We start from the raw sequence: 57,671 nt of genomic DNA on the forward strand, positions 1-57,671 counted from the left end.
GCACCTCGATGTCGGCTCATCGCATCCTGGGGCTGGAGAAGGTCCCAAGGGTTTGGCTGTTCGCCAATTAAAGCGGTACGTGAGCTGGGTTCAGAACGTCGTGAGACAGTTCGGTCTCCTATCCACTGCTGGCGTAGAAATTTGAGGATACGCTTCTCTAGTACGAGAGGACCGAGAAGCACGAACCTCTTGTGTATCAGTTGTCCCGCCAGGGGCATTGCTGAGTAGCAACGTTCGGCGAAGATAAGCGCTGAAAGCATATAAGCGCGAAGCTTCATCCAAGATTAGATTTCATAGGCTCCAGAGAGACTATCTGGTCGATAGGCGGCAGATGTAAGGCCCGCAAGGGTTTGAGTCGAGCCGTACTAATAAGCCATCGCTCAATCACCACTGAAGCACGAAGACGTTCTTCTTTCGAAAACTTGCTGATCCAATTCTCTGCATCCAAAAGCGCAGAGTTCTGGTGACACATCCTCGCTGGTCACACCCGTTCCCATCCCGAACACGGAAGTTAAGCAGCGTAGGGCCGATGATACTTGGACCCAACCCGGTCCTGGGAAAGTAGGTGGTCGCCGGAACCCTGCGCTTTTTTATTTGCGCGAAAATTGGTGAGACCAGAGGCATCACTTCAGCCGTCCTTTATGAGACTTGCCACCATCATTTTGTTTATAATACGGAAGGTGGAACCCCGCGCTTTTTTTGTATTTCCGGCAATTCATCCCCGCTGGTTTTGTTGCGGGGCCCCCGCCGCTCTCTCGCCGTACGTCGAGTACGGCTCGGTCGCGGTGTTCACCGCGCCTCGCCAGCGGGGCGACTTGCCGGAAATACCGCCCACTCTTCACGTCTTCTACTGATCCAGTAGATTGAATATCGAAAGGTCTTTTTTGGGACCGACCGAAGCTCTAAGGCTCGCGGCGATTAAAAACTGAGCGGGCAGGATTGACATTTTCGGTTAAATGTGCTAATCTGCGTATCGTTGATCCTTCGGGATCGTGTTTGTCCTTGTTTTGCGGGGGTGCCATCTTGGCACCCCCCCCCTCTTCATTATTATAAGGTTGATGATCCGCCCAGCGCGGGCTTTTTTATTTCCAGCATTTTTGTTAGATTGACTCCAGAGGAAAGGTCTTTTTTGGGACCGGCCGAAGCCCTAAGGCTCGCGGCGATTAAAACAGGAGACAGCCTATGCCCGAGATCCGCGTGCCTGGTTGGGTCAAGGATTTTCCCGAGGAGATCATCGAAGAGGAGAAGCGCAAGGAGGAGGAACGTCGCCGGCGCGAGAACGAGCGTCCGTACGCGCCGCCGCCCGAGCCGCCGTCGCCGCCGGACGACGAGCCGCGCCGGGACGATGCCGACACCGAACGCGGCGTCGTGCATATCCAGCTTTGACGGCTTGACCGTCAGGAGCCAACCGATAGGTTGGCTTTTTTGTAGACGTCCAAGGTGACGGATTATCGCCTTATTCTTGTCATCTGTAGGAGAAAAGTTGACACTGTGGTATATTTTCCGCATATGGAAATACCGCATATCTTGCATCAGCTCGGCTTCAATGATAAAGAAGTGCGCGTGTATCTAGCGCTTCTTTCCGGCGGTCCGTCATCGGTCCGCAAGCTCGCGACCGATACCAATACCAACCGCGGGACCGTCTATGACATCCTCAAGGAATTGCAGCGCCAGGGTCTGATCGGATTTTTCCAAAAGCACAAGAAGCAGTACTTCATGGCCGAGGATCCGGAGAAGCTGGCCGAGGTCGTGGAGCGGCGCGAACAGTCGATCTCCGAGCTGCGCCGCCAGCTGGCCGAGGGTCTGCCGGAACTCCGATCCATGTACGTGCATGGCGGCATGAAACCGGTGGCCAAGTATTACGAGGGGGCCAAGGGCGTGAACATCATCCTGCGTGACGTGCTGCAGACCATGTCCGAACAGTCGGACAAGCTGTATCGGGTCTACTCGTCGCTCTCGCTCCGCGAATTCCTTTACAAGGATTTTCCCCAGTTCACCAAGGAGCGCATCGCGCGGCAGCTGCGCGTCCGCGTCATCGCCATCGGTCCAGGCGGCGAAGAGCAGCCGTTGGCCGAGCGGCGCTGGTTGTCCGTGAAAGAGGGCGCGCCGACGTATTCCATCATCTTCGGCGATAAGGTGGCTTTCTTTTCCCGCGGCCAGAACGACCTGCCGCACGGCGTGATCATCGAGGATGCGAACCTCGCGGTCACGGAACGTCTGATTTTCGATCATCTTTGGGATTCTCTTCCCGCCTGACCTATATGAAATCCATCGTGACCATCGGCGGCGGCACCGGACAATTCACCCTGCTCACCGGCCTCAAAAAATATCCCGTTCATCTCACGGCCATTGTTTCCATGGCGGACGACGGCGGGTCCACCGGCGCCTTGCGCGACGAACTCGGCGTTCTGCCGCCCGGCGACATCCGGCAGTGCCTCGTGGCGCTCTCCGAATCCGGCGTCATCATGCGCGACTTGTTCAATTACCGTTTCGACCAGGGCGCGATCAAGGGGCATAATTTCGGCAATCTGTTCCTGTCGGCGCTCGAAAAGATCACCGGCAGCTTCGAGGAGGCGGTCCGGGTGGCGGGCCTCGTGCTCGCGGTCCGCGGCGAGGTCATCCCGGTGACGACTAGGAACGTCAACCTGGTCTGCGGCGGCGGGCCGAGCCGGGTCTGCGGCGAGGACGCGATCAATTCCATCGCCGTCGAAGACAAACAGACGCTGCGTCTCGAACCCGAGGCTTATGCCAATCCCAAAGCCGCGAGCGCCATCGAATCGGCCGATTGTATCGTCATCGGTCCGGGCAATCTCTACTGCAGCATCGTGCCGAATCTGCTCGTCAAAGGCATCCCCGAGGCGATCCGCCGGTCGCCGGCGGTCGTGGTCTATAACTGTAATCTGATGAACAAGGCTGGACATACCGACGGCTACACGGTCGGCGATCACGTCGCCGAAGTGGAGCGGTTCATCGGCAAGGGGCGGGTCAACTTCGTGACTTTCAATAATCGGATGCCGGAACCGCATCTCCTGGATCGTTATGGCGAGGAGGGCAAGTCGCTCGTGGCCGTCGCCAGTGATGATGAGGATTTTTCCGAGGTGGCCTTCCGACCCCTGCCGGCCGATCTCATCAGTTCGCGCATCTATGCCCAGAAACCCGGCGATCCGCTCCAGCGGACGCTCATCCGGCATGACCCGGATGTTCTGGCCGCGGTCATCATCCAGAATTGTCTGGGCGGGATCTAGCATTTAGCCGATAGCCGTTAGCTATTGGCCATTAGCTGTCGGCCGTTGTACACTTTTTGCGTTATGAAAATAGTGTTTGATCTCGACTATACCCTGCTCGATACCGCGAAATTCAAGGAGGCCTTGGCCGAGGCTTATACCTCCCAGGGCGTGAGCCGCGAGCGGTACGAGGAAACTTATCGAGCCGTCGTCAAACGCGAGGGCAAGGTTTACGATTACGATCCCGAGGTGCAATTAAAGATGCTCGGCGCTGATCTTGGCGGACCGGAGGCTGTCGCCGAGGTCCGACGCCGGATCGGCGACGTGCTGGCTTCGACGGAAAAATATCTGTATCCCGGATCGCGGGAACTGCTGGCCGAACTCCGGCGGCATGGCGGCAAGCTGGCGCTCATGACGCTCGGCAACGAGAAGTGGCAGCGCGCCAAGATCGAGCACTCCGGCCTCGCCGACCTGTTTGACGAGGTGGTGGCGACGGAAGACAAGAAAGTCGGCGTCGTGCGGTCGCTCGCCGAGGGCGGCGAACCGGTCATCGTCGTGAACGACAATGGCGCGGAGATGCGGGAGATGATGGCGGTCGCTCCGGAATTCAAGTACGTCCTCAAATGCGGGCCGAAGTCCGTGCCGGAGGATCTGAAATTGCCGGAGGGCAAGGATATCGCCGGAGTAGCTTCCGCACTTGCCGCCGAGACCGGCTGGGAGATCGATCTGGAGCGCCGGGCCGAGAATACGCCGGAGAGCGCCGAAGAGTTCGGTGTCCCGGGCGACGGCGAGGTTTCGGCCGAGCGGCGGAGCGTGATCAAATTTTAGAATGCAGCAGGCGTTACATAGCTGATCTCCACCCCGCAAAGCGGCTGCGCCGCTCGCGGGATGTCGATGTTTTATGAGATATATTGCGGATCTCCACCCCGCAAAGCGGCTGCGCCGCTCACGGGGTTCCGGTATCTTATGCGTTACATAGCGGATCTCCACATTCATTCGAAATATTCCCGCGCTTGCTCGCGGAATTTGACGTTCTCGAATTTGGCTGCCTGGGGTTCGGCCAAAGGCATCGATATCCTGGCCACCGCCGATTTCACGCATCCGAAATGGCTCGCGGAGATCGAGGAAAAATTGGAACCGGCCGAGGAAGGCTTGTTCAGGATTAAGGCTAAATATGCGGCGGAAGACGGCGATTCGGCGTATGAGGCCGCTCCGCGCGCCTTGGCCGGCCGGCCGGTCAGGTTTTTCCTGTCGACCGAGGTCGCCTGCATCTATAAACAGGGCGGCCGGACGCGACGGCTGCACCTGGTTCTGTGTTGTCCGGATCTGGCCGCGGTCAAAAAACTGAACGCCAAGCTGGAAGCGCTGGAATGCAATCTCAGGTCCGACGGCCGTCCGATCCTGGGACTCTCGGCCAAGGAACTTCTGAAAATTTTATTGGAAGCCGACCCGCGGAGCCTGATGATCCCGGCGCATGCCTGGACGCCATGGTTCTCGGTCTTCGGTTCGCAGTCCGGGTTCGATTCGCTCGAGGAATGTTTCGAAGAACTGACGCCGGAGATCCACGCCGTCGAGACCGGCCTGTCGTCCGATCCGCCGATGAATTGGCGGCTCTCGAAATTGGATGGCGTCATGCTGGTCTCCAATTCCGACGCCCACGGTTTCAAGAATCTGGGTCGCGAGGCCAATGTCTTTGACTTGTCCGCGCCGAGCTATCGGGCGATCGCCGATATTTTTCGCCAGCGCGACCGCAAGAAATTCCTCCACACCATCGAGTTCTTTCCAGAAGAGGGGAAATATCATGTCGACGGCCATCGGGCCTGCGATTTTTTCTGCGAGCCGGCGGAAACGCGGAAGCGCAAGGGTCTGTGTCCGAAGTGCGGTAAGGAATTGACGCGCGGCGTTCTGGGCCGGGTCGAAGTCCTGGCCGACCGTCCGGACGGCGTCAGGCCGGCATCCGCCGTTGATTTTCGGCGCATCGTGCCGCTCGAAGAAGTCGTCGCCAGCGTGCTGGACAAAGGCAAGGGGACCAAAGCCGTGATCGCGCTGTGGCGCAAACTCGTCTCCGAGATCGGACCGGAATTCGACGTGTTGCTTGATGCTGATCTTAAGACCATCGAACGGGTCGGCGGCGCCAGAGTGGCCGAGGCCATGCAGCGAATGCGCCGGGGCGAGCTGGTCATCCGTCCGGGTTACGACGGCGTCTTCGGCGAGGTCAGAATCTTCGAGGATCAGAAGACCGGGTCGAACCAGCAGAGCAGGTTGTTGATCTGACGATCCGGACAAACGAAAACGTCCGCATCTTTTTGTGCGGACGCCTTCGTATTTTTGAGAAAAGAGCAGCGTATTTTTGCTCTTGGCCGTCCTCCTCATTTAACCGCCCGATTTTGGCGGCTTCATGGCGGCCCGTCTATTCTCAATGATTTTGGAGCCCGAGGGGTCCTCCTCTCCGCCTTCGGGTTTATTCCAGCCTTGCGGCCAGGGCTCTACTTTCAAGATAGCACGGGTTCTCATACCCGGCGCAAGTACCCTGTCAAGCCCCAGTTAAAATTTGTCGACCGGGTGTCGTAAAATCGGATGTCAACAAAAAAAACCGCGCTCTCGGGCGCGGCGGTATCGTTGCTGCTGACGGATTTTTTTTGGGCGGTGATCAAGGTCGGTATCCCTTGATGAATTTGACCGCTCTTTTTCCGAGCTCATCGCTGGCGTCGCCATAGAGGATCTCGATAACCTCGACATCGCCGCCGGTCTGCGGACCCTTGTTCGAGATGCGGATATGATAGGCGCCCTTCTTGTCGCGGACGATGGTCGCTGAGTATTGTTTGTTGTTGGCCATGGAACAACTCCCGGGTTGAAGGAACAATAGATTCATCTTCGGCTTCCTGACGGCAAAAGTCAAAATTTGCCAAGTTAAGGCGGATACGCCATGGACAGCACTGTAAAATAAACTGGCGGGTGGTGAAAAAACGTCCAGTGCCGGGTTGACAAATCGGCCTCGTTGTGTTATATTTCTTCGTTACATCGCGCGTCATTCCAGCAGAGGAACTCAGACCAGATACGGACGGGAGGTGTTCTATGGGTGGAGGTTGAGAAATAAAAACGACAAGTTCTTTTCCCAGGCATCTTGTTTCCACTCACAGCGGGTGGCCGAAAACGAAAAGGGCGCGTCCTTTCCGTAAGGCCGCCTCTTTTTTTACCAAAAAACCGGCCAGTGGCCGGTCTTTTGATATCGAAGTCAGTGTTTGCCGCCGAGTCCCTGGAAAGCGTATTCGAACAGGATCCAGAGCGCCCGGGCGAGAGGTTTGCTGTCCACGATGACCGAGTACATCTTGCCTTCGAACGTCACGAGCACGATTCGGTTGCCGTAGATGCCGATGTTGGCTTTGAAGCCGCCTTTTTCCAAAGGTAGGTATTTCCGGTCGGACTGCACGATATTGCCCGTGGCTTTGCCGGCGTAAATGCCGCGCACCCGGCGGCCGCGGTGTTTGAGGTTCAGCCGCATCTCTTTCAGGTCTTCGGCGGTCAGGACTTTGTATAAAGCCTCCAGGTCGGAGATTTCGTAGGATTCTTTGGCCGCCGAACCCTGGATATCTTCGATGATCGACTTCAGCCCTTCTTTGCCCTCAAACACTTTCACGATCGGTTTTTCACCGCCGGCCTGGAGTTCGAGATCCGGCAGCAGGCGTTCCAGGTCCGCGATCTTGTCTTTGATTTCGGCTTCGTGTCGCTTGGCGTAAGACAGGAGTTTGCCCGGCTCTTCGGAAGCGTAGAACCGTTTTTTACCGCGCAGAAAACTGGACATCAGACCGCGCTCGGTGAGCGAGTCGATGGCCAGATAGATGGCCTGGCGGGAGAGTTTGGCGTGTTTGGCCAGGTCGAGAGCCGGACTTGGGCCGCGTTCCAGCGCCGCCAAGTAGGTCTTGATCTCGGAATCGAGAAGGCCGAGGGAGCGCAGAATTGGTGAGGCGTCTTTCATAGTCAGCGCGGCTGTTAGAGGCTCTTGGTGAAGTCGAGGAGCAGATTGCGCTCGGGCGGCGGCAAGGAGGAAGCTTTTTTCTCGATGAAATCTTTGATGTCCTGGGCGGTGATGAGCTCCTTGTTTATGAGTTCGATGGCGACGGCCGCGAAGTTCTCGGCGCGGTTGCTCGTCAGGTTCGGGGTTGCGGCGTAAACCCGGTCAAGATCAACCGCGGATCCGGGTTGGAAGCGGTTGGTGAATTCCAGCCATTTAGCATTTTTGCTTTTTATGAGGCGGCCGTGGAATTCGCGGATATCTTTATTGACCTTGGCGTGTCGGGTCTCGAAAGCGTTCATTTTTTCGAGCGTACGGACGACCGCGTGGTCATCGGGGTAGCGCTTCGTTCCCTCGACCAGCAGGTCGTCGGAATATTCCTGGTCGAATTCCACGGCGTTGCCGTAGTCGATGATGAAGACTTTGGGTCGTTCGGACGCGGAGCCGGCCGGCGGCTGTTCGATCCCGCCCCGGATTAGGAAATTGCGGTGGTGGGCGTCGCGGTAGGCGAGACCGTTCTGATGGAACAGGTCCATGGTGTTCTTGATCTGCGTGATGATCGCCGAGTCGACTCGGAAGCCGGATTCGCCCAGGAAACGGAAGATCTTCTCCGAGTTCTCGCTGAAGACCTTGGTCTCTTCGAAGTCGCGCGCGGCCGGATCTTTGGCCTTACCGCCGGGTGCGTTGAATTGTAGGATCTCGCTCACGGTCTGCATCAGGTCTTCGAAGCGCATGGAGTCGACATCGGCTGCGAGGTGGATGGTCTTCGGATGGCGCCTGATGATCTCTTTATACAGTCCGATCGCGAGATCGTCGCCTTTGATCAGGTCCATCATGAACAGTTCGACGCGATCCGTCGGCAGATCCTCCTTGGTCAGGTTGCGCAGGCGGTCCCGGACCGATTTTTTGGTGATCGGCAGGTCGCGGTATAAGTAAGCGCGCGGCACGCTGGCATAGTCTGGATCGTCAGCCTTCAGTTCGGCGATCTCACGGGCGCGGCACTGAAGGTCGTACTCGCGCTTGCCGACGCCGCCATGGTAGATCTTGATGATCTTGGTGGCCTGGTCCGGTCCCAGGATGATGTCGCAAGCCTTGAGTTCTTCGAAGATCTCCGTAGGCAGCTCGTTTTCGTCGAATTTCAGGATGACGCCATTATTGCCCTCGCCAAGTTTGACCAGGTGCAGTTCGAGCAGGTCTTCGAGCGCCGCGTCGATCCGTCTTTCTTTTTCCGGCGTAGCTTCGGTCTCCAGACCGGTTTTATCGGCGGTTTCGGAGGCAGCTTCCGGCATGGCCGGACACTCGTTCTCGTGTCTGCCGACGCCGCCGCAATAACGGCATTTTTCCATATATTTTTTATTCAGCACGGGTAATTCATGTTTGATACTTAAAATTTTACCATATTTTAGGTCAAAAATCCATATTGACCGGCCTTGGAGCTAAAGGTATCCTAAGCGTTGGATGATTCGGTTTGACGGGTACATTCAGTACAAATAAAATGGACGAAATACTTGATCATTTTGGCGGACCCTTGGGCTCTTAGCTTAATGGGAAGCCGCGGTTGTGCGGCTTGCGCCGAGAGGTGGCGGCCTTAGCCGCGCATCTGTAGTGTTCAGTCGCTAGCGCGACTAAACTGCGTCATAGAGCACCCGGTTTGACGAGAACATTCAGAATAAATAAAACGAACGAGATCCTCGATAATTCTGGTGGACCTGGGCCTGTAGCTTAACGGGAAGCCGTGGTTGTGCGGCTTGCGCCGAGAGGTGGCGGCCTTAGCCGCGCATTCGTAGTGTTCAGTCGCTGGCGCGACTGAACCGCGTCGTAGAGCAGCCGTTTTGACGAGCACTTTCAGAAACTATAAAAGGACGAGATACTTGATCATTTTGGCGGACCCTTGGGCTCTTAGCTTAATGGCAGAGCACCCGGTTTGCATCCGGGAGACGTGGGTTCGATTCCCACAGGGTCCACCAAAATGATGAAGTGCATTATCAAGATCATGAATCCAAAGTCCAAAAAACTGACCTTCGATCTCCGCTCGACCTATCTCGCGGTCATCAGGAACAGCGTCGGAACCAAAATGTTCCGCAATTCCTGTGGACGCGCAGCCGGCCGAGCTGTTGATCTGACCCGGGGCGGGCGCTTGTCCTGCGCATTTTTCGTCACTTCGGTCCTGCGTATTTTCGGATTGATCAAAGAACAGCACACGACCGTTGGTGGCGCGGTCCGGGACCTGGAACAGAGCGGCTGGCGGCCAGTGAAGACGGCGCGGCCGGGCGACATCCTGGTCTGGGAAGCGGTCGTCGGCCAGGACGGCAATCATGAACATATCGGATTTTTGATCGCGCCCGGCGTCGCGGTCAGCAACAGCACTCGCGCGCGCCTGCCGGCCGAACATCATTGGACCTACGGCGTCCGCGCCGGCAAGCCGGTCCGGCGCGTCATGACGATCTACCGCTGGAACTTCTAGACCGAGATCAAAAAACACGCCCGATCAGGCGTGTTTTTGGGGACTGTCCCGGGGTGGAAATGGCGGCGCTAAAATAAGCCATTTTTTTGTTGATGTGCGTCCCCGCCTAGCCGAATTCCGTGCGGCGCGGCGACTGTTCGATGATTTTCAGAGCCTCTTCGGCCGTGTCCACCAGCCGATAGAGTTTTTTGTCGCTCGCCGATACGGCCTGATAGCGCTCCTGCACCATCTCGTCGACCCACTTTAGGAACGGCGACCAGAATTCTTTGCCCACCAGGATGATCGGGATCTTGGCCGAGATCTTTTTGGTCTGGATCAGGGTGATAATCTCGGTCAGTTCGTCGAACGTGCCCCAGCCGCCGGGCATGTAGACGTAGGCCTGGGCGGAGTAGGCGAGCATGACTTTGCGGACGAAGAAATAGTGGAAGCTGACGCCTTTTTCGACGAACGGGTTGGCCCGCTGCTCGAACGGCAGCTTGATGTTGAGTCCGAAAGAGTCGCCCGGACCGCCGCCTTCGCTCGCGCCCATGTTGGCCGCTTCCATGATGCCCGGACCGCCGCCCGTGATGACGCTGTAGCCTTTGTCAGCCAGGAGCCGCCCGAGTTTGCGAGCCTCCTGATACCAGCGGTTCTTCTTCGGGAAGCGCGCTGAACCGAAAATCGTCACGCTTTTTTTGACGTCGGCGAGGAAATTCCAGCCGTCGACGAATTCGGCCATGATGCGCAACACGCGCCAGTGGAAGGAATTGCGGAAGTCAGCCTCGTGTTCGAAGACCGGCAGCTCGGAAGCCGGGACGTTGAGATCCTGGGCCCGAGTCAGCGTCTTGGGCAGTTTCTTTTTGGAGGCCTTTTTTTTCATAGGTCGTATTTAATCGTTATCAGATCCGGCCGTCGAGCTGCTTTTGAAGCCGAAGATCCGGCAGAGTCCGGCCGCGCCGTAACTTCGCGCGATCTTCGGGCCGCATGTTCCGGAGATGAGCAGGCTGAGGAAATATTCGTCCTGATCGCGGAAGGCGGCGTCGAGCCGCTTCAGTTCGCCGCGGTTATAGACCACGCCCCAGATGCCGCTGAATTCGCCGGATTCGCAAAGTTCGAAGATGATGGCGTCGCCCGGAGCCCGGTTGACGCAGTCCGGACAGTAGATCTTGGTGACCGTGTCGCCTTTGAATTCCGAAGTGAAGACGAGTTCGCGTTGGCCGCAGAGGCAGCGCTCGGTGTGTTCCATAATCCTGGGGCTAAGGTTGGTCATTGTTCAGTGTCGACCGGCTTGTGTTGTTCTCGTGCTGGAGCGTGGTCACTTCCACAGATCGATACTGATCCGTTTCAGTACGCCGGCCGAAGGATAATTGTTGATGATGCCGCGCTTGGCGCCCATCTGTTGGATGACGCTGGAAGCGTTCCAGATACCGACGGCCAGGCCGTAGCGCAGGTCGTCTTTTTTCATCAGTCCGGCGACGAAACCCGAACCGAAAGCATCGCCAGCTCCTGTGACATTGAGGTGTTTGACGTTCATGGCCGCGACGTGCCAGCTGTCTTTGTGGTTAGCTACGTAAGCGCCATTCTTGCCATCGGTGATCATGAGCGCCTGGCGCGGTAGGCCGCGGAGCGCGTCCCGGAGCGCGGCGATATCGCGATCGCGTCGTCCGGTGAGCAGCATCGCCTCCTCGACGTTCAGGTTGAAAACGTCGGTTTTGCGGATGAGCGGGGTCAGCCGGTCGAGGCCGTGCCGGAGTTCTTTGGTGCCGGGATTCCAGGCGACCTTGATGCCGTTCTTTTTGGCGAAGTTCAGTGTTTTTTCCATGAGCGCCAATTTGCCGCCGAGGGAGGTTATATAGAACCATTTGGCGCCGATGTACTGCCAAGGGATGAGTTTGGCCGAGATCATTTCCGAAGCGCCGCGATAGACAAGTACGGTCCGTTCGCCGGTGCCGGTCAGAATGATCGCTGAAAAAGCCGTCTGGTCGTCGCGATCGGTCTGCATGAAGCCGGTCGAGATCCGTTCCGAACGGAGCGTCTCGAGCACCGCCCGGCCGCCATCATCGTTGCCGACGGAACTCACGATCGCGGTGCTGTAGCCGAGGCGGCTGAAGGTCGTGGCCGCGTTAGTCGCGCCGCCGCCGGTCTCGAGCACCAGGTTGTTGATCTCGATCTTGGCGCCGAGCGGAAAGCAGCCCTCCATGGTGTGGGTCGCGTCGTCGCTCTCGATGATCTCGAGGGCGGAGCTTCTGATGAAGACATCGCGAGTGGCAGAGCCGAAAGTGATGACATCGTACATATGGTTGGAGTGGGGGAGTTGGGGAGTGGGGGAGTTGGGGAGACCGACTCTCCCGCACTTCTCCACTTCCGCACTCTCATTTTTTCATCTTGCCAGCCCGGCCTTGGGAGCCGAACAGTTCCATTTTATGGCGCGCGACTTCTTTCATCAGTTTTTTCGACGGCGCCAGGAGCGCGCGCGGGTCGATGGTCTTGTGGTTCAGCAGAACAGCCTCGCGCAGACCGGCGGTGAAAGCGATGCGCAGGTCGGAATCGATGTTGATCTTCCTGATGCCGTTCGCTACCGCCCGGCTGATCTCGGAGTCCGGGATGCCGACAGCTCCGTCAAGCCGGTCGCAATCTCCGAGTTCCGCGCAATGTTCTTTGGTCTTGGCGACCAGTTCCGGCGAGACGCCCGAGGCGCCGTGCAGGACGAGCGGAATTTTGACCAGTGCGTCGATCTTTTTCAGCCGTTCGATGTCGAGTTCGGGCGCGATCTTGGATTTGAAAGCGCCGTGGGCCGTGCCGATGGAGATGGCCAGCGAATCACAGCCGGTCGCTCGGGCGAAGTCCGCGGCCTGTTGCGGGTCGGTGAAAAAAGCCTGTTTTTCCTCGACGCTGACCAGGTCTTCCACGCCTTTAATGGCGCCGATCTCCGCCTCGACCGAAACTTTTTTCTTTTTCGCCCAGGCGACGACCTGTTTCGTCTTGGCGACGTTCTCTTTATACGGCAGCAGCGAGCCATCGAACATCACGGAGGTATAACCGGCGGCGATCGCTTTTTTGATGAGCTTCAGGTCCTTGCCGTGGTCGAGGTGAATGGCGACCGGAACCGGCGTGGCGGCGGCGACCCGCATCAGAGCCAGAAGATAATCCAGGCCGGCGTATTCGATCGCGCCCTCGCTCGTCTGGATGATGACCGGAGATTTTTCCTCGACAGCCGCTTCGATGACCGCCTGCAGGATCTCCAGATTGTTGACGTTGAAAGCGCCGACGGCGTAGCAACCTTTATCGGCGGCGACCAGGATCTTTTTCGCGCTGCAGAGCATAGGTCACTTTCTCTTGAGGGCTTTTAAGACGGCTTTTTTGATGCCCGCGGCATCGAGTCCGAATTTGGACCAGAGTTCTTGACCCGATCCGGATTCGCCGTAGCGGTCCTGTACGCCGACGAATTCGATCGGCGTCGGGAGTTCGCGTGCCAGGGTTTCGGCGACGGCCGAGCCCAGGCCGCCGATGATCTGGTGATCCTCGACCGTGACGACGGCGCCGCATTTGGCGGCCGCGGCCACGACGGCTTTTTCGTCGAGCGGTTTGATGGTGTGGCTGTTCAGGACCAGGCAGCCGATGCCTTTTCGGGCGAGCGCGTCAGCCGCTTCGAGGGCGGCGGCGACCTGCGGGCCGCAGGCGATGATGGCACAGTCGCGGCCGTCGCGGAGCTGCCGGGCTTGGCCGATCCGGAATTTCGAAGCCGCGGACGTGAAGACCGGCGATTTTTCCCGGCTGAGCCGGAGGTAGACCGGTCCGACATGTGTGGCCGCCGCGAGCGTCGCTTGCCGGGCTTCAACGGCGTCGGCGGGGACGATGACGGTCATGTTGGCGAGTACGCGCATCGTGGCGATGTCTTCGAGAGACTGGTGCGTGGCGCCGTCCGGTCCGGTCGCGAGCCCGGCGTGCGAGCCGACGATCTTCACGTTGGCGTTGTTGATGCAGATGTTGGTGCGGATCTGTTCCCAGGCGCGGCCGGGGGAGAAGGCGGCGTAGGCGGCGACGAACGGGATTTTGCCGCCGAGCGCCAAGCCGGCTCCGAGCGCGGCGAGCAGTTGTTCGTGGACGCCGAGCTGGACGAAACGCTCGGGGAATTCTTTCTTGAAAGCCGCCATGCGCACCGAATCAGTGACGTCGGCGCAGAGGCCTATGATCTTCCGATCCTGGCGCGCGGCCAGAACCAGACCTTCGCCGAATCCGTCGCGCGTGGCTTTCAGGACTTGTTCTTTTTTGGCTTGGGGTCTCACAAAATGACCGGGTCAGCGTTAAATGAGGTCGGAACCAGGCTTGGGTTTGGCCTGGTAAGGCTTGGCGGCGTCTTTTCGGAGTTCCGCGAGCGCCTGGTCAGCCTGCTCGCACGTCGGCGTTTCGCCATGCCAGTGGAAATCATCCTCCATGAAACTGACGCCCTTGCCGAGAGTCGTTCGGGCGATGATCGCCGTCGGACGCTGGCGCGAAGTTTTCGCTGTTTCCAGCGCTTGGATGATCGAAGGCAGATCATGTCCGTCAACGTCGATCACGTTCCAATTGAAAGCGAGGTATTTCTCACGGAGCGGTTCGAGGCGCATGATCGTTTCAGTTTCGCCATCAAGTTGGATGCGGTTGCGGTCGACCACGCAGATCAGGTTATTCAGATTGTTGGCGCCGGCGAAAAGCACGGCTTCCCAGTGCAGGCCGGCGTCGTGTTCGCCATCCGAGGTTAGGCACCAAGTCGTCCAGGTTTTGCGGTCCATTTTGGCAGCCAGCGCCAGGCCGGCGGCTTGCGCCAGGCCGGCTCCGAGAGGACCGGAGGTGCTTTCGAGCCCTGGCAAGCGTTCGCGTTCCGGATGCCCCTGCAGCCGCGAACCCAGGCGCCGCAGGGTCAGGAGCTCGCGTTCGGGAAAATAACCGGCCAGCGCCATGGCCGCGTAGCGCGCCGGGCAGATGTGGCCGTTCGAAAGTATCAGGCGGTCGCGGTCCGGCCAGTCCGGTTTTTTCGGATCGTGTTTCAGGATGTGAAAATACAGGGCCGCGAAAATATCGGCCATGCCCAGGGATCCGCCGGGGTGGCCAGAGCCAGCCTCAGCCAGCATAGAGATCACCAACTGGCGGATGCGGCTGGCTTTTTGGCTTAATTCGACGATTTTTTTTTGGTTGGGAGAAGCCATAACGGCCTTAATGCCGCTTAAATTATATCATTTTTCAGCGTTGCGGTATAGCCGCCGCGCGGGTACAAAAAATCCCGCCGAGGCGGGCGTCGCGATATTTTCCGGATCAGTCGAACTTTTTCTTATGGATATGTTTGGCGAGTTCGGCCCGCAGGAGTTCGGCCTGCTTCTCGTCTTCGCCGAGGATCTTTTCGAACAAGGCGATGCAATCCGGACAGTCCATCTCTTTGGCGTCCGCGCAGTAATGTTTTTCGATGCGCCAAGTGTCGTCGAGTTTCTGCAGCAGCATCTTCACCAGGTTGTAGTTGGCGTTTTTCATAGCTTTTGATTTTCCTGGACGATCCGTTTCAGTTCGGCGAGAGCGGCCGCGGGATCCGGGCTGTTGGTGAGCGCATTGGCCGCGACCAGGCAGTCGGCTCCGGCTCGGATGAGTTTGGGGGCTGTTTCGAGATTGACGCCGCCGTCAATGGAAATATTCAGGGCCGGACGGATGACTTTCAGAGCTTCGATCTTGTCGAGCGTGATCGGCAACATGGTTTGGCCGCTGGCTCCGGGGTTTACGCCCATGATCAGGACGTTCTTGATCTTGTCGAGCATCGGCGTGATCCGCGAGAGCGGCGTGTCGGGGTTGATGGCGATGCCGACCTTGCCGGATTCCTTGTCAGCTGAGCGCAGGATCAGCTCCTCGCGTTCGGTCGCTTCGATATGGAAAAAGACCCGCGCGGCGCCGGCTGCGAGCCAGACAATGGCCATGTGTTCCGGGTTGTCGACCATGAGGTGTGCTTCGAACGGGATTCCTTTGAGCAATCCAGGGATCTTTTCCGGGTCGGCCCAGGTGGTGTTCGGCACGAAGCGGCCGTCCATGACGTCGATTTGGACCATGACTCCGAGCGGGCGGATCTTTTCGATCTTGGCGATGAATTCTTCCTCGGTCCGGGCGAGGATGGCGGGAATCACTTGCGGCATAAGCAACGGCCGCGTTGTTCGTAGTCGTGGATCTGTTTCAGACGCCGGCGATGGCGCGCGGAATCGGAGAAAGACGTCGCCAGCCAGAGTCTGATCAGGCGCAGCGCTGTCGAGACGCGACCGCTCGGCGTGCGGGCGCCGAGGCACATCACGTTGGCGTCGTTGTGTTCGCGGGAGAATTTGGCCGAGTAGGCGTCATAGACCAGGGCGCCGCGGATGCCGGCCACCTTGCTCGCGGCCAGGCATTCGCCGATGCCGCTGCCGCCGAAGAAGATGCCGACGCTCTTGCCGCGGGACTTCGCCACGGCTTCGGCCGCTGGGATGATGAAGTCGGGATAATCGCTCGGTTCAGCGGAAAAAGCGCCTAAGTCGCGCACTTCGTGGCCCTGGCCGCGCAAAAAAACCACGACCGCTTCCTTGAGCTTGAAGCCGGCATGATCGCTGGCGAGATAGATCGTTCGTTTTTTGGCGGCCATGTCGATGAGTCTTTAGCTGCTTCTATATTATAATTCTATCATAATCAGCCCGGGCGCGTCATTAAGCCGGTCTGACGGTAAAATTAGGCGCGCCCCGTCCGATGGTTTACTTTTATCCGATATCTGCTTATAATTGGCTTCATATGGCGAAATTTCATCTACCATCGATCGAAGAGGAGCAACTGAAAAAATGGGACGAAAAAGACGTTTTCCGCCAGGTCCTGAACAAGCCGGACCAGGGAAAGTCGTTCGTTTTTTTCGAGGGGCCGCCAACGGCCAACGGCAAGCCGGGCATTCATCATGTGCTCGCGCGGTCGTTCAAGGACGTCATCCTGCGTTTCCGCACCATGCAGGGACACAAGATCGACCGCAAGGCCGGCTGGGACACGCATGGCCTGCCGGTCGAACTCGAGGTCGAGAAACAGCTCGGATTCACGCAGAAGAAACAGATCGAGGAGTTCGGCATCGCCAACTTCAACGCCAAGTGCAAGGAGTCGGTCTGGAAGTATCTCGACATCTGGCAGCAGATGACGAAGCGCATCGCGTTCTGGGTCGATCTCGAACATCCCTACATCACTTACACCAACGATTACATCGAGTCGCTCTGGTCGATCATCAAGGAGATCGATCGCAAGGGTTTGTTGTACCAAGGTTATCGCGTGACGCCGCACTGCCCGCGCTGCGTGACTTCGCTGTCATCGCACGAGTTGGCGCAGGGCTACAAGGATGTCGACGATCAGTCGGTCTACGTGAAGTTTCCGATCGATGCTGCGGCCAAGCGCTACTTCCTCGTCTGGACCACGACGCCGTGGACGCTGCCGGGCAATGACGCTCTCGCTGTCGGCGCGGCCGTGACCTATGCCGAGGTGAAGATGAAAGCGACGGGCGAGACCTATATTTTGGCTAAAGACAGGCTTGTCAGTCTCGACGGCGAGTACGATATCTTGTCGGAAAAGACCGGGGAGCAGCTGGTCGGCATCGCGTACCAGCCGCTTTATGACACCGCCAAGGCGTTCACCGCGGCCGCTGAATCTTCACGTCTCGCGAACGCCTACAAAGTTTATGCGGCTGGTTTCGTTTCGACGACCGACGGCACCGGCATCGTCCACATCGCGCCGGCGTTCGGCGAGGATGACGCGCGTCTGGGCGAAGCGGCCAAGCTGCCGACTCTGCTCACGGTCGATTCGACCGGCATGATGCTGGCCGAGGCTCCGGGCAAAGGCAGGTTCATCAAGAAGGCCGACGAGGACGTCAAAGCTGATCTCACCGCGCGCGGCCTGCTTTACAAATCCGAGACCTATCGCCACGCCTACCCGTTCTGCTGGCGCTGCGGCACGCCGCTCCTGTATTACGCCAAGAATTCCTGGTACATCCGGATGTCCGAGTTGCGCGAGAAACTGCAACAGCACAACCAGGCGATCAACTGGGTCCCGGATCACATCCGCGACGGCCGTTTCGGCGAGTGGCTGCGCGAGGTCAAGGATTGGGCGCTGTCCCGTGAGCGTTATTGGGGGACGCCGCTGCCGATCTGGCGCTGCGAGTCGTGTCAGGAACGCCTGACCATCGGCGGCATGGAAGAGATGAAGAAGCTCGCGCGTCCGGGCAATACTTATTATCTGCAGCGCCACGGCGAGGCCGAGAATAACGTTGCGAACGTGGTGAGCTCGTATCCGGAGCTTAAAGAATGGCATCTGACGGCTCAGGGACGCGAACAGGTCCAGGTTGCCGCCAAGGAATTGAAGCAGCATGGCATCGATCTGATTTTCGCCTCCGACCTGCTGCGCACCAAAGAGACCGCCGAGATCATCGCCGCGGAGCTTGGCTTGCCGGTCGTTTATGATCCGCGCCTGCGCGAGCTTGGCGTCGGCGAGGCCAACGGCAAAACCATCGCGGAATTCCACGCGCAATTCGCGAGCAAACTGGAACGTTTCGACAAGCCGGCCGTCGGCGGCGAGAATCTGCGCGACTGCCGCCGTCGCTTGGTCGCGTTCGTCAAAGAACTGGAAGCGAAATATTCCGGCCAGCGAATCCTGATCGTGAGCCACGGCGATCCGATCTGGATGCTGGATTCCGGATTCGGCGGCGCGAGCGACGAAGAGACATTGACGTGGCGGTATAACGCCGTCGGCGCGTTCAGCGAGTTCCGGCCGGATGGCCTGCCGCGCGACGATCAGGGCCGCATCGATCTGCACCGCCCCTATGTCGATGAGGCGGCGCTCGCGTGTCCCAAATGTTCTGGCGCCATGAAACGGTCGACCGAGGTTCTCGATTGCTGGTTCGACTCGGGCGCCATGCCGTTCGCGCAATGGCACTACCCCTTCGAGAACGCCGAACGCATCGACCAGGGCCGGAATTTCCCAGCCGACTACATCTCCGAAGCCATCGATCAGACCCGCGGCTGGTTCTACACCCTCCTCGCGGTCTCGACCCTGCTCGACAAGCCGACGCCGCCCTACAAGAACGTCATCTGCCTCGGCCACGTGCTCGATGCCAAAGGCCAGAAGATGTCCAAGTCCAAGGGCAATGTCGTCGATCCCTGGCTGATGATCTCCAAGTACGGCGCCGACGCCATCCGTTATCATTTCTTCACCGTGAACCAGCCGGGCGAACCGAAATGTTTCGACGAGAAGTCGCTCGACGAGGTGACGAAGAAAGTTTTCCTGATCCTCTGGAACGTCCTGACTTTCTGGCAGATGTATGCCGGGGAGAAAGCGCGTGCGACCGACGCATCGCCGGCTTCGCAGAACGAACTCGACCGCTGGATCCTGGCGGAACTGGCCGAACTCGGCTCGCAGCTCACCGGACGACTGGAGAGTTACCAGGTCGTCGACGCCTGCCGCAGCCTGGGCGACTTCATCAACAGCCTGTCCACCTGGTACCTGCGCCGCAGCCGCGACCGTTTCAAGGGCGAGCCGACGGAGCGCCAGGCAGCCGTAGAAACGCTGGGTTACGTGCTTTTGACGCTGTCTCGGCTCATGGCGCCGTTCACGCCGTTCTTGGCCGAGGCACTGTACGCCGAGGTTGGCGGGCCGCTGGCTTCGGTCCACTTGGACGCGTGGCCGACGCTGAAGTCGCTTGAAGACGCGACCTTGCGCACCAAGATGGAGTTCGTGCGCCAGGCCGCTTCGCTCGGACTCGAGAAGCGCGCTGTCGCCGGCATTCCGGTGCGCCAGGCACTCGCCAAAGCGACGGTCCGTTCGGTCCAGGTTTTCGACCAGTGGATGAAAGAGATCGTGGCCGTGGAACTCAACGTCGAAGCGGTCGAGTCCGAGGTGATCAAGGAGGCGAAAGATGCCGCGGTCGAACTCGACACCAACATCACGCCGGAACTCCGCCGCAAAGGCGCGGTCCGCGAACTCGTCCGCAACATCAACGACCTGCGCAAGACCGCTGGACTCACGGTGCATGATCGCATCGTCTTGAATTGGAATGCCACCGGCGAATTCTGGCCGCAGGTCTTTGCCGAACATCGCGAGAGCTTGCTCAAAGACGTGCTGGCCGCGGATATCGCGGTCGGTTCCTCTGGCGAACTCGGCAACCGCGAGCTCGAGGTCGCCGGCGAGAAGGTCTGGCTCGGCATCAATAAAGTCTGATAGGCTGAAGGAGTAGCGGAGTCAGGGAGAGACGGAGTCATGGAAGAACATCGATTCTCCCGCACTCTCACAAACTCCCTGACTCCGTCTCTCCCCAACTCCCATACTTCCGTATGCTCATCACCATCACCGGCAAGATCACTCATAAGGGCGGCGATTTCGTCGTGGTCGAGGCTGGCGGTTTGGGTTATCAGGTCTATCTGGCCGCCGCCGCTTTGGAGAAAGCTAAAGTCGGAGCGAAAGCGGATTACTGGACGTACGAACATCTCCGCGAGGATGCCCACGACCTTTATGGTTTTCAGGATCGGCAGGAGTTGGCCATGTTCCATAAATTAGTCGCCGTTTCCGGCGTCGGTCCGAGAATGGCTTTGAATATCCTGGCGCTCGGCGCGATCACGGAAATCGAGCGGCTGATCGAACGCGGCGACATCGACATGTTGTCGCGCGTGCCGCGCGTCGGCCGCAAGACCGCGCAGAAGATCGTGCTGGAACTCAAGGGCAAGCTCGTGGAAGCCGGCCGCGGCGACGTGGAAGACGAGGTGTTGACAGCGCTCGTGAATCTCGGTTATAGCCGGGAGCAAGCTCGCGAAGCGGTCAATCGCGTGTCCGCCGATGAAGCGACGGTCGAGGGGCGGCTGCGCGCGGCGCTCCGCGGACTCGGCAAGAAGTGAGCGTTGATTGTGCCGATGCTCGCTGCGCGCAATGAGGGATCCTGGGACGCTTTCGTTCAGGCGAACGGCGGATGTTTTCTGCAATCCTGGGGCTGGTCCAGGTTCCAGGAAGCCGCCGGCCGGACCGCTTTCCGCTATCAGATCGCCGAGCCTTCGGCGACCGGTTCTCCCGACGATGGCGAAACCTCGGTCCAGTTCTTGGTGCTCCGCCACGCGCTGCCGCTGGGCGCGGCTTATGCTTATGTTCCGCGCGGCCCAGTGCTAGCGCGTGAAGGCGTTTTCGATCTCGGTCGTTTCGGTTCGTTCGTCGGCGCCTTGCGCGAAGCGGCTCAGCGCGAAGGTTGCATCTTCGCCCGCGTCGAGCTGCCGTATCCGCAGACCGGCGGTCCGGTCAGTATTCCCGAACTGGAGAGTCTGGGTTTCCGTTACGCCAAGTCGCTCCAGCCAGCGGATACTTCTATCGTCGATCTTGATCTGAGCGAGGAGGAATTGCTCGCGGCCATGCATCCGAAGACGCGTTATAATATCCGTCTCGCCGCGAAACACGGGGTCGAGGTGCGCGAGGCTGTTCATGAGAACGCTCATGTCTTTCGCCAGGAGGTCGGAACATTCTGGCGTCTGCTCGCCGAAACTTCGGAGCGCGACAAGTTCCACACCCACTCGCAGGCTTATTACGAGACCATGCTCGACGTCCTGTCGCCGAAAAAAGACGGCGGCCTCAAGGTGCGGCTGGTCTTCGCATTATATAAAGGAGAGCCGGCCGCCGCGGCGATCGTCGCTGAATACGGCGATACCGTGACTTATCTGCACGGCGCCTCTTCCAGCCGGCTGCGCCAGTACATGGCGCCGTACCTGCTGCACTGGAAGCTGATCCAGGAAGCCAAGGCCCGCGGATTCGCCAAATACGACTTTTGGGGCGTGGCGCCGACGGACGATCCGGAGCATCCCTGGGCCGGCATCACCCGGTTCAAGCGCGGCTTCGGCGGCCGTCGTGAGTCGTATCTGGGAGCCTGGGAGTTGCCGATAAGCGGACTTTGGTATAATCTCTATCGGTTCGCGAAGAGATTCAAGAACGTTTGACAAATAAGTGGCGGGGCATCCGTCATTTCAGATCCGTGCGCCCGTAGTACAACGGATAAGCCCGCTTGATATAATAAGGAAAAGATATGCGGGCTTGCGGCCAGAGGTGGCGGCCTTAGCCGCGTGTCTATAATGTCCGATTGCTGCGCAACCGGACTGAGCCTAAGCCCGCTTGATATAATAAGGAAAAGATATGCGGGCTTGCGGCCAGAGGTGGCGGCCTTAGCCGCGTGTCTATAATGTCCGATTGCTGCGCAACCGGACTGAGCCGTAGAATGCGATCTTTAAAACCCCATCAGTAGACGGAAGTCGTCGATTTTTTGTGCGCCCGTAGTTCAACGGATAGAATGCGAGCCTCCGAAGCTTGAGATCTAAGTTCGATTCTTAGCGGGCGCACCACTAAAGGACAGCATCACGAATGCTGTTTTTTAGTTTCCCGCCTTTGGCGGGACCCCGCCTTCCTCGAAGTAAATATAAGTGGCGGGGCAACGGATAAGCCCGCCCCGCACTTCGTGCGGGGACCAGGGCGGGCTTGCGGCCAGAGGTGGCGGCCTCCGCCGCGTGTTCTTTGTGTCCGGTCGCTGCGCAACCGGACTGGGCCTAAGCCCGCTTGATATAATAAGGAAAAGATATGCGGGCTTGCGGCCAAAAGTAGCGGCCTTAGCCGCGTGTCCATAATATCCGGTCGTTTAGCGACCGGACTGGGCCATAGAATGCGAGCCTCCGAAGCTTGAGATCCAAGTTCGATTCTTTGCCACCCGCAGCTTTGGCGGAGGGTGGTTAGCGGGCGCACCACCCCACGTCGCTCAAACTGCGGTTTGAGCTATGTGGGGTTGTAAGTATTGTTCTGACAGTCACGGAGACTATAAAAGAAAAAACAGCGGCCACAAGGCTGCTGTTTTAGTTTGATTTGATCTCGTCGGTTACTTGATGAGTTTCAGGTTATTGTTCTTAGTGAGTTCTGATCTGATCAGATCACAGCCAGCAATATTTTGGGAGCGACGATCGTGCGCAGGACAATCTTCCATGTACATCAGCCAGTTCTCGGTCACTTCGTAGGGATAACGTCCACCGGAGACGCAGACGTTGAAGTCTTTCTTGAAAGCCGTCAGGTTTCGGTATTGCGGCCGGTTCGGAATGACCACAATCGGCAAGAGACCGTTATCGCTGACGTCGCCGAGATAACGAAAAGCATAGACTTGGCCGTCTTCCTGGGCGAAGGTTTGGATCAATTTCCGGAAGTATTCTTCGGTCTGGGCCTTGCGGCACAGGCGGGAATTTTCGACCAAGTTTGCTATTGGGAATAGGGTTCGTATCGGCACGCGGTAGACGTCGACGGCTATAAGCGGATCGGTGATGGAATACTCGATCAGTTTCGGCGGCCCCGAGATATTTTTTTTGATCGATTTTACGGTCGATGATCCTGAGGAGATGGCTAAGATATAGATCCACCAGCTGAAGATCGCCGCCGCGGTTAGCCAGAACAGCCAGCTTGTCGACCTGGCGAACAAGATCGGAAAGGGATAGTTTTTGGATTTTTTCAGTCGTCCGAGCGAACTTGTGGGCATACCTTGCTCTTACTGGACTTTGCTCTTTCCTGCGGCCAACGGGTCTTGATCGAGCATCGTAGTGAGGGGCATCTGGGAAAGGATGATCGGTTGGCCCGTGGTCTTGTCCCGGGCCTCGAGGATGAGCGCGTCGATCAGGGTCGGAGTCCGTCCGGTCTGATCTTCGGTGGGCGTCAGCGCCACATCGAAAGACAGCCGCAGATTCTTGATGGTGGTCGGCAGCCAGTTGAGGGTCCAGATGATCTTCTCGGCGGCGGCGTCGAATTTCAGGTCGCCGGCGTCGATGTTCGAGCTGCCGGTCCAAACGACGTTCGCTGGCAGTCTGGCTGACAGCTTCAGGTCCACGAGATCGTGAAGGGTGTTGGCGATGGTCCAGTTGATCCGGTAGGTCGTCGCCTGGCCGACGGTCGGCGGCAGCGGACCCGTACCGATCGGCAGCCCGTCGGTGTTGAAGTAGCGTGCTTCGGCGGCCAATTTGACGTCGCTATTCAGCGTGGCGGCGAGAGGCGGAGTCTGGATCGTGCGGTCGGCTTCTTCCCCGTCAATGGTCTTGATATCGGCTTCGACCCGGGCCGTGACGCGATAATCCTTGTCCGGAGCAGTCTCAAGCGGGGCGGCGAGAAGCGGCAGGTCGAAGTTGATAGTGCCTTCGTCCTCGGGCGCGATCTTGCCCAGAGCGGTGATCTGTTTTTTGGTCCAGGTGATGCGATTCTTGTCCCGCAGGCCTTGCTGCTTGTCGCGCAGGTTGTTCCAGAGAACGACAGCCGGCAGGTCGGGAACGGTCTCCAGGATCGCAGTCAGGGTCACATCTTCCAGGATCACCCGGCCGGTGTTCTTGTAGGTGATGGAATAATGGAGTTGATCGCCGAAAGCCGCCGCCTGGTCGCCGGTCTTGCCGTTCAGGATCAGGGCCACCATCAGTTGTCCCTCGAGCACCTGAGTCGTGAAAGCGGCTTTTTTCTGCGGCTGGAAAGCGTCATTTGCGTCCAGATAGCCGATCTCGGCCGGGATCTCGATATCGCCTTTCGCTTCCGCGGCGAACGAGCCGGTTATCTTGACGTGTTGTTCGACAAGCGGCGCCAGCGTCTCGATCGGCCACTCGGTCAGCTTCTCGTCGAGCGCCGCCGGTTCGGCGGTCTCGGGGATGAAATTTTGCGGATAGCTGACTCGCAGCCGGAGTTTGTTCAGGTCCGCGTCCGCGGTGTTGACGAAGCCGAAATCGATGACGATCTTGTCGCCGGGCATGATCTTGGCCGGACCCGTGGCGCCGAGTTCGATCATCGAGTCGGTGACGATCAGTGCGCGCGTGGCGACCTTCTGGAACTCGGAGTTGAAGTCGGCCGGCCGGTAGGTGAGGATCGCCTGGAGATCGAGCTGTTTCGCGAGCGGCGCGGTGATCACGCCTTCGACCGTTATCGAGCCGCCTTTGCCGGGGGCGATGGAACCGATCTTCCAGGTCGGTTCGGTCGAGGCCGGATCGAATCTGGTGGCGCTGAATTCTTTGGGCAGGCGCAGTTCGAGCGAGGCGGTGCCGAGAGCGATGTGCTCCTGGTTGCGGTAAGCGATGCGGAAAGAGATCGGCTGACCGCTCTTGATTTCGCCCGGACCCTCGATCTCGACCGTCACGCCTTCGCCGCTGAATTTCTTGTCGCCAGGCGAGAAAAAGAAGAAGCCGGCCCAGGAGACCGCGGCCAGGAAAGCGAAAAAGATGACCAGGCCGAGCAGCAGTTTTTTAGCCATCGAAGGGTTGGCTTGTTCGAGTTTTGTCATGTCCCGCTGCTCTTGGTCGGTGGAGTCGTAGATCGAGTGCAATTCTTTCTCGAGTTCCGCCGGTGAGACCTGCGGCTGGTCTTTGCTCGGAACGGCGGCCGGCGTCTGGGCCGGCTCGGGCGGAAGTTTTTTCGGGGGTTGTCCGCCGGCGGATGAGGGCAAGGTTTTTTTGTGGAAAGGCATAAAGGTTCAGTTGGACCGCGCTTCGGCTCCGAAGCTCAGGTCGCGATCAAGCGTGGCGGCGGCGTTCCAGCGCCCGCGGTCGTCTTCCCGGCGTTCCGGAACCTGCCAGGACAGATGGTAGCCGCGGGGCAGATCGATGCTGGTCGCGATCTCGGCCGGGTTGGCGCCGGGTTGTTTCTGGATCAGGAGCGAGTAGCGCAGCGACTGTCCGGGACGTTCGCCGGTCAGGAGATTGTAGAGGCCCGCGAGTCTGCCGGAGTTGACCTTGGCGGCGGTGATCGTTCCCGGCGGTAGTTTGTAGACCAGAGTGACGACACTGGTCTCGCCGGGATCGGTCATCACCCAGTTGCCGAAGACAGTCTTGCCGGACTCGGTCATGATCTTGGTGCCGGTTTCCCGGTCGAGTTCGGCGTTCTTCTCGGTTTCAGCCACGGCCGGATCGGTCTTGCGGTCGGCTTCGGCAATCTTGAAAAGTTTCGGGTCCGGGGCGCTGAAACCGCCGGCTTCGACCAGCGTGCTGCCGAGCGGCGCGTAAACGCGCAGGTAGTCGACGTTCCGGACGCCGCTGAACAGCGCGCCCTTTTCTCCGTTATGCGTCCGTCTGATCGTGAGCGTCACGAGACCGGTGCCATCGTCGAGAATCTTGACCGCGTGGTCGACAGTTTCCCGCATCACGAGATCGGTCTTCTGGCCGGCGATATTGGTGTGGACGATCTGCAGGTAATCGCCGCCGACGCTGCGGATCTCGCCGCCCCAACCGAGCGCCAAAGCGCGGGATTCGAGATCCTCGTCGCGGAACCAGAACAACGCCTGTTTTTCGGCCAGCGAGGAATAGAGCGTTTCGGTCAGTTTGAGCAGCATCGCCTGGTCGGCGCCGGCCAGCCGCTCCAGAATCTTCGGAGCCAGGTCGGCGATGAATTTCTTCGGCTGGTTGAGGTCCTTGTCGAAATCGAGTTCGACTTCTTTCTGGGTCTCGAAATAGAAATTATCGCTGTCGATGGTCTTGCCGTATTCGGCCATCTCCACCGGTCCGATGATCTTGAGCAGGTCCTCCATGAACGACATGGTGACCGCGATGACCCCGTCGGTGGTCGGGCCGCCGCTTTTCTCGTAGAACCAGGAGATCTTGCGGGCCGAGGACGGGAAGTCGGCGTACCAGTTGGCGTCCTGGAACTCCCAGTTCGGGTTGATGAGGTGCAACGGCTGCGGCGAAGAGATCCTGGAGCGCAGGCTGCCCTGGAGATCATAGGAACCGCCGCCCGGAATCTCGACTTTCTTGATGTTGCCGCGGTTCATGTCCACGAGCGCGAAGCTGCCGATGAAGCCGCCGGTCGGCCGGAGTTCGGCGTTGTTCTGGAAGACGATGAGATAGCGTTTGGTGCCGTTCGGTCCGAGCACATCATGCAGCAGGCTGGCGGCCAGTTCGGCTTTGGCCAGCAGGGAGTTGAGTTTGGGGAGCTGGGCCTGGGCCGCGGCGAGCTGGCCGGCGTATTCTGGCGGCAGGTTCGCGGGCGAGATCTTGGTGAGCGATCTTTCCGCGGCCTGAAGATGCGGCAAAGCTTCGCCGAGCCGGCCGCGCAGTTCCGCGATCTTGGCCGTCGGTTCTTTTTGGGTGTCGAAAGCGGCGAAAGCGGCAGCGAGAGCGGCACCGCCGGCAGCGATCTCTTTTCCGGCGTTCAGGAGCGGCGCGGCAGCGGAGATCCGCGACCGGGCCGGGACGACTGCGGCGGCCGACATCATCAGATTGCCGAGAGTGCCGGTATTTTCTTTGGCGGAAGCGAAACTGCGCTCGGCTTCGGTGAACGCGGCGGCGGCCTCGTCGAATTTGCGGCTCGTCGCGGCCTGGCCGGCGCCTTGGAGCAGGGAAACTCCTTTGAGGCCGTCAGTCATGGCCAGTTGTTTGGTTTCGCGCAGCTGGGCGTAAGCGCTCCAGGCTCCGAAAGGCATGATGAGCAGCAGACAGATGCCGGCGAAACCGAGCAGACGCCGCGGCCAGCCCGATTCGCGCTGCAGCGAGAGTTGGAGATTCTGGGGTTGGAGTGATCGGGTCTGGATCTGGACCGCGGCGAGCGGCAGCAACGGGTTCAGCATCCGAGTTTCGCGGGGCGCTGGCGTCGGCGCGAACAGGCGTGTCGCGGCCGTCCAGGGCAGGGTCGCGATCTTCCAGACGAGGACCGCGAGCAGATGGACGACGGTCAGAATGGTCAGGTCGGCGAGCGGATGTTGGCTGAAGAAATTTTTCACGGTCAGCCAGACGGCGTGGCTGACGCTCGTGGCTTCGGGCGGCGGGAAGTCTTTCCAGCCGCGGGCCCGCGGCGCCAGGGACAGAGCGCGGACATCCTGCAGGTCTGAACCGGAACCGAATTTCGTCGCGATCCGCGACTCTGACGACTTGCTGCTCTCAACTGGTCGAGAGGCATTATTTGGCCTAAAATAGTCATTTTTAAGGTCCAGCAGATGCGGTGAAACATGCTGGCGCGGCGCTGCGGTTTTGGTTGCGACAACCAGCCTGCTCGGGTGGATTTCCGGAGCGGTTTCGCGGCCAGTGAGAGATTGTGGGGCGCGGTCGGGCATCATCGTGGCAGTCACTGTTTCTTTGCCAGAGCCTGCTGGTAATGGCGCAGCGTGGCGGCGGCGCAGGAATTCCAGTCGTACTTTTTGGTCTGAGTCCGGCCTTTGGCCGCGAGTTCGGTCCGGAGTCCGGGATCGTCGGCCAGACTGATCAGTTTCTGAGCCATATCCGTTTCGGATTCAGGGTCGAAGTATAACGCAGCGTCGCCCAGGATCTCGGGCAGGCAGGTCGCCTTCGATGAGGCCACAGCCAGGCCGCGGCACATCGCTTCGAGCGGTGGCAGTCCGAAGCCTTCGCAGAGCGACGGAAAGACGTAGAACTCGGCGGTGTCGTACAGGTCGGCCAGCTCGGCGTCCGAGGCCTTGCCGAAGAAGACGATGTTCTCCGCGATCTTCTGTTTGCGCGCCTCCAGCTGCAGGCGGTCGTAAAAATAATCTTGCGCTCCGACCAGGATCAGATGATGTGATCCGTGGCCGCGGCGGCGGAAGTCGGCGAACGCGCGCAGTAGACGTTCCAGGTTCTTGTGCGGATAGGCGTTGCCGACGTAGAGCAGGAACGGTCGCGTCAGCCCTGGCGGCGGTGCGGCGGGACGGGCCTCGGTCCTCACCGCGGCGCTGAAGGCACTGCCGCAGGCTTCGTAAGTGACGGCGATGGTCTTGTATTTGGCGAAAGGGAAGACCTGTTCGATCTGATCCTGGGTATAGCGCGAGACGGTGATGATGGTCACAGCGCGGGCGATAGCGCTCCGGATGATCAGCCGATAAAAGAAATATTTTGCGCGGAAAAGCAGGGGGCCGAGCGTCGTGGCCCGGGGCGTCGGGTGGCTGAGCAATATCAGATCATGGATCGTGACCACGAACGGCCGGCGATAGAGCCACGGGACGTTGAAGTGGGTGAAATGCATCAGGTCCAGCCGAAAACGCCGCAGCCAGAACGGATAGATCAGCTGCTCGGCCAGTCCGTACCAAGCGAATTCCGCCAGGACCTTGTGGAAGTTCGGATTGCGCGGCGTGTATTCGCCCCAGTTGGTCTCGCGCAGGAACACGAAATACTCGTTCTCGCGGTCGACGAGTTCGAGCTGTCGGATGAGCTCGCTCACGTACCGACCGAGACCCTTGCCCACGGTCCCGTAAAAGCGTGCGTCGATGCCGATGCGCATGGCAGTACAGCGCGGCCTGATCGCCGAAAACAGGCCGGTTCAGTAGATATATTAATGTAAAGCCATTATAGCAGGGGTATTTAGCCTTGACCACCGGGGCTGTCCCCAGGTTGCCAGTGGTCATTCAGCAAAGGCTTTCTTGCTTAAATTTAGCTTAATTTAGCCAAAATAAGCTCGAAGTTTACCTTCCGCCCCGGCTGTGTTCTAATGAAAGCGAAGTTTCCTCGGTAAATTGTCACTGTTCAATCCTCCTTTATGTGCGGCATCGTCGGTTATATCGGCCAGCGCCGGGCGGAAAATGTCTTGCTTGATGGTCTGAAACGTTTGGAATATCGCGGTTATGATTCGGCCGGAGCCGCGACCATCCACGATGGCGACTTATGTGCCGTGAAAACCGCCGGTAAGGTCGCTTTGCTTGAGGATAAATTGTCTCGCGAGCCGCTCGAGGGTTCGGTCGGCATCGCGCATACGCGTTGGGCGACCCATGGCCAGCCGACGGACGCCAACGCGCATCCGCACCTCGATTGCCAGGGCCGCATCGCCGTGGCCCACAACGGCATCATCGAAAATTATGCGGAATTGAAGAAGGAACTGGAGTCGCGCGGGCATCAGTTCCGGTCCGAGACCGACACCGAGGTGCTGGCGCATCTGATCGAGGATTATGCCGCCAAGCTGCCGTTCGGCGAAGCGGTCGCGGCGGCTTTGAAGCACGTGGTCGGCACGTTCGGGTTGGCGGTGATCTCGGCTTCGGAGCCGCGCCGGGTCTACGGCGCGCGCCGCGGGAGTCCGCTGGTCATCGGCATCGGCCGCAACAGCGAGGAATTTTTTCTGGCCTCGGATCCGGCCGCGGTCCTGGCCTACACCCGCGACGTCATTTATCTGGATGACGACGAGGTCGTGGAACTCGCCGACGGCGGCGTGGAGACGTTCTCGCTCGACCAGGTCCGTAAACAGAAGAAGGTCGAATCCATCGAGTGGAGCATCGACGAGATCGAGCGCGGTCGTTTTCCGCATTTCATGATGAAAGAGATCTTCGAGCAGCCGGCGGTCGTGACGAACGCTTTGCGCGGCCGGCTCGATGCGAGGAACGGGCTTGCGATACTCGGCGGCCTCAAGGATGTCGAGGAGCGGCTGCGCGACGCGGAGCGGCTGACGATTACGGCTTGCGGCTCGGCGTATCTCGCCGGCGCGGTCGGCGCTTACATGATCGAGGAGATTGCGGAGCTGCCGGCGCGCGCCGAACTTGCGTCCGAGCTGCGTTATCGCAAACCGATCTTCGACCGTTCGAAGGAGGCGGTCATCGCGGTCTCTCAGAGCGGCGAGACCGCCGATACTTTGGGTGCGCTGCGCGAGGCGAAGAACAAGGGCGTGCTCACGCTCGGTGTCGTGAACGCCGTCGGTTCGACCATCGCGCGCGAGACCGACGCCGGGATTTTCGTTCACGCCGGACCGGAGATCGCTGTCGCTTCGACCAAGGCTTTTGTGGCTCAGTTGACGGTATTTGCCGTTCTGGCGTTGTATCTTGGTCGCCAGCGCCGGATGTCGCAAGCGGCTGGCGAGAGGATCGTGGAAGAACTTTTGGCGCTGCCGGCGAAGATCGAGCGGATCCTCGCGCAGAACGAACATATCAAATTGCTCGCCAAGAAATACGCGCGCTACCCGAGTCTGCTTTACATGGGCCGCAAGTATAATGCGCCGCTCGCCAGCGAAGGCGCTTTGAAACTGAAAGAGATCGCTTACATCCACGCCGAGGGTTACGCGGCCGGCGAGATGAAGCATGGTCCGATTGCGCTCTTGGACCTGGAGTTCCCGACTTTCGCCATCGCCACGAAAGACAGCGTCTACGAAAAGATGCGTTCGAATATCGAGGAAGCCCGCGCGCGCCGCGCGCCGGTCGTGGCGATCGCTTCCGAAGGCGACGAGGGGCTCATGCATCTCACTGACGACATCATTTACGTGCCACGGACCATAGAAATGCTTTCGCCGATCCTGAATGTCATTCCGCTGCAACTGTTCGCCTACCACGCGGCCATCGCCCGCGGCCTCGATCCGGACAAGCCACGGAACTTGGCGAAGTCTGTTACCGTTGAATGATTTCAGCACTCCAGCACTTCCTCACTCTCCCAAACTTCCACCCTTATGAGCAAAGCCGTGATCCCGACGTTCGAGGAAGAACAAGCGCTCGCAGCGCAGGGTTTTTCGTGCGTCGCGGGGACTGATGAAGTCGGCTGCGGGTGCTGGGCCGGACCGGTCATGGCGGCGGCGGTGATCTTGCCTGTCGGCGTCGAGTTGATGCTGGTGCGCGATTCCAAAGCCCTGTCGCCGGCGCAGCGGGAGCGTTCGGCCGAGGAAATCAAGGCCAAAGCCGCGGCCTGGGCGGTCGGTTCGGCTTCGGTCGAGGAAGTCGATCAGTTGAATATCCGCCGCGCGGCCGCACTCGCCATGACGCGGGCGATCGCGTCCTTGCCGATCCGGCCTGACTACGTCCTGAGCGACGCTTTCCGCATCCCGGGCCTCGACATTCCGCTCAAGAACATCATCCGCGGCGACGCCAAGGTGGTATCGATCGCGGCCGCTTCGATCATCGCCAAGGTCGCGCGCGACCGGCTCATGGACGAGCTGGCCGCGGAACACCCCGGTTACGGTTTCGAGCGGCACAAAGGTTACGGCACCAAAGAGCATCAACAGGCACTGGAGCGCCAGGGTATCTGCCCAATCCATCGGCGGACCTACGCGCCGATCAAGAAATTTTTGGCCAAAACCTGATCTTATGAAGAAACAAGACGATTTGACGACCGTCGCGGAACTTAAGAAATGGGTGCGGCGTTTCCGCGATGACCGCGACTGGCTCCAGTTCCACGATCCGAAGAATCTGGCCGAAGCGATCTCGATCGAAGCGGCGGAACTTCTGGAACTTTTTCTCTGGAAAGAGAAAGCCGAGATCGGACAGTTGATGGACAAGGACGCCGCTTACCGGCTGGCCGTGGAGGAGGAATTGTCGGATATCGTCATGACTTGTCTGAGTTTCGCCAACGCCTCCGGGATCGACGTGGCCGGCGCGCTCGCGGCCAAACTGAAGAAGGCGGAGCAGAAATATCCGGTCGCCAAAGCGCGCGGCAAAGCGACGAAATACGACCGGCTTTGAGCGCTAGCGATCGATCCGACACGAACGGCAGAGCCGGGGTCAGACCCCCGGTTTTTTGTCGCAACCAAGCCCTTGCCCGTACGTCGGCGATGTGTTAAGAAAATCGTGTTCTTTCACAAAACTTCCAAGGAGTGCCGTGATGGCCAAACAGAATATCGGCTCGCTCTACCGTAAATTCGTGGCCCAGCTTCGGGAGATCGCCCTGCTCGCCTCCGCGAACAATATCGCGGAATACGACATGGAGGTCTTCATGCCTCCGGCCGGTGCAGATCACCGGTCCGACGTCATGGCGCTGATCGCCGGGATCGTCCATACGAAGCGGACCTCGGCGGCGTTGTGGCGACGGGGCGAAAAATTGCTCGCGGCCGTCGAGAACGGCCTGCTCAGCGAGACGGAAGCGATCATCGTCCGCCGCACCATGAAGGATCTTGAGCGCGAACGCAAACTTCCGAAGCGCCTGGTCGAGGAGCTGGTCAAGACCACCGGAGCCGCGCACCATGTCTGGATCGAGGCGCGCGAGAAGTCGGATTTCTCGCTGTTCCTGCCGTCGCTTCAGAGGATCGTCGAACTGAAGATCGAGGAAGCCGAAGCGGTCGGCTGCGGCGGATCGCCTTACGACGCCCTGCTCGGCCAGTACGAGCCGGGTATGACCGCCGAAATGGTCGAGGCCGTCCTCAGTCCGCTCTGCGACTTCCTCAAAGTGTTCGTGCGGCGGCTCGGAACCGGCAACGCCCCCAAGGAGCTGAAGATCCGTCTGACGGCCAAACATCAGGCTCGGATCTCCAAGGATCTGGCGAAGCTCATCGGCTTCGATTTTCGCGCCGGCCGCTTGGACGCGAGCGCTCACCCGTTCACTTCCAAAATGCATCCGGGCGATGTCCGCATCACCACGCGCTACGATGAAAGCGACCTGCTTTCGTCGATTTACAGCACGATCCACGAGACCGGCCATGCGCTTTATGATCACGCTTTGCCGTCCGATCAGTTCGGCAATTGCGCCGGCGAAGCGGCCTCGTACGGCATCCACGAGTCGCAATCGCGGCTGTGGGAGAATCTGATCGGTCGCAGCCGCGAGTTCTCGAGATTGCTGGCGGCGTTCATGACCGGGTCCGGCGAGGATTACGAGCTCTGTCTTCCGGATGAGGACAGTTTCTATCGCGCGCTCAACGTCGTGAAGCCGTCGCTCATCCGCACCGAGTCCGACGAGGTCACTTACAACCTCCATGTCGCCCTGCGGTTCGAGATCGAACGCGGTCTCATCGAAGGCCGGATCGCGGCCAAGGATCTGCCGGAGATCTGGAACGCCAAGATTCGCGAGTATCTCGGCGTCGAAGTGCCGAGCGACAGCGTCGGCGTCCTGCAGGACGTTCATTGGTCGGCGGGACTCTTCGGTTATTTCCCGAGTTACGCGCTCGGCAATCTCTACTCCGCTCAGCTGCTCGAGGCTGCGGTGCGCGAGTTGCCGGATCTGTGGTTGCGCGCCAACGGCGAACAATTCACCTGGTTGCGCCTCTGGTTGTACGACAAAGTTTGGCGTCATGGCGGACTGCTGATGCCGGTCGAGATCGTGACCCAAGCCACGGGCGCTCCGCCATCGGCTGACGCTTTCCAGCGCTATCTGGAGCGCAAATTCATTGAGATCTATCAGCTGAAGTAAAACTTGACCCCCTCTTTCGGGAGGGGGTTTTTCTTTGCGCCGCCGCGGCATTTCAGAAATCGCGGACCACAAAGTTATTCGTTTCAATGAACGGCGGGGTCCCGCCCGGAGGCGGGAGAACCGGAGTATATTCCGCGGCCTATGATGCAGTCTGACCGCGAAGCGGGCGGACAGTTACAAATTCGCGGCTAAGGCCGCCACTTCTCGGCGCAACCCGCATGACCGCGGGTTACAAAAAAGCCGCCCGTGTTCGGGCGGCAAGCGATCGTCAGTTGGGACTGCGGATGCTGGCGGCGATGATGTTCGCTTCATCATCCAGCGGGTCCTGGTCCGAAGGCCAGATCGCATTGATCAGGAGGATCATGGATGGAGCGTTCGGATCTAAATGAATGAACGTCTTGCCGGAATTGAGTCCGTCGCCAGAGGTCCAAACGAACTCGAACTCATCTTTGCCGGTCGTGTCGATCAGACCAAGCAATAGACCTTTTTTAGCCCTCATGCTGGCCGCGATTCTTTCAGCCAGATAGTGCAGTTGGGCGTTGCCGATCCAGGGAGCGGTCATGACCGAAATCATGGCCATAGCGGTAGGTTTCACGAGCATGAGCGACCCCTCGGGCGGCCGCTGATAGTCGTCGCCGAAGTCGTCGTCGTCCAGATCGTTGATTTCGAACCAGCCGGGCAGCCGCAGCCAGTGCCAATTCTTGTTCATTTGTCACCTCCGATTTTCCTTAAAGAGCGCCTTGGATCTTCATCCCAGGTGCGGGCACGTTAACATCTTTAACGATCATTTGCCAAGCGCGGCTGTCCGGAGCAGTTGTTCCAGCGCGGCGGCGCTTTTTTCCCAGGAATAGTTTTTTGCGCGGGCGAGGCCGGCGGCTGACAGGGAACGGCGCAGCGCTTCTTCGCGGCGGATGCAATCCATGGCTTCGGCCAGTTCGCTGGCGTTGTAGGGATCGACGAGCAGTCCGGCTGCGCCCACGACTTCGCCGAGCGACGAAGCGAAACTCGCGATGACCGGCGTGCCGCAGGTCATGGCTTCCAGGGGCGGCATGCCGAAACCTTCGTAGAACGACGGATAGACGAGCGCCAGCGCGGCGGCGTAAAGCGCCGGCCGGTCGCGGTCCGGAACGTAGCCGAGGAAGCGGATCCGGTCTTTGGCCGGCGAGGCGGCCGCGCGCCGCAGGATGCCGTCGTAGAGCCAGCCTTTGCCGCCGGCGATGACGAGCTCAGTGTCGCCGCCGAGTTTTTCGAACGCGGCGATGGCGCCGGTGATATTTTTGCGCGGTTCGAGCGTGCTGAAGACTAGAAAGAATTCCCGGTCCAGACCGTAGGTCCGTCTGACCGACTTCACGGCTTCTGCGCCGGCCGGGCGGAATTCCTCGCCGGCCGCGGGACTCACGACGGCGATGCGGTCAGCTGACAGCCCTAGCCAGTCGATGATGTCGGTCTTGGTGTGTTCGGAGACGGCCGCGATGGCCGCGGAGCGGCGGAGCAGTTCGGCCGGTCGGACCAGGTCGTGCCACAGCCGTTGTTTGGCGGAGAAGAATTCCGGATAGCGCACGAACGAGAGATCATGGACCGTGGCCACGAGCGGCAGACGCGTCGCGACGAAATTCAGATTCGGCAGATAAACGATGTCGGCTGGTCCGGCCAGTTCTTCGATGAGCGGTCGGCCGGCGGCGGCGACGCTCAGGTTCAGCAGGCGGTTCGGCCAGGCGTGGAACGAGTGGCGGATGGTCGGTCCGGCAGCCGGGACGTCGGCGGGATAGCGCCGCCCGGACGCGTTGCAGAAGAGGGTGTAGGCCGCGGTCGCGGGGTCGGCGGCGCGATCGAGCAACGCCGAAACCAGCCTGGCCGCGTAGTTGGCCACGCCGCTGCGCTGACCCTCGAGCATGGGGCGGGTATCGATGATCGTTCGCATGGGGTCAGTTTAACACGGACGGCCGCTATCTAGAATAAAAAAAACGGCCCGAAGGGGCCGTTTCTCTGCCATTGGTTAACGGCCATCAGCTGAATGCCACTTGTCGATCTCGGCCTGGATGTAGGCGGAGAGTTTCGATTTGAACAGCTCGGTGTCGAATTTTTGCGCGTGCGCCCGCACCTGGAGCGGGTCGAATTTCTCCGGCGCGAAGCGGATGATCTCGTTGGCCAGTTCTTCCCAGTTCTGTTCTTCGATGAAGCTGCCGCTCACGCCTTCGACGACCGTCTCTTCCGCGCCGCCTTTGCGGTAGGCGATCACCGGGCGTCCCGAGGCCATGGCTTCGACCGCGGTGATGCCGAAATCCTCCTCCTGCGGGTGGAGATAGGCGATGGCCTTGCGGTAGAGGTCGGCTTTCTCTTCTTCGGAAACCTTGCCGACGAATTCGATATTCTTATGCGCCAGGGAGCGCAGCTTGCCGAGTTCCGGTCCGGAACCGAAGATCTTGAGTCTGATACCGAGCTTGTTGAACGCCTGGACGACGATGTCGAAACGCTTGTAGGCGACGAGGCGGCCGCCGGCGACGTAATAATCCTCGGTCCGCGGCGCGATGGAGAATCGCGAAGTCTCGACCGGCGGATGGATGACCACGCTGTCGCGCTGGTAGTACTTGCGGATGCGGCGGCGCACGGTCTCGGAGTTGGCGATGAACCGGTCGACGCGTTCGGCGGCGTGGCGGTCCCAGATGCGCAGCTGCGACAGCAGGTAAGGGACGAAGGCTTTGATGGGTCCCGGCAGGCCGAGTTCTTTGACGTAGGAATGGGTGTCCGACCAGAGATAGCGCGTCGGCGTGTGGCAGTAGCAGAAATGCAGCGCGTCCGGCCGCGTGATCACGCCCTTGGCGAAAGCCGAGGTACTTGAGAGCACGACGTCGTAGCCATTCAGGTCGTAATGTTCGGTCGCGGCCGGCATGAGCGGCATGGACCATTTGTAGTGGCGGAGCGCGAATGGCAGCTTCTGCAGGAAGGAGGTGCGGATGTCCTTGTTGTCGAAAGCGCTGCCGACGCGTTTGGGATCATGGAACAGGGCGTAGGTCGGAGCCTCCGGCCACATCTGCTGGAAAATCTGAAGCACGCGCTCAGCGCCTCCATCTTGGATCAGGTAGTCGTGAACCAGGGCGAACTTCATGGTTGTTTTAATAAGCTCCTTTTCGGCTCAGTACCGCGAGCGGCGTCTTGATCAGGATCGCCAGATCGAGCCAGGGCGACCAGTTCTCGATGTAGTAGGTGTCGAGCCGGACCTCCTCGTCGAAATTCAGGTCCGCGCGGCCCGAGATCTGCGCGAGGCCGGTGATGCCGGGCTTCACGGTGAAGACGCGGCGATGATGATCCTTGTATTTCGCGACCTCTTCGGGCAGGTGCGGGCGCGGGCCGACGAGGCTCATCTTGCCGGTGAAGACGAGGAAGAGTTCCGGCAGTTCGTCGATGGAATATTTCCTGATGAACGTGCCGACGCGGGTGACGCGCGGATCGTCTTTGATCTTCACGAGCGGCCCTTCCTTGCGCGTGTCGCGATCGGCCAGTTCGGTGTAGCGCAGGTTATGGGTGTTGGGCCGCATGGAGCGGAATTTGAAATAGCGGAACGGCCGGCCGTGTTCGCCGACGCGCGTCACGGGCGATCCGTCGTCGAGCCGGCTGAAGAAGACCGGGCCGCGCGAATCGATCGCTACGGCGAGTGCGGCGAGCAGCATGATCGGCGAGGTCAGGATGATGAGGAGGAGCGAACCGATGACGTCGAAGATCCGTTTCAGGACGCGGCCCCAGCCGTCGAGGCGCGTGCCTTTGATCTCGACGATCGGCAGGCCGGCCACGGTCGAGAGTTCCATATTGTGGCTGTGGGTCGCGAGCAGGTCGGCCGAATACTTGAAGGCCAGTTGGCGCGATTCGCAGAAGCCGAGGATGCGGGACAGGTCCTCGCGGCTGAGATCGGGGTTCGTGACGATGACCTCGTCGAGCGCTCCGGTCGCGGCCAGGCCGGCGAGTTCTTTTTCGGCCTCGTCATCGAAGCCGGCGATGGTCTTGATCATCTGGAAACCGAAGGCGGGATTTTTGGCGAAAGCCGCGGTCAGGGTCTTGGTGACGCGCTCGTCGCCGCCGATGACGATCACGCGGCGCACGCCGACGCCGAAGCGGACGAGCAGGCGTTGGAGCAGCCGGATCAGGACGCGGCCCAGGCTCAGGTAGATGAAAGCGACGATCCAGGCCGCGAGGATGATGAAGCGGGAGGAGAAGAGTTCGCGGCGGAAGAAGACGATCACGATGAAGGTCAGGATCGATGCCGAGCTGGCGAAAAAGATGCGCGAAATCTCCATTGTGAGGCGGCGCGGGCCGCGGACGGCGTAGAGTCCGGAGAGTGCCATGAACATCACGAACAGGAGGCCGGCGCCGGCGGCGAGGAGCAGGAAACGGTTCCAGGGCAGGTCGAAAGCGACCGGACGAAGAGCGGCCAGCCAGCCGAAGCGGACGGAGTAGGCGGTGATGGCCGCGAGGAAGACCAATAGGAAATCCAGGGGGACGAGGACGACCGTGAAAGCGAGTTCGCTCTTTTTCATAGGCGTGGGAGTGTTTACCTATATTAGAGCGAATGGCGATTTGAGGCAATATGGCGGAAATAAGCCCGAAACGGCTGCCCAAAAAGACGCAAACGCCGCGTCCTCGTCTGGGGACTTCGCGGTCCGGCAGCCCCGTATTTTTAGGCGTTAAAGATCATTGACAAAATAGCGTTTTTGCGCTAGGTTTTCAGCACAAGTGTTCTTTTTATGGCAGGCCTCAAGTATGCCTAATGACAGGCGTACAGGGGGTAAGCCAAAAACAAGGAGTCAGGTCATGGTCCAGAAGAAGAGTGAGTTCGTCAGTGCCGCCGGCACCACCTTTGAGATCATCCAGAAGCTCTCCGGAGCCGTCCGCGACCTCGGCGGGTCGGATGATCACCTCCGTCGGATCCTCTCCGACGAGGAGCTTCGTCGCGAGATCGCCAAGCTGCTCGTTGCGGGTACTTGTCGCAAAACCCTTGGTGACATGCTCAAGGCCTGCGGCAATGACTGGGCGAACTCCGCCATTACCGAGGAACATTTCCCGGTGAAGCCCGAACTCTTCACTGTGGCCGGCACCAAGGTCTTTCACTTCAACCGAATCATGACCACGAAGGAGGTCGAGGCGGCCATCAGGGCCAAGGGGTACGAGCCAGCCTCGATCGAGACTCTCCTCGCCTACGGCGTGGAGAATCCCAGAGAGCAGCGGAAGCACCCCATCGTCGCCCTCGGCTCCTCCTGGGTGCATCCCGGCGGCAGCCGTGAGGTCCCTTGTCTGTGCGAGTACGACCGCAAGCGGCAACTTCGCCTGTGGTATGCCAACCCCAAGAACTATTGGTGCGAGGACTACTGTTTCCTCGCCTCCCGCAAGTCCAGCATGTTGTTCGTCGCGGACCCCCAGCTCAATGTCTTCGATCAGATGATCGAAGACTGCAAGTTTGTTGATGTCGACCACGACATCAACGAGCAGAACTTTCCACTCGCCGGCCCGGTCGTAGACGTGTCAGACATGCTGCTGGTCAGCCAGAAAGATTTTGGCAGCCAGGGCAAAACCTTCGCTCAGATTAAGACCTTTATCGACAGCGAGGGTTATCGTTGCGCGACTCTAGCCGAGCTGATTGACTACGCTAAGGCGAAGTGGGACGACAAGGATGCAGTCATCGCTCTCGGCTCCTTCTGGGTGGATCAGCATGGTCATCGTGTCGTACCGCGGCTGTATAGGGGTGTTCATGGTCCCGGGCTAGATCTGCTGGATCGTCTTGATGACTTGTCGGGTATTTCATACTCGTTCCTCGTCGTCCGCAAGTAACTCTCGAATCCTTTCGGCCCATACCACGTCGTGGTGCGGGCCGATTTTTTTATACTGATGTTTGCGGCTAAGACGACAACCGGCGGCTACGGCTGCGGACAGTAGAGTCTGGAAAAGATCATTGACAAAATCGCCTATTTATGCGATTGTTTCGGCACAAGTGTTCTTTTCATGACAGTCCCTAGGTTCGTCTGATGTCAGACGTATAAGGGGTAAACCATAAACAAGGAGTCAGGTCATGGTCCAGAAGAAGAGCGAGTCCGTCTTTGCCGTCGGCACCACCTTTGAGATCATCGTGAAGCTCTCCGGAGCCGTCCGCGACCTCGGCGGGTCGGATGATCACCTCCGCCGGATCCTCTCCGATGAGAAGCTCCGTCGCGAGATCGCTGGGCTGCTGGTCGGTAAGTCCCTCGCCGAGATGATCGCCAAGTGCAAGTTCAGCTACGTTAACCCCGTCATCGACGAGCAGAACCTTCTGCTCGCCGGACCGGTCGCGGATATATCGGACATGCTGGTTGTCAGCCAGAAGGATCTTGGCGGTCAGGATATGACCACTGCCGCAGTCGAGGCTGCCATTGACTGTATGGGTTACCGTCCTGCGTCCCTCGTCGAACAGCTCGTCTATGCCAAGGCGAAGTGGAACGGTAAGGACCACGTGAACGCTTGGGTGGAATCGCATAACCAACGCTACATCTCGAGTCTGTCCGGGGATGGCGCCGGCGACCGCGAGTTGACCTTGTTCCGAATCGTATCTGGGTTCTGCTGGTTCGGTGACATTCGTTTTCTCGTCGTTCGCAAGTAATCCAGAGCCTCTCGGCCCGCGTCATGTCATGGCGCGGGCTTTTTTGTTGCGATGTTGTTATGGCCGCATCTTTAGTTGGTCGGACTAGGATGCGATCGGTATTTCAGAACAGGATTCGTCGCCAGCATATTTTTAAAGCCGAGAAATTGATTAAGCTTACGGGCCTGGGAGGTTGACAAAAAGGCTAATTTGAGCTATTATCCAGCGGTCAGGTCGACCGGATGATCGCCCCGCAGTACTGCGGGGAGGAAAGTCTGAACACCTCCCGCATTCATGCGGGAAAAGGGACAATCGCTAACGGCGACCGGGAGCAAGCGTCGGAATTTCTTTTCAATAGCCAATTGGCGAAAGAAGTTTCGCGTCCAAGCCCAGGGAGAGTGCAACAGAAAATACACCGCCTGCGCCCCGTGATGACGAGCGAAAGCGAGTCATTTTACGGGGCTAGAAGCGTCACCGGCGCAAGCTAGTGCCGACAAGGCAAGGTTGAAATCGTGAGGTAAGAGCTCACGCGGGACTGCGGGGCGTGAGCCGTGAAAGCGGCTTTTACGCCCCCACGGACAAGAACCTTCGGGTTCCAATATCTGGCCGCGCGAGCGGCGCCGTGGAAAACCCTGTCCGGTGCAAGAGCAAGTTTGGTAGCTCGCAGGCCGCAGTCGCAAGGTTGCGGCCAAGGCCGCTGGCAACAGCGGTCGCAGAGAGATGATCATCGCCTCGCGGTCAAACGCGGGGTACAAAATTCGGCTTACAGGCCGGCCTGACAAGAAAAACCCTCAAGCAGAGATGCTTGAGGGTTTTTTATCAGATCAGAGATGAACAGCGGTTCAGCCGCGGAGTCCGGCAAAGCGCCGAAGGAGCGGATCGGGATCCCAGGCCTGACGGTTCAGGGCGGTCTCGATCATCTCCTCGCACTCCCAGCTTTCGCCTTTGGACCACAGGTCGCGCAGGAACCGGCTGGCGTCCGAAGACCTGAACCAGGTCTGGCCGTAGCGCAGTTCGAGATGCTCCCGGAGCTGGGCGGCCGCGAGTCGGGCCCGGAGGCGGTCAGCCGAGCCGAAGCCGCGGTCCAGATCCAGGAGATAGAGCTCTCCGTCATGGTTGAGGCCGGTCTGGGAGGACAACAGGTGATGATAGTTGAACTGATTGCGCCAGTTGTCGAGCGGACTCTTCTGCAGCTCCATCGCATAGGCGAATTGGCCGATGTGACGGCGCAGCTGATAGAGGTCCGCCAGTTTCCGACGGCCCGCCACTTCGGCCGCCGCGGCCGCGTCCAGTCCCAGCACCGCCGCGAGCCACTCTTCATTCTGGAGCAGAGACTCCAGCAGGAAGGCGCAGGTCTCGGCGAGAGCGCGGGAGCGTCCGAGGTTGCGGAATTCGAAGGGCAGCCGCGGATCCATGGAAGCGCTGAACCAGGCCTGTCCCGCCTCGTGGAGGAGGGCGGCATAGTCTGCCGCTCCGCCGCGAGGTTTCAGGAACAGGCGGATCTCGGCTGGCGCGTTGCACGCCACGCAGAGGATGCCGTCATCGCTGGCCGGACCAGTCTCGAGTTCCAGCTTGATGTCGGATCCGTCGAGATCCAGGCCGAGGCCGCGGAAGGTCTCCCGCGCGGCCGCGAGCAGCCGTCGCGCCGGGAAGATCCTGTCGAACTCCCGGTTCGCGAGCAGATAGGACTCGTGAGCCCGCGACAGTCCCGGGAATTTCCGTCCCGAGCGCTGCCGCCGGACGAGCCGGCTCATGCCTTCGTCGTAGACGTCCTGGGTCTTTTCGGACACGGTTTTCGCGATCGCGAGCAGATCGTCGTAGCTGACGCGCTTGCGTCCGCTATAGAACTGCAGCTCGGTCGCGAAACCATGGCGGGCGAGCGTCCGGTGGAAACGGTTGTTCCGGTCGACGAGCAGCGGGTTAAGCTTTTCTTCGACGCAACGGACGTAAGCCGACCAGAGCTGTTCGCGCTTGTCGGCGCTGCGTTCCTGGCTCAGCCGGCGCTGGAGATCGGGGAGCGGCGTTTTCGCGCCGTTCACGTTGATCATCGCGCCGCGGATGGCCGTGGCGGCCGCGTCGTCGCAGGGAGCCAGATGTCGGCCGATGAGTCCCTCGAGCAGGAACCAGGCCAGCCGGTCGAAGCGCTCCGGAAATTTCTTGGCCGGCATGCGGCTGAACGACTCGGAAGCTTCCCGCGTCTGTCTGATGTTGCGCGGGGCGAACAGGTTCGCGTACGCCTGAAAGATGGCAACGGTCTGCTGTTCAGTTTTCCGTCCGGAGCCGATGGCCAGGTTCTCGAGACCGAGGTCATAGAGATAGTTGGCGCAGTCTTCCAGGGTCTTCTCGTGTTGCGACGGTTCGTGCGGCTGGAAAGCCAGGCTGCCGCGTTTGGCGGGTTTGCTCTTGGAATTGCGTCCGGCGGCGTTTTGCCGGCGGCTCGCGTAGTACTTGCCGAAACTGATCATGAAACCCTCCCGGGTTGGTGGTGATCGCGCTGTTCATTGGATTGTAAAGATCAACCGGCCATTATAGACCGGTTGATCCCAAATGTCAATCCGCTGTCGGGCGCGATCGGCGCTGTCGCAACCCTTACCGGATCCCGATCCGCTCCCTCACTTCGGTCATGGTTTTTTTGGCCACGCTGCGCGCTTCTTTGGCTCCCGCCTCCAAGATCTCCCAGACCTTTTTGGGTTTGGTCACCAGCTTTTTGCGCCGTTCCCGGAAGTCGGCGAAATGTTCGGCGATGCGCGTCGCGACCAGGCGTTTCAGTTCCGCGTATTTGATCGGCTGGGCGGCCAGGATGCGGTCGGCTTCCTCGGCGGAACCGAAGGTCCGGAGCAAGGTGAGCAGGTTCCAGACGCCGGCCACGCCGCGGAGCGCCGGGTCGTCCTCGTGCGCTTCGGCGTGCAGCGTCATCTTGTGTTCGAGTTCCTCTTCGGAGAGCGAGAGGATGCCGGTGGATTCGGTCACCGCGGATTTGATCTTGTCGTAGATGACGTCCGGTTCGTCGGTGAGCGCGATGAGCGAGCGGTCGCCGAGGCTCTTCGACATCTTCTTGAGCGGGTTGGTGAGGCTCCGCAGTTTCGGCGTTTCGGTGTAGAGCGGCTTGGCCTCGGGGAAGACGTTGCCGAATTTGTTGTTGAAGAAATGGGCGATGTCGCGGGTCAGTTCGACATGCTGGGTCTGGTCGCGGCCGACCGGCACGAACCCGCCTTTGTAGATGAGGATGTCCGCGCTCATCAGCACCGGATAATCGAACAGTCCCATGTTGATGTTCTCCTGCTGGCGGCCGGACTTGTCCTTGAATTGGGTCATGCGCTCCAGGAACGAGACCGGCGTCACGGTGTTGAATATCCAGCCGAGCTCGGTGTGTTCCGGCACGTCGGATTGCACGAATAGGGTGCATTTTTCCGGGTCGAGTCCCAGGGCCAGCAGGTCGGCGGCCAGGTCGAAGACCTGCTGCCGTTTGGCGGCGGGATTATAGTCCTCGGTGATGGAGTGGTAATCGGCGATGAAGAAGAAGCAGCGGTAGGCCGGGTCGTCCTGCAGCTTGAGCCAGTTGCGGTAGGAGCCGGCGTAATTGCCGATGTGCGATCGGCCGCTCGGCTGGACGCCGGAGACGACGATCTTGGGTTGTTTTTTGGGTTCAGCGGTCTTGGTCATATGATATCCAGTATAGATTATGAGACGGTAAAAGTGTAGGAGAGTGCAGGAGTGGGGGAGTGAGGGAGAGACGGAGTCAGGAAGTGGTGGAGAGACGGAGTGGCGGAGTCAGAGAATTACGAAAAAGCGGGGATTGATGTCCCCGCTTTTTACTTCTTGATGACTCCGTCTCTTCGTCTCTCCCTGACTTCTACACTTCGATGATGACCGGCAAAACCATCGGCCGGCGCTTGATGGCGTTGAAGAGGAATTGGCCGATGTCGTTGCGGATCTTGTTCTTGAGGTGTTCCTCGAAGGCCGGCGATTTCTTGTCGGTGTCGGTGAGGATCTTCTTGACGCGGCTGCGGGCCTTCTCGATCATCTCCTTGTTTTCGCGCATGTAGACGAAGCCGCGCGAGAGGATGTCGGGCGAACCGACGAGTGCGCCGGTCTTCTTATCGATGGTGGCGATGATGACGAAGATGCCGTCCTCGGCGAGCATGACGCGGTCGCGCAGCACCACCTGGGAGACGTCGCCGACGCCGAGGCCGTCGACCATGACGTAGTCGGTCATGACACGCTCCTCGGTCAGGCGTCCGCCGCGGGCGTCGAATTCCATGACCTGGCCGTTCTCGGCGACCATGATGCGGTCGCGCGTGATGCCGACCTCTTCGCCGACGCGGGCGTGTGCTTCGAGCATGAAGCGGTTGCCGTGGATCGGAACGAGATATTGCGGTTTGACCAGCCGCAGCATGAGCTTAAGATCTTCCTGTTTGGCGTGGCCGCCGGCGTGGACGTCGAGATTCTGGTAGTGGTAGACGGTCGCGCCGTGTTTGACGAGCGTATCCTTGAGCGTCTGGACGGTCCGCTCGTTGCCCGGCACGACCGAGGACGAGAAGACGAAGCCGTCGCCTGGTTTCACATAGAGGTAGCGGTGTTCGTTGTTGGCCATGCGCATGAGCACGGCGTTCTTTTCGCCCTGGGCGCCGGTGCAGAGGATGACGATCTTTTCGTCAGGGAGCTTGCCCGCCGCGCCCTCCTCGATGATGGTGCCGGGCTTGATCTGCATGTAGCCGAGCTGGTGGGCGATCTCGATGTTGTTGTTCATGCTCCGCCCCTCGATCAGCAGCTTGCGGCCGTATTTTTCGGCGAGCGTGATGATCTGCTGGGCGCGCGTCAGGAGCGACGAGAAAGTGCCGATGATGATGCGGCCTTTGGCGCTCTGGAAGATGCGTTCGAGCTCGACTGAAACCTGGCGCTCGGAGATCTGGTGGCCGGGGCTGTCGGCGTTCGTGGAATCGGACATGATGGCAAGCACGCCCTTCGCGCCGAAGGAAGCGATGTGCGCCAGATCAGCCGGCTCATCGTTCACCGGGGTGAAATCGAATTTGAAATCGCCGGTGTAGAGGATGGTGCCGTACGGCGTGTGGATCGCCGCGCCGAAAGCGTCGGAGATGTTGTGATTGACATGGAACGGCTCGAAGACGAAGTGCCGGCCGAGCGCGATCTTCATATTGTCCTTCACGAGCTGGATCTTGAGCGACTTGGCGTTGCCGAATTCTTCCTGGCGCTTGCGGATGATGCCGGCCGTGAGCGGAGCGGTGTAGATGACCGGATTGCCGAGGCGGCTGATCGTGAGCGGGATGCCGCCGATGTGGTCCATGTGTCCGTGGGTCACGATGACGCCGCGGATATTCTGTTCGCGCCCCTTGAGCGAAGAGATGTTGGGGATGATGTAGTCGATGCCTGGCATGCCCTCTTCGGGGAACATCATGCCGATATCAATGATGATGATGTCGGCGCCGCATTCGAGCACAGTGCAGTTGCGGCCGATCTCTTCGAGACCGCCCAAAGCGTAGACCTTGAGCTTGGGAGCCAGGATCTTGGGTTGCGGCTGTCCGGGTTTGCCGTTCATGACGGGCCGGAACTGGGCCTGGACCGGATTGAGCGGCAGCGGTGGAGCCGGAAGTTTGATCTGCGGCCGACGGATGGAACCCTGCGCGAGCGGGGACGGTCCGTGGCGATGCCCCGGGCGCTGATGTTGCGGCCGGCGCGGCCTGTTATCTGTTACCATAATTAAAATGTGTTCGCCGCGGAGAGCCGCAGCCGGAGCGAGAGCACTCCTGATCTATAAGAGTCCCGTTTGCACGGGTGAATATTGGGTTAATGTGTTCCTCAACCATCTCTAACGGATACGACCGTTACCGCAGAGGAAAGTGGGAGATGCGGAGGGGATAGTTCGCTATCCGCTTTGCGCCGCTCATTTTCTTCTGTCCTTATCAGGCAACTGCCTCTATCATTATTATACCATAATGACAGATCCGGTTGTTTGCTGTCGTCCGATACCATCCCACCTAGCTCGAGCCGCGCTCGAGCGATGTGGGATGGTGCTGCGGGAGGGAGTCCCGCTCGCTTCGACTCGCGGTCCGGGGCGCTGCGCACTGGCGCTTCGCCGGCTCGCGCCTCTCGCGCCCTTCGACTCCTTATTTATACCAGATGACTGTCGCCGCCCTGTGGGCGGCACCAATCATCTGGTGCTGCGGGAGGGAGTCGAACCCTCATGACCTTGCGATCGCTAGCTCCTGAAGCTAGTGCGTCTGCCATTTCGCCACCGCAGCGTATATTTTTATTGCGGGAGGGAGTCGGCCTCCCTCGTAAAAGATCTGAAATTACTCGGTCGGCCCGGGGCGCCCCTTGGCGCCCGTGCGCCGCTGCGTTGACTTGCGGCGCACCCCTCATGACCTTGCGATCGCTAGCTCCTGAAGCTAGTGCGTCTGCCATTTGTTTCGCTCGCGTAGAAATTGTAATCGCTCGCGAAACCCCGGGCACGTCTTCGCGCCCGTGCGGCGCTCGCCGGTTCGCGCCGCACCCACCGCAGCGAGAACTTTTGTCCGTATAATATGCCTGATTTTGGCTGATTTGTCAAGTTGGTGGGGGAGGCGGAGAGACGGAGTTGGGGAGAGACGGAGTCAGGGAGAATATAATAGTTCTGACTCCGTATCTCCGTCACTCCATGACTCTATGACCTCGTATCTTCCTCACTTCCAAACTCTCCTCGTATTGATATACCAATTGATGACGTTCGAGAAGCGGTCGGCCGGGATGAAGATCGTGCCGTTATCGATGCCCTTGATCTTGCTGCTCACGGCGTAGGTATAGGTGGGGCTGTAGAGGAAGATCGCCGGCACCTCTTCGGCCAGGATGTCCTGGAATTCCTTATAATAGGTCGCGCGTTCCTCTTCCTTGGTGGTCAGGCGCGATTTTTCCAGCAGCTCGTCGGCGCGGCGGTTGCTGAAGACCGCCAGGTTCAAGCCTGGCGCGGCGTTCTGCGATGAATGCCAGAACGGGTACGGGTCCGGATCCGGCCCGATGATCTCGCCGTAAAGCAGAGCTTCGTATTCGCGCGTCTTGATCTTGTCGCGGGCGATCTTGGAGGCGGGAGTGATCTCGAGTTCGGCTTTGACACCGACGCTTGCCCAGTTCTGCTGGATGATCTGGGCGACGGCGATGCTGTCCTTGGAGTCGACGGTCGTGAGCGTGATGGCGAGTTCGGTCTTGGTCACCGCCTTGGTTTTCGCGTCCTTGGATTCTTTCTGCCGCAGGCCGCCTTCGCCGATCTTCCAGCCCTCCTGGTCGAGCAGCGCCGCGGCTTTGGTCGCGTCGAGCGAGTAGCGTTTGACTTCGGGATGGAAGCCGACGAAGCCGGGCGGGATGGGTCCGTAGATGGGAGCCCCGGAATCGCCCAGGACCTCCTTCACGATCCGGTCGCGGTCGATGGCGAGCGCCAGCGCCTGGCGGACGGCTTTCGAACCGAGCTGCGCATTCTTGGCCTGGTTGAAGAAGACCGCCGTGTATTGCGGCAGGCGCAGATCGTAGATCCGGACCGGGCGGAATTTTTTGACCTCGGCAAGCGCGTCGTGCGGCAGGAAACTGATGCCGTCAACGTGTTTGCCAGTCAGGGCTTCGACCGCGGAAGCGAAGTCCGGATAGTACTTGAAGATCAGCGTGTCGAGCAGCGCCTTTTCGCCGTAGTAGTCGTCGTTGCGCGACAGCGTGTAGGAGCGGATGGCACCTTTCTTGTCTTTGATGAAAATATTGAACTTGAACGGACCGGTGCCGACCGGTTTGATGTTCAGGTCCGCGCGCGAGGCATTGGCCGGCTTGATCTCCTGCCACAGGTGGTCGGGCAGGATGCCGAGCGTCAGGATCCCCAGGAACGGCGCGAACGGTTCGGACAGTTTGAAGACGACGGTCTGGTCGTCCGGAGCCTCGACGGCGACGTTCTTGAACTGGCCCTGGTAGGGGCTGTCCCAGCCCGGGTCTTTGACGTGCTCGTAAGTGGCGACGATGTCGCGGGCGGAGAAGTCGGCTCCGTCATGCCAGCGGATGCCGGCGCGCAATTTGAAAGTGTAGGTCTTGCCGTCCTCGGAGATGGCGTAGCTTTCGGCTAGATCCGGCACGAGCTCGCCCTTGGTGTTCGTCCGCATGAGCCCCGAGAAGATCAGCTTGATCAGGTCGCCGTCGGCGTCATTGGTGCCGGCCAGGATCGGATTCACGAAACGCGGTCCGCCGACAGCGGCTTCGGTATATTCGCCGCCCTGGGCCGGGGCGCGCGTCACGTGGTCGGAGTAGTATTTGGTTCCGGCAGCGACGAGCGCGATCACGATGGCCGCTCCGAAGATCTTGAGCAAGCGGCGTTCGACTGGATCAAGATAGCGCCCGAGGTGCTTGAGCTGTCCGAGCGACGGGATGCGCCGGTCCGACAGTCCTAAAACCAGCCGCTTGTCGAGGCTGGAGTCTTTGATGGCTTGGCGCCGCTGCTCGCGACGTCTCAGTGATTCCCAGGCGGAACGGACGGCGCTGAATACGGACATCACAGGTGTGGTTAGTTGGCGGCCGGCAGCGATCAGGCGGCCGGCAGGATGACGGCGGCGATAGAGAGCGCGAAGAAGACGACGGTAAAGACGATAGTGCTGCGGAAAAGGGTCTTTTCCAGGCCGCGTTTGGTCCGGTAGATGTTGCCCTCGCCACCGAAAGTGGCTCCCAGGCCGGTGCCGCGCGATTGGAGCAGGATCGTGGCGATGAGCAGGACTGAAACGGCGATCTGGGCGATGATGAGATATTTCTGCATAATTTTGGCTAAGGCCGCCTTAAGGCTGGCACGGTGTCGATATTCTCACATGGCGACCGGGCTTTGTCAACGCGAAGCTGGCGCGGGACCGCCAGAGTCGTCTTTTGTGTCGGCCCCAGTATTAGGTTATAATATTAAGGTATGTACGAATCAGAATCAGCTGGAAAAAAGCGGAAGGGCCGCAGCGTCGGGGCAGTGATCGGTTGGACCGTTTTGTCGCTGATTTTCGTGTTTCTGGCGTATATCGGCTATCGCACCTGGTATTACTACGACAAGATCAGGCATGGCGAGCTCATCGACCTGTCGCAATTCGCCGGCGAGATGACCACGTCCGACTCAGTTTCGCCGTTTGCCGCCGTTTACGCCGATCGTTCGGTCGTGGAGGATCAGAATGCTCCGGCTTTCGGGGTGGCTGGGGAGGCGGCCAGGCTGACCGTCGTCGAGTTCGGTGATTATCACTGTCCGTTTTCGCAGCAGGTCGCGAGCGTGGTCCGGGAGATGATGACCATCTACGGCGACCGCGTCCGTTTCATCCATCGCGATTTTCCCACCAAGACGGATCTCGCCGATCCGCTGGCCGCGGCCGTCGCGGCGCGCTGCGCCAACGAGCAGGGGAAATTCTGGCAGTATTACGACCGGCTTTACGTGAATCCGGAACGTCTGGAGGTCGCCGATCTGACCGCTTATGCCACGCAGGTGAATCTGGATCAGACGCGCTTCGAACAGTGTCTGTTGGAACGACGCCACGAGGCGGCTGTAGCCTCGGATATGCGCGAAGGCCGCGCCCTCGGCATCCGCGGCACGCCGACCTTCTTTTTCAACGGGATCAAGGTTGAGGGGGCTCTGAACAGGCAAGCTTTCCAGATGATCATCGATAAGCTGCTGCAATAATAGAGCGCGTATGGGTTTTTTCTTCGGCCAAGGTATCAAGTTGCGTCCCCGCCAGGCGATCCTGGGATTGGCGTCCGGCGTTCAGCTGGGCGTCATGGCGGTCATTTTCCTGCTGCCGCTGCTCCTGCCGGTCGCCGCTCTCGGCCAGGGCGCCGCTCCCGATCCGGGGATTTTGGATCAGGCCATGAAAGAGAGCCGCTGCTTCCAGCTCATCGAGTGCAACAAGGACATGCTCGACCAGACGCTGTGCACGAACAGCCCGCAGAATTGCTGTCTCGGCGATCGCTGCTTCGAACGCAACACCGCGTGCGGCTCGGGTTCGGGCAAGACCGCATCCGGATTCTGCTTCGCCAAATCTCCGCCCTTCCAGCTCGCAGTGAGTTTCGGCGGCACCAACACCGTGGTCGACCTGAGCGACTACATCGTCAGGGTCTATAAGTTCGCCATCGGCATCGCCGCCATCCTCGCCGCCGTGATGATGATGGTCGGCGGTTTCCTGTATCTGACCGCGGCCGATTCCGGACGCGTCTCCCGCGGCAAGGAATACATCGTCGATGCTTTGACCGGTCTGGTCGTGGCTTTCAGCGCTTTCCTGCTCCTGAACACCGTCAATCCTGATACGGTTTCGCTGGCGCTGCCGAAGATCCCGGTCGTCAAAAAGCAGGCGTACGTCGGCTGCACTCTGACTGATTATTGCGCCGGCTGCGGCTTGGAATACGGCATTACCCAAGCGTTCATTGATGATCTGAGCGCTGGCCTGACCGGCCAGGGGGCTTTCAAAGGGGAAGGGTCCAATAAGGTCTTTTGTTCGCCGGACTACATCCTGACGAATATCTCGAGCGGCAGCGGTTACGTGGCCAAGTGCGTCGGCAAAGTTTGCGACCCTAGCTTGTATCGGTCGGGCAGCGCGCCGCCGGCGACCTGCAACATGAATCTGCACAGCTGCCAGAAACCCGCGGCGCCGACCGATGTACCGGCTTGCGGCACTGAAGTCGCTCAGGCCATCAAATTGGCTTCGTTGCCGGCCGGTTCGCCGCCGCCAGCCCCGGATCAGCAGTATCCGGCCTGGTTCTGCCGCTCATGCAATCCTCTCGGTTCGGCTTGTTCGCCGACAGGCCAGAATCCCCGGTGTTGCGGCGGTTATTGCGGCCAGGGCGGCTGCACCACCGGCCAACCCGGCGACGCGTGCAACGACAACAAGGATTGCGCCTCGAATATCTGCCAGACCAACTGGGGGAATTCCTGTTCCGAGGGATTGGTCGGCGCGCCCTGCACCAACGATAAGGAGTGTCGCGCGGGTTTCAAATGCAACACCGCGAATAAGAATGTCTGTACTCCGGGCAATAAATTTTCCAAGTGCTCCAGCGATAGCGAGTGTAATACGGGATTCTGTAACACCGGGCTTGGTATTTGTGTGAACAGTCCGAGCGAGGCGCTTGTTCGGCCCAGTTCGACATGTTCGAACGCCGAATGTTCGCGTCTGACTGGCGGGGTATTGAACTATTGCAGCAGTCAAATATCCAGGTGCACCGACGGCTCCGATGGATCGCCTTGCGGTCGCGAGTCTGATTGCGCCTCGGGTCGGTGCGTGGCTTTAGCCGGCATCAGGATCTGCACTTCCGGCGAGTCTGGTTCGGCCTGTGATAATGACTCGGATTGTATCAGCGGCCATTGTTTCACCGAGGGTGATTTCAACGTGTGTACGACCGGCGGTCCTGGCAGCCGCTGTAATAATGCCGAAGGATGCAACCAGGACAGCAGACTGCGGATGGATTGCCTTGGAAATCGCTGCGTTTTCCGGACCGGCACCTGATCGCGCTCCGGTTGCGGGCGCACCCCCGACATCTTTAATGAACGACTCGGCTCCGCGGCGCAAACCGCGGAGTTTTGAGCTTAAAAATGCCGGTTTGCCGCGCTCCGGAGATATTCTGGAACGCCGGTCTGAGCGCCACCCTTGCCAAGACCCGGACCAAGCGATATACTGGGAACTAACTTTTGTCTTTCCGGCCGCCGGACCGCAAGAAGGACCGGCTGACGGCTAACCGCGACCGCCATGAGCCAGCAGGGTTCGAGTATCATCATCAAGGGCGCCCGCGTCCACAATCTCAAGAATATTGACGTGGAGATCCCGAAGAATAAATTCGTGGTCATCACGGGACTTTCAGGTTCGGGAAAATCGTCGTTGGCTTTCGACACCATCTATGCCGAGGGGCAGCGGCGGTACGTCGAGAGTCTGTCGTCGTACGCGCGGCAATTTTTGGAACTGCAGGACAAGCCGGACGCGGACGAGATCCGTGGCTTGTCGCCGACCATCGCCATCGAGCAGCGCACCATTTCCGCGAATCCGCGCTCGACCGTCGGCACCGTGACTGAGGTCTACGATTACCTGCGGTTGCTGTTCGCGCGCGCCGGCCGGCCGAATTGCCCGAAGTGCAAAAAGCCCGTGACGCACGAGAGCCCGCACGAGATCGCCAAACGCGTTCGCTTGCTCATCGACGAGACGCCGCTCGCGATCCTGGCTCCGGTCGTCCGCGACGAGAAGGGTCTGCACAAGCATCTTTTGGATTGGGCCGCCAAGAACGGCTTCAAGGAGGTCCGCTACGACGGTGTCTTCGCGCCGATCGACGAGATGCGCACCATCCGCCGCGACCGCGAAAAACGCTCCACCATCGAGATCGTCATCGCTCGCTACGAGCAGCACGACGAATCGCCGCACCTCGAGGAGCAGATAGCCAAGGCCTTCGATCTGGCCGACGGCTTCCTGCGCATCTGGCGCACTGATTCCGGCGAGGACATCGGTTTCAGCCAGCGGCTGACCTGTCCGACCTGCGGCCTCAACCTGCCCGAACTCGAGCCACGGCTCTTTTCTTTCAATAGTCCGCACGGCGCCTGCGCCGACTGCACCGGCCTCGGCACCAAGCTGAAGGTCGAGCCGGATCTCGTGATCCCGAATCCGCGCCTGACGCTCGCTCAGGGCGCCATCAAACCGTGGACCCGCATCGCCGGCAACCAGAACTGGTACATGAAACTGCTGGCCGCGGTCGCCGAGACGCACGGGTTCTCGCTCGACCTGCCGGCCGACAAACTCGAACAGCGCGCGCTCGACCTCGTGATGTACGGGACGGGGGAGGAGACGTATCTGGTCGACGGCCAGAAAGCCGCTTTCGAGGGCGTCATCCCGAACCTGGAGAAGCGCTACAAGGAGACTGACTCGGATTACGTGCGCCACGAGATCGAGTCCTACATGAACGTGGTCATCTGTCCGACCTGCGTCGGCAAGCGTTTGCGCCCCGAAGCCCTGGCCGTGACTTTCGGCGGCCGGACCATCGCCGAGGTCGTCGGCCTGCCGATCGACGAGGCCGCGGTTTTCTTCGAGGGCCTGGCGAATGCCGCCAAAGCCATCATCGGTAAGCCGGAAAAACGCGTCAAGGAAGCCAAAAAAGAGAGTGTCCTGAACGACCGTGAGGCCAGGATCTCCGCTCAGGCTTTGCGCGAAGCGGTCGTCCGCCTCAAGAATCTCGTTGATGTCGGCCTCGGCTACCTCACTCTCGACCGCTCGGCCGTGTCGCTCTCCGGCGGCGAGCTGCAGCGCGTGCGTCTGGCCACTCAGCTCGGCACCGGCCTCTCCGGCGTCATTTATATTTTGGACGAGCCATCGATCGGCCTGCATTCGCGCGACAACGACCGGCTCATCACCGCGCTCAAGAAACTCCGCGATCTCGGCAACACGGTCATCGTCGTCGAACATGACGCCGCGACCATGGAGGCGGCCGACTACCTGATCGACATGGGTCCGGGTGCCGGCGTGTTCGGCGGCGAGATCATCGCCGAGGGCACTCCGGCCGAGGTCCGGCGCAACAAGGATTCGCTGACCGGGCGCTACCTCACCGGCAAGGATGAGATCCCGATCCCTAAGAAATACCGCCGCGGCTCCGGCAAGGCGCTCTTCATCAAAGGCGCGACGGAATTCAACCTGAAGAACGTTGACGCGCGCATCCCGCTCGGCCAGCTCGTCTGTGTCACGGGTGTTTCCGGCTCCGGCAAATCCACGCTCATCGTCGACATCCTGAGCCGCTCCCTGATGCGCAAACTTTATCGCGCCAAGGAACCGCCGGGCGCGCACAAGGACATCAAGGGCTTGAACGAACTCGACAAGGTCATCAGCATCGACCAGTCGCCGATCGGCCGCACGCCGCGCTCGAATCCGGCCACCTACACCGGCGTTTTCACGGTCATCCGCGATCTCTTCACCGAGATGCCGGAAGCGAAGATGAAGGGTTATGACGCCGGCAAGTTCAGCTTCAACGTCAAAGGCGGCGGCCGCTGCGAAGCCTGCGGCGGCGAAGGCATGGTGCGGATCGAGATGCAGTTCCTGCCCGACGTCTACATCGATTGCGCCGAGTGCCACGGCCAGCGCTACAATGCCGAGGCGCTGGAGGTCCATTATAAGGATAAGACCATCGCCGACGTGCTCGCCATGTCGGTCGAACAGGCGGCCAAGTTCTTCGCCGACCAGCCGCTCATCAGCGAGAAGCTGTCCGTGCTGCAGGAGGTCGGCCTCGGTTATCTCAAACTCGGCCAGTCGGCCACGACGCTTTCGGGCGGCGAGGCCCAGCGCGTGAAACTCGCGACCGAACTCTCGCGCCGCGCCACCGGCCGCACGCTCTACATCCTGGACGAGCCGACCACCGGCCTGCATTTCGATGACATCAAGCGCCTGCTCGGCGTCCTGAATCAGCTCGTGGACAAGGGTAATTCGGTGCTCATCATCGAACACAATCTCGACGTCATCAAATCCGCGGATTGGGTCCTGGACCTCGGTCCAGAGGGCGGTATCGGTGGCGGCCGGATCGTGGCCGAAGGCACGCCGAAGGACATCGCCAAGGTCAAAGGCTCCTGGACCGGCCAATATCTGAAGAAGGTGCTTTAAACGCCGGGAACCTGATTATTCTTATGCCAAACTCGCCAATCGATCGGCCTCCGGGTAGCGGCGCGACGGGTGAATTCGAACACATTGACCGCCTGGTCGGAGCTTCCGATCGGGAGATCGAGGTTGAAGCGCAATGTTTGGCGGCGAGCGGGAGCGAGGCGCCGGAAGTGAAAATAGGCGACCGGCGGCTTGAATTCCGCGAGACCGAAAAGACCGAACGCGACCGGCAGATCATCGGACTGGCCTCGGCCGCGGTCGATGCGCTCATGCGCGAATACGGCCGCGAGCGTACCGTCGAGATCCCGGACGAAAATCTGCATTTGGTCGAAGCTCAAGCCGATATCTCCGGTTTTTACGACCCGCGCCGGCGGCAGTTGGCGGTCGCCAGGAAACCTGGGCACGACGCCAAACTGGCCGCGGATCTGTTTCATGAACTGGTACACGCCAAATCTTATAACGCGCTTCGGGTCAAGGACGTTGACGACCGCGAGGTCGAGTACTATCGGACCGGTTTGTTGACCGTGAGCCGCGAGGGGCGCACGCATTTCCGCGATCTGAACGAGGCTGTGGTCCAGACCCTGACCCTGGATTTTTTCGATCAGGTCGTCGAGAAGAACGAATTGTTTCGTGATGAAATGTTCATGCCCGGTCGTAGCGGCGGGGCCCGGGGGCACGAGGAAGGGATTTATTGGGCCGAGCGATACCATTTTCAGGCCCTGACCCGGGCCTTATGGGAGCGTGATCGTGAGCAGGCGGCCGCGGGCGGCGAGCCGCGTTTCGGCAACGAGGAAGAGGTCAAACAGATGTTCTTCCGGGCTTCAGTGACCGGCAATCTGCTCGAGGTCGGCCGGGTGGTCGAGGCGGCCTGGGGCCCCGGCAGTTTGCGCAAATTAGGACTTTCTTTGGAGGAATTCTGCCGGGAGAATATCTATACCAAGCGCGGCCCCGGCCTGATCGACAGCCTGATCCAGCGGCTTAAGAAACCGGTCAAGGAGGTCGGCCGCAAGTGTTCTGAGCTTATCAGCGATAATGCCGACCTGGCCAAGAGCTTATTCGATAAGTTGCGGCCGCCGCAGGATTGACAAAATCTTCAGTTTGTGCTATAAATAATGGTTCTAATGACCATTTTTTATTGTAATTATGCGTAATTTCAAGCAGATCTACGCCCTTATTTCGACCGCTGGCCTGCTTCTCGGCTCGCTGCTCCTGCCGCTTCAGGCGCAGGCTGCTGAAGCCGTGCCTGTTTCGGGCGGTGTCGGCCCCTGGGTCGTCACCAATCTCGCGGCTGATAACGGCGACTGGAGCGTCGAATTTTTCAAGATCGACCGCAACCTGATCGCCTGGACCGAACTCAACCAGCGCGAGAGTCTGCGCCGGCTTTACGCTTTCGACGGCGTGAAGACGAAGCTTCTGGCTTCGCTCACGGTCGCCGAGTGGGAGAATCCGACTGACGCGGGTTTCTATGATCCCCAGTCCGGCAATTTCGACGTGGCCGACGGCCTGGTCGTCTGGGTCCAGAACGACGGCATGGATCGCGAGATCATGAGCTACAACGGCTATCAGATCGCCGCGGTCTCGAACAACACTTACGACGACAAACACCCGATCACGTCCCGCAGCCGCGTGGCCTGGACGAGCGTTCCCGGCGCTTCCTACAACCTGATGGTCAAGGACGCCGCCGGCACCCGCCGGGTCGACAGCTACCAGGTGATGAACTACGCCTTCTCGGGCCAGAACCTGTTCTGGCTCAACAAGCGCGGCAACGAGAACTGGTTCCGCGTCTTCCGCGATGACGGCAAGACCGTCCTGCCGGTCGGCGAAGGCGATGATCGTCCGCTTTGGAAATATTTCTTCACTGACGGCAAAGGCACCGCCGCCTGGGAGTACTCGACCAAGAACTGGAGCTACGACAAACGCGTCGTCTATCTCTCGTATCTGGGCACGGCCGCCCGTCGCATCATCCAGCGCGACGTGCCGCCGAACGTCACCCGCATCGAGGACGTCGACGGCGACAAGGTGCTCCTGAATTCGCACGACCTCCTGACCTCGCTCCTGGCCGACACCATGCTCATCGAATCGAACGGCTTCCAGGACAAGTACCTGTTGCGCAAGGTCTCTTTCATCAAGGCGCGCTTCCTCGACGGCGGCATCGTTCATCATCTCGTGCCAGAGACCGCGAGCGCCATGGTCTTCATGAAGAACGGCGCGGGCGAAGATTACGTCAGTTTCGATCATGTGATTCTGGATAGGTTCGAGGCCGACGGCAATGTCGCGGCCGGCGCCCTGCTCAAGGGCGGCGTCGTGACCTACGTGAACGGCGAACGTGTCGATATTCCGACTAGCTCGCAGGTGCGCGAGATCAGCGTCCGGAACGGCGACATCGGCTTCATTGAGGGCCAGTCTGGCCAGAGCATCCTGAAATTCGCTTCGCAGTCAGTGCTGGTCAAGGCCGCGTCCGGAGCCAAGCAGCTCTCTGGCCACCTGGTCCGGATCTCGGGTTCGGCCAACGTCTATCTGGCCGCCTCGGACGGCAAGCGTTATCTCTTCCCGTCGCAGGGCCAGTTCTTCGGCTGGTACGCGGATTTCGCCTCGGTGCGGGTCGTGTCGTCCCAGTCGCTCTCCGGGATCCAGATCGGCGGCAAGGCGCTCTATCGGCCGGGTTACCGGCTGGTGCGCGCCGTCAATTCGCCGCGGGTCTACGCGGTCGGCGACAACGGCGTGCTGCATTGGGTGCAGAGCGAGGACGTCCTGATCGCGCTGTTCGGCCGGGAGTG

45 protein-coding genes, 3 tRNA genes, 2 rRNA genes and 1 other RNA gene (1 of these 51 running past the window's edge) are annotated in these 57,671 nt (G+C 59.9%); 25 read left to right on the plus strand and 26 right to left on the minus strand.

The window, feature by feature from the left end; all coding sequences use genetic code 11:
- The 7 genes from WCT10_03485 to WCT10_03515 all read left to right on the plus strand — a co-directional run.
- Positions 1 to 388, plus strand: a 23S ribosomal RNA gene (locus tag WCT10_03485); the annotation flags it as partial.
- 71 nt (positions 389 to 459) lie between these two features.
- Positions 460 to 578: ribosomal RNA gene (gene rrf / locus WCT10_03490) — 5S ribosomal RNA — on the plus strand.
- Positions 579 to 1,182: 604 nt separating this feature from the next.
- The gene (locus WCT10_03495) at positions 1,183 to 1,386 is read left to right on the plus strand and encodes a hypothetical protein (GenBank protein ID MFA6603878.1); all 204 of its coding nucleotides are present in this window, start codon (positions 1,183 to 1,185) and stop codon (positions 1,384 to 1,386) included.
- Positions 1,387 to 1,509: 123 nt separating this feature from the next.
- Complete coding sequence (locus WCT10_03500; protein ID MFA6603879.1) at positions 1,510 to 2,256, plus strand: helix-turn-helix domain-containing protein; 747 nt, start codon at positions 1,510 to 1,512, stop codon at positions 2,254 to 2,256.
- A gap of 5 nt (positions 2,257 to 2,261) precedes the next feature.
- Complete coding sequence (gene yvcK / locus WCT10_03505) at positions 2,262 to 3,245, plus strand: uridine diphosphate-N-acetylglucosamine-binding protein YvcK (protein MFA6603880.1); 984 nt, start codon at positions 2,262 to 2,264, stop codon at positions 3,243 to 3,245.
- Positions 3,246 to 3,308: 63 nt separating this feature from the next.
- Positions 3,309 to 4,052 (plus strand): HAD family hydrolase, encoded by a 744-nt coding sequence (locus tag WCT10_03510; protein MFA6603881.1) that lies wholly within the window; start codon positions 3,309 to 3,311, stop codon positions 4,050 to 4,052.
- Between the two features lie 138 nt (positions 4,053 to 4,190).
- Positions 4,191 to 5,498: an endonuclease Q family protein gene (locus WCT10_03515; GenBank protein ID MFA6603882.1), complete on the plus strand. Its 1,308-nt coding sequence runs from the start codon at positions 4,191 to 4,193 to the stop codon at positions 5,496 to 5,498.
- Positions 5,499 to 5,874: 376 nt separating this feature from the next.
- On the opposite strand, the gene WCT10_03520 is transcribed toward WCT10_03515, so the two are convergent.
- The 3 genes from WCT10_03520 to WCT10_03530 form a co-directional block, all read right to left on the minus strand.
- Entirely contained in the window at positions 5,875 to 6,060 is a 186-nt protein-coding gene (locus tag WCT10_03520; GenBank protein MFA6603883.1) for a hypothetical protein, read from the minus strand.
- A gap of 399 nt (positions 6,061 to 6,459) precedes the next feature.
- Positions 6,460 to 7,200 (minus strand): helix-turn-helix domain-containing protein, encoded by a 741-nt coding sequence (locus tag WCT10_03525; protein ID MFA6603884.1) that lies wholly within the window; start codon positions 7,198 to 7,200, stop codon positions 6,460 to 6,462.
- 14 nt (positions 7,201 to 7,214) lie between these two features.
- Entirely contained in the window at positions 7,215 to 8,582 is a 1,368-nt protein-coding gene (locus WCT10_03530; GenBank protein MFA6603885.1) for a hypothetical protein, read from the minus strand.
- 547 nt (positions 8,583 to 9,129) lie between these two features.
- On the opposite strand from WCT10_03530, the gene WCT10_03535 reads away from it, so the two are divergent.
- Both WCT10_03535 and WCT10_03540 read left to right on the plus strand, forming a co-directional pair.
- Positions 9,130 to 9,203, plus strand: a tRNA-Ala gene (locus WCT10_03535).
- A gap of 2 nt (positions 9,204 to 9,205) precedes the next feature.
- Entirely contained in the window at positions 9,206 to 9,700 is a 495-nt protein-coding gene (locus WCT10_03540; GenBank protein ID MFA6603886.1) for a hypothetical protein, read from the plus strand.
- A 106-nt stretch (positions 9,701 to 9,806) separates the two neighbouring features.
- Here WCT10_03540 and WCT10_03545 read toward each other — a convergent pair whose 3' ends face one another.
- The 9 genes from WCT10_03545 to WCT10_03585 all read right to left on the minus strand — a co-directional run bounded on the left by WCT10_03545 (position 9,807) and on the right by WCT10_03585 (position 16,307).
- Positions 9,807 to 10,559, minus strand: coding sequence for a TIGR00730 family Rossman fold protein (locus WCT10_03545; protein ID MFA6603887.1), 753 nt, complete (start codon positions 10,557 to 10,559; stop codon positions 9,807 to 9,809).
- Positions 10,560 to 10,568: 9 nt separating this feature from the next.
- Positions 10,569 to 10,925: a hypothetical protein gene (locus WCT10_03550; protein MFA6603888.1), complete on the minus strand. Its 357-nt coding sequence runs from the start codon at positions 10,923 to 10,925 to the stop codon at positions 10,569 to 10,571.
- A gap of 69 nt (positions 10,926 to 10,994) precedes the next feature.
- A complete protein-coding gene (locus WCT10_03555; GenBank protein ID MFA6603889.1) occupies positions 10,995 to 11,975 on the minus strand; it encodes a carbohydrate kinase family protein in 981 nt (326 codons plus the stop codon).
- Between the two features lie 76 nt (positions 11,976 to 12,051).
- Positions 12,052 to 13,002, minus strand: coding sequence for a class II fructose-bisphosphate aldolase (locus WCT10_03560; GenBank protein ID MFA6603890.1), 951 nt, complete (start codon positions 13,000 to 13,002; stop codon positions 12,052 to 12,054).
- 3 nt (positions 13,003 to 13,005) lie between these two features.
- Positions 13,006 to 13,965 carry a transketolase C-terminal domain-containing protein gene (locus WCT10_03565; GenBank protein ID MFA6603891.1) on the minus strand — a complete coding sequence of 320 codons (960 nt, stop codon included), beginning with the start codon at positions 13,963 to 13,965 and terminating at the stop codon, positions 13,006 to 13,008.
- Positions 13,966 to 13,983: 18 nt separating this feature from the next.
- Positions 13,984 to 14,865: a transketolase gene (locus tag WCT10_03570; GenBank protein ID MFA6603892.1), complete on the minus strand. Its 882-nt coding sequence runs from the start codon at positions 14,863 to 14,865 to the stop codon at positions 13,984 to 13,986.
- 106 nt (positions 14,866 to 14,971) lie between these two features.
- Positions 14,972 to 15,184: a hypothetical protein gene (locus WCT10_03575; protein MFA6603893.1), complete on the minus strand. Its 213-nt coding sequence runs from the start codon at positions 15,182 to 15,184 to the stop codon at positions 14,972 to 14,974.
- Positions 15,181 to 15,831: a ribulose-phosphate 3-epimerase gene (locus WCT10_03580; GenBank protein ID MFA6603894.1), complete on the minus strand. Its 651-nt coding sequence runs from the start codon at positions 15,829 to 15,831 to the stop codon at positions 15,181 to 15,183. Before WCT10_03580 ends, WCT10_03575 begins: the two co-directional genes overlap by 4 nt.
- Positions 15,819 to 16,307, minus strand: a complete 489-nt coding sequence (locus tag WCT10_03585) for an RpiB/LacA/LacB family sugar-phosphate isomerase (protein MFA6603895.1) — start codon at positions 16,305 to 16,307, stop codon at positions 15,819 to 15,821. The genes WCT10_03580 and WCT10_03585 overlap by 13 nt, the downstream gene beginning before the upstream one ends.
- A gap of 143 nt (positions 16,308 to 16,450) precedes the next feature.
- On the opposite strand from WCT10_03585, the gene WCT10_03590 reads away from it, so the two are divergent.
- From WCT10_03590 to WCT10_03605, 4 genes are all read left to right on the plus strand, one after another.
- The gene (locus WCT10_03590; GenBank protein ID MFA6603896.1) at positions 16,451 to 19,900 is read left to right on the plus strand and encodes a class I tRNA ligase family protein; all 3,450 of its coding nucleotides are present in this window, start codon (positions 16,451 to 16,453) and stop codon (positions 19,898 to 19,900) included.
- Positions 19,901 to 20,013: 113 nt separating this feature from the next.
- Positions 20,014 to 20,571 carry a Holliday junction branch migration protein RuvA gene (gene ruvA / locus WCT10_03595; GenBank protein MFA6603897.1) on the plus strand — a complete coding sequence of 186 codons (558 nt, stop codon included), beginning with the start codon at positions 20,014 to 20,016 and terminating at the stop codon, positions 20,569 to 20,571.
- Between the two features lie 15 nt (positions 20,572 to 20,586).
- A complete protein-coding gene (locus WCT10_03600; protein MFA6603898.1) occupies positions 20,587 to 21,651 on the plus strand; it encodes a peptidoglycan bridge formation glycyltransferase FemA/FemB family protein in 1,065 nt (354 codons plus the stop codon).
- A gap of 324 nt (positions 21,652 to 21,975) precedes the next feature.
- Positions 21,976 to 22,050, plus strand: a tRNA-Arg gene (locus WCT10_03605).
- Positions 22,051 to 22,574: 524 nt separating this feature from the next.
- Here WCT10_03605 and WCT10_03610 read toward each other — a convergent pair.
- Genes WCT10_03610 through WCT10_03625 form a run of 4 tightly spaced genes read right to left on the minus strand, consistent with a single transcriptional unit; the run spans position 22,575 to position 28,903 of the window.
- A complete protein-coding gene (locus WCT10_03610) occupies positions 22,575 to 23,219 on the minus strand; it encodes a hypothetical protein (GenBank protein MFA6603899.1) in 645 nt (214 codons plus the stop codon).
- A gap of 9 nt (positions 23,220 to 23,228) precedes the next feature.
- On the minus strand, positions 23,229 to 25,172 hold the full coding sequence (locus WCT10_03615; GenBank protein MFA6603900.1) for a hypothetical protein: 1,944 nt from the start codon (positions 25,170 to 25,172) through the stop codon (positions 23,229 to 23,231).
- A 6-nt stretch (positions 25,173 to 25,178) separates the two neighbouring features.
- Entirely contained in the window at positions 25,179 to 27,746 is a 2,568-nt protein-coding gene (locus tag WCT10_03620) for a DUF4012 domain-containing protein (GenBank protein ID MFA6603901.1), read from the minus strand.
- A gap of 11 nt (positions 27,747 to 27,757) precedes the next feature.
- The gene (locus WCT10_03625) at positions 27,758 to 28,903 is read right to left on the minus strand and encodes a glycosyltransferase family 1 protein (protein ID MFA6603902.1); all 1,146 of its coding nucleotides are present in this window, start codon (positions 28,901 to 28,903) and stop codon (positions 27,758 to 27,760) included.
- Between the two features lie 255 nt (positions 28,904 to 29,158).
- Here WCT10_03625 and glmS point away from each other — a divergent pair, with 255 nt between their 5' ends.
- The 4 genes from glmS to WCT10_03645 all read left to right on the plus strand — a co-directional run bounded on the left by glmS (position 29,159) and on the right by WCT10_03645 (position 33,705).
- Positions 29,159 to 30,997: a glutamine--fructose-6-phosphate transaminase (isomerizing) gene (gene glmS, locus WCT10_03630; protein ID MFA6603903.1), complete on the plus strand. Its 1,839-nt coding sequence runs from the start codon at positions 29,159 to 29,161 to the stop codon at positions 30,995 to 30,997.
- Positions 30,998 to 31,042: 45 nt separating this feature from the next.
- Complete coding sequence (locus WCT10_03635; GenBank protein ID MFA6603904.1) at positions 31,043 to 31,669, plus strand: ribonuclease HII; 627 nt, start codon at positions 31,043 to 31,045, stop codon at positions 31,667 to 31,669.
- A 4-nt stretch (positions 31,670 to 31,673) separates the two neighbouring features.
- A complete protein-coding gene (locus WCT10_03640; protein ID MFA6603905.1) occupies positions 31,674 to 32,048 on the plus strand; it encodes a nucleotide pyrophosphohydrolase in 375 nt (124 codons plus the stop codon).
- A 139-nt stretch (positions 32,049 to 32,187) separates the two neighbouring features.
- Positions 32,188 to 33,705 (plus strand): carboxypeptidase M32, encoded by a 1,518-nt coding sequence (locus WCT10_03645; GenBank protein ID MFA6603906.1) that lies wholly within the window; start codon positions 32,188 to 32,190, stop codon positions 33,703 to 33,705.
- Between the two features lie 268 nt (positions 33,706 to 33,973).
- On the opposite strand, the gene WCT10_03650 is transcribed toward WCT10_03645, so the two are convergent.
- The 4 genes from WCT10_03650 to WCT10_03665 form a co-directional block, all read right to left on the minus strand.
- Positions 33,974 to 34,414, minus strand: coding sequence for a hypothetical protein (locus tag WCT10_03650; protein ID MFA6603907.1), 441 nt, complete (start codon positions 34,412 to 34,414; stop codon positions 33,974 to 33,976).
- A gap of 75 nt (positions 34,415 to 34,489) precedes the next feature.
- The gene (locus tag WCT10_03655) at positions 34,490 to 35,626 is read right to left on the minus strand and encodes a glycosyltransferase family 1 protein (GenBank protein MFA6603908.1); all 1,137 of its coding nucleotides are present in this window, start codon (positions 35,624 to 35,626) and stop codon (positions 34,490 to 34,492) included.
- 75 nt (positions 35,627 to 35,701) lie between these two features.
- On the minus strand, positions 35,702 to 36,811 hold the full coding sequence (locus WCT10_03660) for a glycosyltransferase (protein ID MFA6603909.1): 1,110 nt from the start codon (positions 36,809 to 36,811) through the stop codon (positions 35,702 to 35,704).
- Positions 36,812 to 36,818: 7 nt separating this feature from the next.
- Positions 36,819 to 38,234, minus strand: coding sequence for a sugar transferase (locus WCT10_03665; protein ID MFA6603910.1), 1,416 nt, complete (start codon positions 38,232 to 38,234; stop codon positions 36,819 to 36,821).
- Positions 38,235 to 38,508: 274 nt separating this feature from the next.
- On the opposite strand from WCT10_03665, the gene WCT10_03670 reads away from it, so the two are divergent.
- The 3 genes from WCT10_03670 to rnpB all read left to right on the plus strand — a co-directional run bounded on the left by WCT10_03670 (position 38,509) and on the right by rnpB (position 41,085).
- The gene (locus tag WCT10_03670) at positions 38,509 to 39,522 is read left to right on the plus strand and encodes a hypothetical protein (GenBank protein ID MFA6603911.1); all 1,014 of its coding nucleotides are present in this window, start codon (positions 38,509 to 38,511) and stop codon (positions 39,520 to 39,522) included.
- 238 nt (positions 39,523 to 39,760) lie between these two features.
- On the plus strand, positions 39,761 to 40,324 hold the full coding sequence (locus tag WCT10_03675; protein ID MFA6603912.1) for a hypothetical protein: 564 nt from the start codon (positions 39,761 to 39,763) through the stop codon (positions 40,322 to 40,324).
- A 209-nt stretch (positions 40,325 to 40,533) separates the two neighbouring features.
- Positions 40,534 to 41,085: RNase P RNA component class A (gene rnpB, locus WCT10_03680), an RNA gene on the plus strand.
- A 60-nt stretch (positions 41,086 to 41,145) separates the two neighbouring features.
- Here rnpB and WCT10_03685 read toward each other — a convergent pair.
- The 6 genes from WCT10_03685 to secG form a co-directional block, all read right to left on the minus strand.
- On the minus strand, positions 41,146 to 42,768 hold the full coding sequence (locus WCT10_03685; protein MFA6603913.1) for a hypothetical protein: 1,623 nt from the start codon (positions 42,766 to 42,768) through the stop codon (positions 41,146 to 41,148).
- 124 nt (positions 42,769 to 42,892) lie between these two features.
- Entirely contained in the window at positions 42,893 to 43,966 is a 1,074-nt protein-coding gene (gene trpS / locus WCT10_03690; protein MFA6603914.1) for a tryptophan--tRNA ligase, read from the minus strand.
- Between the two features lie 190 nt (positions 43,967 to 44,156).
- Positions 44,157 to 46,019 (minus strand): ribonuclease J, encoded by a 1,863-nt coding sequence (locus WCT10_03695; GenBank protein MFA6603915.1) that lies wholly within the window; start codon positions 46,017 to 46,019, stop codon positions 44,157 to 44,159.
- Between the two features lie 458 nt (positions 46,020 to 46,477).
- Positions 46,478 to 46,563, minus strand: a tRNA-Leu gene (locus WCT10_03700).
- 420 nt (positions 46,564 to 46,983) lie between these two features.
- Positions 46,984 to 48,819 carry a peptide ABC transporter substrate-binding protein gene (locus WCT10_03705; protein MFA6603916.1) on the minus strand — a complete coding sequence of 612 codons (1,836 nt, stop codon included), beginning with the start codon at positions 48,817 to 48,819 and terminating at the stop codon, positions 46,984 to 46,986.
- Between the two features lie 32 nt (positions 48,820 to 48,851).
- Complete coding sequence (gene secG, locus WCT10_03710) at positions 48,852 to 49,076, minus strand: preprotein translocase subunit SecG (GenBank protein MFA6603917.1); 225 nt, start codon at positions 49,074 to 49,076, stop codon at positions 48,852 to 48,854.
- Between the two features lie 141 nt (positions 49,077 to 49,217).
- Between secG and WCT10_03715 the strand changes: the two genes are divergently transcribed.
- The 5 genes from WCT10_03715 to WCT10_03735 form a co-directional block, all read left to right on the plus strand.
- Positions 49,218 to 49,967: a thioredoxin domain-containing protein gene (locus WCT10_03715; GenBank protein ID MFA6603918.1), complete on the plus strand. Its 750-nt coding sequence runs from the start codon at positions 49,218 to 49,220 to the stop codon at positions 49,965 to 49,967.
- A gap of 10 nt (positions 49,968 to 49,977) precedes the next feature.
- A complete protein-coding gene (locus WCT10_03720; protein ID MFA6603919.1) occupies positions 49,978 to 51,780 on the plus strand; it encodes a pilin in 1,803 nt (600 codons plus the stop codon).
- 240 nt (positions 51,781 to 52,020) lie between these two features.
- Entirely contained in the window at positions 52,021 to 54,897 is a 2,877-nt protein-coding gene (gene uvrA, locus WCT10_03725) for an excinuclease ABC subunit UvrA (GenBank protein ID MFA6603920.1), read from the plus strand.
- 23 nt (positions 54,898 to 54,920) lie between these two features.
- Positions 54,921 to 55,979, plus strand: a complete 1,059-nt coding sequence (locus WCT10_03730; GenBank protein MFA6603921.1) for a hypothetical protein — start codon at positions 54,921 to 54,923, stop codon at positions 55,977 to 55,979.
- Positions 55,980 to 56,037: 58 nt separating this feature from the next.
- A protein-coding gene (locus tag WCT10_03735; GenBank protein ID MFA6603922.1) for a hypothetical protein crosses the window boundary here: on the plus strand, positions 56,038 to 57,671 show its 5' portion. 100 nt of this gene lie beyond the right edge of the window; 1,634 of the gene's 1,734 nt are visible here — the first part of the coding sequence; it begins with the start codon at positions 56,038 to 56,040; the stop codon falls past the right edge of the window.

The organism is Patescibacteria group bacterium, assembly GCA_041667185.1.
Taxonomy (GTDB): domain Bacteria; phylum Patescibacteriota; class Patescibacteriia; order SG8-24; family SG8-24; genus JBAYFM01.

Coding starts and splice junctions, on each gene's coding strand:
- WCT10_03495 (MFA6603878.1), top strand. CDS start 1,183: ATGCCCGAGATCCGCGTGCCTGGTTGGGTCAAGGATTTTCCCGAGGAG.
- glmS (MFA6603903.1), top strand. CDS start 29,159: ATGTGCGGCATCGTCGGTTATATCGGCCAGCGCCGGGCGGAAAATGTC.
- WCT10_03715 (MFA6603918.1), top strand. CDS start 49,218: ATGTACGAATCAGAATCAGCTGGAAAAAAGCGGAAGGGCCGCAGCGTC.
- WCT10_03520 (MFA6603883.1), bottom strand. CDS start 6,060: ATGGCCAACAACAAACAATACTCAGCGACCATCGTCCGCGACAAGAAG.
- WCT10_03515 (MFA6603882.1), top strand. CDS start 4,191: ATGCGTTACATAGCGGATCTCCACATTCATTCGAAATATTCCCGCGCT.
- ruvA (MFA6603897.1), top strand. CDS start 20,014: ATGCTCATCACCATCACCGGCAAGATCACTCATAAGGGCGGCGATTTC.
- WCT10_03660 (MFA6603909.1), bottom strand. CDS start 36,811: ATGAAGTTCGCCCTGGTTCACGACTACCTGATCCAAGATGGAGGCGCT.
- WCT10_03525 (MFA6603884.1), bottom strand. CDS start 7,200: ATGAAAGACGCCTCACCAATTCTGCGCTCCCTCGGCCTTCTCGATTCC.
- WCT10_03620 (MFA6603901.1), bottom strand. CDS start 27,746: ATGCCCGACCGCGCCCCACAATCTCTCACTGGCCGCGAAACCGCTCCG.
- WCT10_03625 (MFA6603902.1), bottom strand. CDS start 28,903: ATGCGCATCGGCATCGACGCACGCTTTTACGGGACCGTGGGCAAGGGT.
- WCT10_03560 (MFA6603890.1), bottom strand. CDS start 13,002: ATGCTCTGCAGCGCGAAAAAGATCCTGGTCGCCGCCGATAAAGGTTGC.
- WCT10_03540 (MFA6603886.1), top strand. CDS start 9,206: ATGATGAAGTGCATTATCAAGATCATGAATCCAAAGTCCAAAAAACTG.
- WCT10_03610 (MFA6603899.1), bottom strand. CDS start 23,219: ATGCCCACAAGTTCGCTCGGACGACTGAAAAAATCCAAAAACTATCCC.
- WCT10_03675 (MFA6603912.1), top strand. CDS start 39,761: ATGGTCCAGAAGAAGAGCGAGTCCGTCTTTGCCGTCGGCACCACCTTT.
- WCT10_03665 (MFA6603910.1), bottom strand. CDS start 38,234: ATGAAAAAGAGCGAACTCGCTTTCACGGTCGTCCTCGTCCCCCTGGAT.
- WCT10_03640 (MFA6603905.1), top strand. CDS start 31,674: ATGAAGAAACAAGACGATTTGACGACCGTCGCGGAACTTAAGAAATGG.
- WCT10_03635 (MFA6603904.1), top strand. CDS start 31,043: ATGAGCAAAGCCGTGATCCCGACGTTCGAGGAAGAACAAGCGCTCGCA.
- WCT10_03730 (MFA6603921.1), top strand. CDS start 54,921: ATGCCAAACTCGCCAATCGATCGGCCTCCGGGTAGCGGCGCGACGGGT.
- WCT10_03695 (MFA6603915.1), bottom strand. CDS start 46,019: ATGGTAACAGATAACAGGCCGCGCCGGCCGCAACATCAGCGCCCGGGG.
- uvrA (MFA6603920.1), top strand. CDS start 52,021: ATGAGCCAGCAGGGTTCGAGTATCATCATCAAGGGCGCCCGCGTCCAC.
- WCT10_03720 (MFA6603919.1), top strand. CDS start 49,978: ATGGGTTTTTTCTTCGGCCAAGGTATCAAGTTGCGTCCCCGCCAGGCG.
- WCT10_03670 (MFA6603911.1), top strand. CDS start 38,509: ATGGTCCAGAAGAAGAGTGAGTTCGTCAGTGCCGCCGGCACCACCTTT.
- WCT10_03655 (MFA6603908.1), bottom strand. CDS start 35,626: ATGCGAACGATCATCGATACCCGCCCCATGCTCGAGGGTCAGCGCAGC.
- yvcK (MFA6603880.1), top strand. CDS start 2,262: ATGAAATCCATCGTGACCATCGGCGGCGGCACCGGACAATTCACCCTG.
- WCT10_03650 (MFA6603907.1), bottom strand. CDS start 34,414: ATGAACAAGAATTGGCACTGGCTGCGGCTGCCCGGCTGGTTCGAAATC.
- WCT10_03580 (MFA6603894.1), bottom strand. CDS start 15,831: ATGCCGCAAGTGATTCCCGCCATCCTCGCCCGGACCGAGGAAGAATTC.
- secG (MFA6603917.1), bottom strand. CDS start 49,076: ATGCAGAAATATCTCATCATCGCCCAGATCGCCGTTTCAGTCCTGCTC.
- WCT10_03590 (MFA6603896.1), top strand. CDS start 16,451: ATGGCGAAATTTCATCTACCATCGATCGAAGAGGAGCAACTGAAAAAA.
- WCT10_03530 (MFA6603885.1), bottom strand. CDS start 8,582: ATGGAAAAATGCCGTTATTGCGGCGGCGTCGGCAGACACGAGAACGAG.
- trpS (MFA6603914.1), bottom strand. CDS start 43,966: ATGACCAAGACCGCTGAACCCAAAAAACAACCCAAGATCGTCGTCTCC.
- WCT10_03500 (MFA6603879.1), top strand. CDS start 1,510: ATGGAAATACCGCATATCTTGCATCAGCTCGGCTTCAATGATAAAGAA.
- WCT10_03575 (MFA6603893.1), bottom strand. CDS start 15,184: ATGAAAAACGCCAACTACAACCTGGTGAAGATGCTGCTGCAGAAACTC.
- WCT10_03550 (MFA6603888.1), bottom strand. CDS start 10,925: ATGGAACACACCGAGCGCTGCCTCTGCGGCCAACGCGAACTCGTCTTC.
- WCT10_03685 (MFA6603913.1), bottom strand. CDS start 42,768: ATGATCAGTTTCGGCAAGTACTACGCGAGCCGCCGGCAAAACGCCGCC.
- WCT10_03600 (MFA6603898.1), top strand. CDS start 20,587: ATGCTCGCTGCGCGCAATGAGGGATCCTGGGACGCTTTCGTTCAGGCG.
- WCT10_03705 (MFA6603916.1), bottom strand. CDS start 48,819: ATGTCCGTATTCAGCGCCGTCCGTTCCGCCTGGGAATCACTGAGACGT.
- WCT10_03615 (MFA6603900.1), bottom strand. CDS start 25,172: ATGCCTTTCCACAAAAAAACCTTGCCCTCATCCGCCGGCGGACAACCC.
- WCT10_03555 (MFA6603889.1), bottom strand. CDS start 11,975: ATGTACGATGTCATCACTTTCGGCTCTGCCACTCGCGATGTCTTCATC.
- WCT10_03545 (MFA6603887.1), bottom strand. CDS start 10,559: ATGAAAAAAAAGGCCTCCAAAAAGAAACTGCCCAAGACGCTGACTCGG.
- WCT10_03510 (MFA6603881.1), top strand. CDS start 3,309: ATGAAAATAGTGTTTGATCTCGACTATACCCTGCTCGATACCGCGAAA.
- WCT10_03645 (MFA6603906.1), top strand. CDS start 32,188: ATGGCCAAACAGAATATCGGCTCGCTCTACCGTAAATTCGTGGCCCAG.
- WCT10_03570 (MFA6603892.1), bottom strand. CDS start 14,865: ATGGCTTCTCCCAACCAAAAAAAAATCGTCGAATTAAGCCAAAAAGCC.
- WCT10_03585 (MFA6603895.1), bottom strand. CDS start 16,307: ATGGCCGCCAAAAAACGAACGATCTATCTCGCCAGCGATCATGCCGGC.